This is a genomic window from Halomonas sp. MES3-P3E (assembly GCF_002836035.1).
Taxonomy (GTDB): Bacteria; Pseudomonadota; Gammaproteobacteria; order Pseudomonadales; family Halomonadaceae; genus Vreelandella; species Vreelandella arctica.
The window spans coordinates 57,672-113,212 of sequence record NZ_PJBT01000191.1; the positions used below are offsets into that span (position 1 = coordinate 57,672).

The following is a 55,541-nucleotide window of genomic DNA, read 5'->3' on the forward strand; positions in this document are numbered from 1 at the left end:
GGCAGCCAATGTGGCGACCGCGCGCTTCCTGGATAAGCATGACCTGCCGGCGCTTTACCGTATTCACGAACGGCCGACACCTGAGCGGCTTGATAAACTCCGCCTGTTCTTGAACGAGTTAGGCCTTGCAGTCGGCGGCGGCGATATGCCCACTCCGCAGGATTACCAGGCACTTCGTGAAACGATTGCCGACCGCCCTGACTTCGATATCATTCAGACGGTCATGCTGCGCTCAATGAATCAGGCGGTCTATTCGCCGCAAAACGAAGGTCACTTCGGCTTGGCCTACCAGGCCTACGCCCACTTTACCTCGCCGATCCGCCGCTATCCTGATCTGCTGGTTCACCGCGCTATTCGTTCGGTGATTCGCGGTCCGCGCCAGACCAATACGGTGCTGCGCGTTGAGGGATCTCCGGTTGAGCCGCCGAGCAAGTGGTGCCCATATACCTTCGAGCAGATGCTCGAGCTGGGTGAACACTGCTCGATGACGGAGCGTCGCGCCGACGAAGCCACCCGTGATGTCGAGAGCTGGCTGAAGTGCGAGTTCATGTCCGACAAGCTGGGCGAAATGTTCGAAGGTACTATCGCTTCGGTCACTCAGTTCGGCCTCTTTGTTCGTCTGGATGAGTTCTACGTAGAAGGCTTGGTGCATGTGACGTCGCTGCCTTCGGATTACTATCACTACGAAGCTGAGAAGCACCGCCTGAAAGGTGAGCGTACCGGCACCACTTACCGCTTGGGCGATGGCCTTACCGTTCAAGTGGCGCGGGTCGATATGGACGATCGTAAGATTGACTTCGGCCTGGGGGATGAAAAACCCCGCCCACGCCGCCAGCCGCGTAAGAGCCGCGGTGGGGAAGGGGGCGCTGGTGCGAAAACAGGTGGTGCGAAAACAGGTAGTGCCAAAGCCTCTGGTGATAAACCATCCGGTAGCGAGAAACCCACTACGCGTCGCGGTCCACGCCGCACACGGAACGGCCCACGCAAACCATCACCGAATAAGGGCTGAGCATGAAGTCAGCGTCTTCACGGCGGGGTCCCAAGACCCCTGATGGGCTAGATCAGGTTTATGGCGTTCATGCACTGCAAAGCCTGCTAGATAGAGGTGAGGCACCCCGTGAGTTGTGGGTGCAGCAGGGGGCGGGGAGCCGCTTGAAAGAGTTGGTCGCCCACGCTCAGTCGCATGGCGCTCGTGTGAAAGAGCAACCCCGCGATTTGCTTGATCAGCTAACCCAGGGGGCTGCCCACCAAGGGGTAGTCGCGTTTTGTCCGCCGCTAACTCCCGAGGGCGAAGAGTCGCTCTGGCTTAAGCTGCGTGCTTGGCCCTCGAATACACCGCCACTGTTGCTGATTTTGGATGGCGTGACGGATGTGCATAACTTCGGTGCCTGCCTGCGCAGCGCGGATGCCGCCGGTGCGCACGGGGTGATCGTGGCGAAGGATAAGGCCGCACCGCTCAATGCCACCGTGCGCAAAGTTGCCTGTGGTGCCGCCGAGGTGGTGCCGGTTTATCAAGTGACGAATTTGGCGCGTACGCTTGCCAAGCTAAAAGATGCCGGTGTCTGGATAACCGGCACGGCAGGTGAGGCTGAGGCCAGCGTATTTGATATTGACATGACGGGGCCTACTGCCCTGGTGATGGGAGCAGAAGGCAAGGGTATGCGGCGGTTAACGCGCGAAGCGTGCGATAACCTTGCCAAGTTACCGATGGCAGGGGAGGTTTCTAGCCTCAATGTGTCAGTAGCTACCGGTATCTGCTTGTTTGAAGCTGTCCGACAGCGCCAGCTTGCAAGTTAACCGCCGTACTACTAAGATACACGCGCCCGTTTGTCTGCAAGCGGGCGTTAGCTGTGAGAATTAGTAATTGAAACTGTCGTTAAAAAACAGTTGTTGAAATAAAAGTTCTGTTTGATGCCCCGGTAGCCGTTTAATGCGGTGGCGGAGCACTTCAGTTAACTCCTTGCTTCCTTGTCGTCGTTTACTGCCTTTAGCAGTAGCACACAACGGAAGCTGTCAAACCGCAAGGAGATCCTATGCGTCATTACGAAATCGTGTTTATGGTCCACCCGGATCAAAGCGAGCAGGTGCCGGCGATGGTTGAGCGCTACACCAGCATCGTTACTGAAAACAGCGGCACTGTGCACCGTCTAGAAGATTGGGGTCGTCGTCACTTGGCTTACCCGATCAACAAGATCCACAAAGCCCACTACGTGCTGATGAATGTCGAATGTAACGGCGAAACTCTCGATGAAATCGAGAATATCTTCCGTTACAACGACGCCATTATCCGCAGCCTGGTTGTTCGCTGCAAAGAAGCGGTTACTGAAGCTTCCCCGATGATGAAGCCGGCAGAAGAAAAACGTCCGCGTCGCGAAGAAAAACCGCGCGCTGAAGAAGAAGAAACTGCCTGATTTTATTCACTGCACGTTTTAAGGAGCTAGTCCATGGCACGTTTTTTCCGTCGCCGTAAGTTTTGCCGCTTCACCGCTGAAGGCATCAAGCAGATCGATTACAAAGATCTGGACACGCTGAAGGCTTACATCACCGAAACCGGCAAGATCGTTCCAAGCCGTATTACCGGCACCAAAGCACGCTATCAGCGTCAGTTGGCGACTGCTATCAAGCGCTCGCGTTATCTGGCACTGCTGCCCTACTCCGATAGCCACCAGTAAGCGTTTAACGTGATGCTGGCACTAGCCCGATGGCTAATGCGGGGCACGCCTTACGCAGCAGGCGGGGCGGCCCTGGCAACGCTAGTGCCTTGGCTGTTCTGGTTAGGGGCAGCCATCGCCGCGTTGATGACGCTACGCAAAGGTTTTGCACCTGCGCTGCCAGTCATTATCGCTGCAGCACTGCCGGCTGGCTGGTGGTGGGCACAGGGAGACGTCATTCCGCTTGCTAGCATACTGCTGGTAACGCTGATGGCCGTTATCCTGCGCGAGAGGATGCGTTGGGGTGAAACGTTGATTGTGGGGACGTTGGTCGCCGCTGTCATGGTTCAGCTTGGCATCTTCAGCCCACCAGGCGGCACAGAGTTAATGCTTGAGCAGTTGCGGGAAGGTTCAGAAGAAGTGGACCGCATGCTCACGGAATTCGCCAATCAGGGCTACGATACCCAAACCATCGCCGCGTTAGTGGTGGGTGGGGTGACTGGGCTCGTCGTACTGTTGGCAGCAATAGTGTGTTTAGCGCTTGCGCGTAGTTGGCAAGCTGGGTTGTATAACCCAGGTGGCTTTCGCGAAGAGTTTCATGCACTACGCTTAACACCCAAAGAGCTGGCCGTATTGGTCGTCATTGGAGTGATAGGCATGCTGCTGGGCGCACACGCGCTGGCGATGCTTGGTTGGATTCCGCTGTTGGTAGCTGGCGTTGCGTTAGTGCATGGGTTTATTGGAATAAAGGGGATGAACGGGCTGTGGCTGGTAGCATTTTATGTGCTGCTAATCACGACCTGGCCCACGATTCTCATTGTGCTGCTGTTGGGGCTGATTGATACATTCGCGAACGTTCGCGCACGCCTTGCCCGCAGCAACTGACAAGAGGTTTACGAGATGGAAGTCATTCTGCTCGACAACATTGGTAAGCTGGGCGGCCTGGGTGACAAAGTCACCGTGAAGCCTGGTTATGGTCGTAACTACTTGGTGCCTTACGGCTTAGCCGTACCGGCCACCAAAGACAACATCGAAGCGTTTGAAGCACAGCGTGCTGAGCTCGAAGCGCAAGCCGCTGAGCGCAAGGCAGAAGCCGAAGTGCGCGCTGAGCAGCTAAACGACATCGAGCTGTCTTTGGTTTCCAAAGCAGGCGACGAAGGCAAGCTGTTCGGTTCTATTGGTCCGCGTGACCTGGCTGACGCCATTTCCTCTGCTGGCATCGATATTGCCAAGAGCGAAGTGCGTATGCCGACAGGGCCGATTCGCCAAACTGGCGAATACGACATTGCTATTCACTTGCACGCTGAAGTGAATACGACTGTACGTGTAGTAGTAGTTGCAGAGTAATTAAGTAAGTGCTACTTAAGTACGAGATAAGTGCCAAGTAAGTATTTAGTGCTTGGTCACTCACTGTACTGGCACGAACGCCTCAAAAGGCGCGGGGAAACCCGCGCCTTTTGTTATTTCTGACGCCTGTGCTGCAAGACGGTAGTGCTGGATAGTGTCATAAATCCGCCTGGTCTATTACGGTTTGGCGTTTTTCAGACAATGTCTAGATTGGCTGTGATGTCGGTGGTCGAACGTCCTCGCTCCGGCTAAGATACCCCTCTTCATTATTGGCTACGCTGTAGTATTTAAAGGAGCTCGCTATGCAGGACCAGCCTTCTGCTGATAAAGAAACGGCAGCGCTAAAACTGCCGCCGCACTCTCTGGAGGCGGAGCAGTCGGTATTAGGCGGGCTAATGCTGGATAACCAAGCCTGGGATAACGTCTCAGAGCGCTTGGTGGCGGATGATTTCTACCGTTATGAGCACCGTTTAGTGTTCAACGTGATGATTCATCTGGCTGAATCCGGTCAGCCATTGGACGTGGTAACGCTTTCCGAAGCGCTGGAAGCGCGGGATCACTTGGATACGGTCGGTGGGTTAGCGTTTTTAGCCGAGCTTGCGCGTAACACGCCCTCTGCCAGTAATATTCGCGCCTACGCCGATATCGTGCGTGAGCGGGCAACGCTGCGTAAATTGATCCGGGCTGCTAACCAAATCGCCGATAGCGCTTTTTCCCCTCAAGGGCGTCCGGCGGATGAATTGCTCAATGAAGCGGAACGGTTAGTGTTCCAGATTGCCGAGGAGCGTCCTAAAACCGGCGGTCCTATCGGTATGAGCGATTTGCTGACCAAAGCCGTTGATCGCATTGATGAGCTGTTTAACCTGAAAGGTGAAATGACCGGGCTTTCCACCGGTTTCCGTGACTTGGATGAGATGACCACTGGTCTCCAGCCGTCGGATATGGTGGTGATTGCAGGTCGTCCCTCCATGGGTAAAACCACCTTCGCGATGAACCTGGTTGAGCATGCGGTTATTTCCAGCGACAAGCCGGTCATGGTCTTCTCTATGGAGATGCCCGCCGAATCCCTGATGCTGAGGATGCTCTCATCGCTGGGTAGGATTGACCAAACCCGCGTACGTACCGGGCAGTTGGAAGATGAGGATTGGCCGCGCTTAACCTCCGCCGTCAATCTGCTCAAAGACAAACAGCTGTTTATCGATGATACCGCGGCCTTATCGCCAAATGAGATGCGCTCACGGTTGCGTCGGGTGGTGCGTGAGCATGGCAATATTGCACTGGTGATGATCGATTACCTTCAGTTAATGCAGATCCCCGGCTTCAATGAAAACCGTACCGGTGAAATTTCTGAAATCTCGCGCTCGTTGAAGGGCTTGGCGAAAGAGTTTAATTGTCCAGTCGTGGCACTTTCCCAGTTGAACCGCTCGTTGGAGCAGCGTCCGAATAAACGGCCAGTCATGTCGGATTTGCGTGAGTCGGGCGCCATTGAGCAGGACGCGGACGTCATTGCCTTCGTTTATCGCGATGAAGTCTATAATCCAGATAACCCCGATAACCAAGGTATCGCGGAGTTAATTATTGGTAAGCAGCGTAACGGCCCGATCGGCACCGTTCACATGGCGTTTATCGGTAAATATACCCGCTTCGAGGATTTGGCCCCGGATAGCTACGGTCAAGCATTCGGCGACTAGGTTTTTACAGGCTGGTTTGGGAAGACCGGCTTCAAAGCCAGCTTTGTGATGAGTCACTTGAGGATGGGGAGCGAGCTCGTATAATGCCCCACCCATGATATGCAAATAAACGGGAGTAGCAAATGGCAGGTGGATTTCGGCGCGGTAATCGGCAGCGTCTTCCTAAGCTAGAAGGTCGCGGTGAGCTTGAAGCACTTGAGCGTGAAGGGCCTTTCAAAGAGTGGTTAGGTATGCCAGATCTTTATCGCTACCATTTGGTCGTGGAGGGAGAAAAGTACAGCTATCAAACCGAAGATGGAGAGCTGCCCGTTAAGGTGGGGGATAAGGTCGTGTTTCGCTACAAAGAGACCAAAGGCGGCAACTGGATTGACCGTAATTCACTTGGCAAAGCCATCGACCCTTCTGAATACCAGTAAAATAACGACTTCTTGACGCTTCGGTCAGGAACTCTCTTGCGCTATTGCCCTCGAATGCAGTTGAAAATTAGTGGTTAAGAAATCAGTTGTTGAATAACCCACTATTGTGAGTCTATCTTTTAATGGATGTCACAACACTGCAACAACAGGGCAACAGGAACGTCATAGGGTGCAGTCATGCTGTGCCCTGATGCCATACTTGATGACATAGACAAATAACAGGAGGGAACCATGGAACTGAAGGATCTTAAGCAGTTTGTCGCCAGCCACGACAACTTTGAAATTCGCGTGATTACCCATTCGGGTAGCCGTTTTTATCAGGTTGAGCTGGAAGATGTTGAAGGCGAGCGCCATATGCTGATGCAGCGTTCTAAGCCAATGCTATTTCGCTCGCTGGATGATGCCTATATGGAACTCAAACGGGCTGGCATTCACCGCGCTTACTTAGTACAGCACGTGCCGCACGATGAAGTAATTGGTCGTGACGCTCATTACAGCGAGCCGCTTACATCGCGTATGCCGTTAGTATTTTAAGTTTACGCGCTAACCCAAACGCTTCACGTATAAATCGTTAACTCTTAGCTTTACGCTTTTCCCACCACCGCCCGATTCGTATTCGACGACGGGCAAAATAACGGTAACCGGCATTCATCACGCCGCGTACACCCGGTAAGCATGAAATCTTCACCAGTCGCCGGTAGCCCAACACTGCATAGAGGGCACGGCTGGCATCCATCCCGATATACCACTCTCCTTGGCTATCTTGTAGATGTAGTTGGCCCATCATCGCATTAAATTCCTGCCCGTACGCCTGAGCGTTAAAGTCACTGGCCTGGATATCTACCAGTGCGATGCGTTCCTGGTGACGATGCTTTTTAAGCCATGCCACTTCTTGCTGACAAAAAGGGCAGTGGCCGTCATGAAACAGCGTAACAGGGAGCGATGCCTTCAGTGGTGAGTAGCGGCTCATTGTTATTCCTTATTGGCGTTCGGTTGTGGATATTGCATAGCCTGCCGTGTGGCAGGATTGCCCGTAGCCTGGTGATGTCTCCAGTTGTGATAAAAAGTTTTCAGCCTGCTGGCGAATAGCTTCACGCTTCTCATCGGTCATGCGCCTCAGGGAGCCGTAGATTAGCTTCATGCGTGGGTTTTTATTTAATCGCTCCGCATTGGCTTCAAGGAAATGCCAGTAAAGGCTATTGAAAGGGCAGGCGTTGGGGCCGATGACCTGTTTTGGCGAGTAGCGGCAGTGCTGGCAGTGATCTGACATTTTGTCGATATATTTACCCGAGGCACAGTAGGGCTTGGAGCCCATTAAGCCACCATCGGCATGGAGTACCATGCCCAAGGTATTAGGCAGTTCCACCCACTCGCTGGCATCGGCATAAACCGCTAAGTACCAATCGCACAGAGCTTCCGGTTTGACGCCACAGAGGAGGGCAAAGTTGCCAGTGACCATTAGCCGTTGAATATGATGGGCGTAACTATTGTCGATGGTCATTTGAACGGCGCGATTTAGGCACCGCATATCGGTGTCTGCGTCCCAATAAAAGGCTGGTAGTTCGCGCTTAAAGCCTAGTGGGTTGGCGCTTTTGTAGCTGGGCATCTGTGTCCAGTAGAGCCCGCGCACGTATTCGCGCCAGCCAAGAATTTGACGGATAAATCCTTCAACCGCATTAATCGGGGCTTCACCGGTGTAATAACACTGCTCTGCGGCTTCGCAAACCTCATGAGGAGACAGTAGGCCGATGTTCATCGCGGCAGAGAGTCGCGAGTGATACAAATAGGGTGCGGAATCGCTGATGGCATCCTGATAGCGGCCAAACTGAGCCAATCCATGCTGCATAAAGTGCTTAAGATCCACTAATGCCTGCTTACGGGTCACCGGAAGGTTAAAGTTCGTCAGTGTGCCCATATGATCACTAAAGTGGCGTTCCGCATCGGCCAGAGCGTCTTGGGTAAGCTTGTCTTGGCGGTGTTGTGGCAGCTCAGGAAACTCAAGCGCTGACTTGATGGGCTGGCGATTATCGTGATCAAAATTCCACTTGCCGCCAGCAGGCTCATCGCCCTCCATCAGGAATCCGGTCCGCTTGCGCTGTTCACGGTAAAAATACTCAAGTCTTAACTGTTTGCGGCCACTTGCCCACTGGCTAAAATCGCTGGGCGTCGTAAAAAAACGCTCATCTTCAAGAAGCCGCCAGGGAATCGTGGCGTCTTCACGCTGGTGCATCGTCTTCCACAGCCGCCACTCTCCAGGCCGCGCAACGCGTATCTCGTCGCAGCCATACTGTGCGGCTATACGCTCGGCTTCCTCAATGAGGGAGTGGCAATTATCGGCATCATCCAGGGCGCTGTAATGGACTTGGAAACCCTTATCACGCAGTGCCTGGGCAAAGTGACGCATGGCGGCCAAAAAAAGGGCGATTTTGTGAATATGATGAGGCACATAGCGTGCTTCTTCAGCGACTTCGCACAGAGCAACGACCGCATTGGTGGGGGCTTCTTGCAGCGTTGTGAGTGAAAAAGAGAGCTGGTCGCCGAGTACTAGAAGCAGAGGCTTAGACATGAGTTGGCCTGTAGTTATACAAATGATGTCAATAGTATAACTTTATGCCGCCGCTTTGCCGAAAAGTGATAGGATTTAGCCCTCTGGTATTCATAAATTGTATTAGTGATCAGTGACACCGTTATTTTCCAGGAGCAAGTGTAATGACCGAAAATGTCGTCAAGGATCAACCGGCCGAGGGTCGGTTGGCCCATGCACCTAGTGATCACCCGTCGGTGCCGCGTGCCAAGGTCGGTGTTGTGCTCGCGAACTTGGGAACACCGGATGCCACCGACTACTGGTCAATGCGTCGCTACTTGAATGAGTTCCTGTCCGATAAGCGCGTGGTCGACTATGCCGGTTGGAAATGGCAGCCACTGCTGCAGTTGATTATTTTGACTAAGCGTCCTTTTTCGTCGGGTAAGGCGTATCGTAGTATTTGGAATAACGAAAAAAATGAGAGTCCGTTGTTAACCACGACCCGGGCTCAAACCGAAAAAATGACGGCGCGGCTGAAAGCACTCTATGGTGACGATGTCGAAGTCGATTTTTGCATGCGCTATGGCAACCCTTCTACTAAAAGCGTGTTGACCCGAATGAAAGAGAAGGGCTGTGAAAAAATCGTCTTTTTCCCCCTCTACCCTCAGTACGGTTCTCCTACAACGGCAACGGCTAACGACGAAGCATTTCGTACGTTGATGAAAATGAAGTGGCAGCCATACATTCGCACAGTGCCCGCGTATTTCGACCATCCTGCCTATGTTCAGGCGTTGGCTAACTCGGTACAAGAAGCCTATGACGGTTTTGCGACCCGGCCCACCAAGCTTGTCGCGAGCTACCATGGGGTGCCCGAGCGTTACTTGATGGAGGGAGACCCTTACCACTGCCAGTGCCAGAAAACCACTCGTTTGCTGCGTGAGAAGCTTGGTTTCAGCAAAGAGGAGGTCGATACCGCCTTCCAGTCACAGTTTGGCCCTGAAAAGTGGGTTGGCCCGCAAACCGTCAAGCATGTAGCGGAGCTTGCCAAGCAGGGGCATAAACATATTGCGATTATGTCGCCGGCTTTCTCGTCAGATTGTGTCGAAACCCTGGAAGAGATCGAAGAGGAGATTCGCGATAGCTTTATGGAAGCGGGCGGAGAGACGTTTAGCTACATTCCTTGCCTGAATGATCGCGACGACCATATCGAAGCGCTACTAAGAGTTATCAATAATGAATTAGCGGGTTGGTTGTCTATTGCCTAACGTGTAACACCTTATTTGCTATAGTCATTTCTTGACAACAGCCGCAGACGAGTTTTTGTTCGCCAGCGGCTGTTTGCGTTTAAGCGTTTGACTGGTCAGTCAAAACCATCTGTTATAAGGTGTACAACTTTAGAATCACACTACTTCAACGCTGGCATGCCAGTGACAGGGCATGATGCCTGGGTATTCGCCTCAACCTCCAAGGTGAGCCTTTCATTTTTCAGGAGATTTCGCCAGATGCAACTTGCCGTTTTAATGGGGTTTTTGCTGGCCGCGTCGTCACCGCTACTGCATCGTTGGTTTGGGCATCGCACCAGTCTTGTACTGGCGCTTTTCCCAGCAGGGTTAGCGGCCTGGCTGTTACTACAAGCCCCTGAAATCATTGAGAACGGCAGCTTGCTGTTGGAGTGGCAGTGGGTGCCTTCCCTGGGTATCAGCCTTACTTTCCTGCTGGATGGTTTGTCACTTCTATTTGGGCTATTGATCACCGTCATGGGCGCCTGCGTGCTGGTGTATGCCGGTGGTTACTTAAAAGATCATCCCGATATCGCACGTTTTCATATTGCACTCGTCGCCTTTATGGTCTCAATGCTAGGGCTGGTGTTAGCGGACGGGCTATTTACACTGTTTATTTTCTGGGAACTGACCAGTATTACCTCCTATTTACTGATCGGTTTTAATCACGCCGATATTGAAGCACGTAAGTCTGCCCGTCAGGGCCTGTTCGTCACGGTGGCCGGTGGCTTAGCATTAATGGCGGGCCTGGTATTGTTGGGGATTGCGAGCGATAGCTGGTCGCTGGCGGAGATCCTTAGCCAGGAAGCCGACCTGCGTGAGCATGCACTCTACACACCCATGCTGATCTGTTTGCTGCTTGGGGCGTTTACCAAATCGGCTCAGTTTCCGTTCCACTTCTGGCTGCCCAACGCCATGGCCGCACCTACGCCGGTCTCTGCCTACCTTCACTCCGCCACGATGGTGAAAGCGGGCATTTATCTACTGGCTCGCTTACACCCAGAGCTTGGTGGAACGGCGATGTGGGTCGGTATTTTGTCCGTTGTTGGGGCGACGACAATGCTGACCGGCGCGTTCCTAGCGATTCACCATACGAATATCAAAAAGCTGCTCGCTTACTCGACCATCATGGCGTTGGGTACGCTGACAATGTTGTTGGGTATTGGCACTGAATATGCGATGACCGCTTTTGTCACTTTTCTGCTAGCGCACTCCCTGTACAAGGGCGCGCTGTTTATGGTCGCCGGTATTCTTGATCATGAAACCGGTACCAAAGACGTGACGCAGATGGGCGGGCTGCGCTCGTTAATGCCAGTAACGGCGATGATCGCATTGGTAGCGGCGCTTTCACTTGCAGGGGTTCCGCCGCTGTTTGGCTTTATCGGTAAGGAGCTAATGCTTGAGTCTGTGCTAGGCGCCGGTAGCTTCCGTATGCTGTTGGTATTATTCGCTTTTGTCGCTTCCATTTTGACCATCGCGGTGGCCTTTATCATTGCGTTACGGCCCTTTTATGGTAAGCGTCACCATACCCCCCTTGAGCCTCATGAAGCGCCGCTAAGCATGTTAGTGGGCCCTGCGTTACTGGCAGTAGGGTCGCTACTGTTGGGCTTAATGCCAGCCTTGCTAGGCGCTAATGCCTTATTAACGTCAGCTGCCACTTCTGTTTCTGGAGAAACGATGGAGGTGACACTGTCACTTTGGTACGGCATCAATGTGGCGTTGATAATGTCGATCATCAGCCTGGGCGTTGGCTTTTTGCTGTTTAAGCGTTGGGATAGTGTGCGAGCCAAGCTTTCATTACTGGCTCCGATCATGCGCCATGGTCCCGAAGCGGGCTATGAAAGCATGATGAACGGCATTGTGCAGTTCTCTGAGTGGCAAACACGGCTGCTGCAAAACGGCTATATGCGTAACTACATTCTGGTGATGTTGATCACGCTTATTGCGCTGATTGGGAATTCAATCTTGTTACGCCATTCGCCAATATTCGCTTTTGATCTTGATGTCCGTTTCCACGAGGTGGTGGTGGCGGGCACGATGGCAATGGGCGCTCTATTTGCCACAACGACTCGCTCGCGCCTTGGGGCCGTCGTGTCGGTTGGGGTAATGGGTTTCTCTATTGCGTTAATTTTTATTCTTTTCAGCGCGCCGGACTTAGCGATTACTCAGTTACTGGTGGAAACTTTAACGGTGATTTTATTGGTGCTGGTGCTGTTTCGGCTGCCGAGGTTTTCAAATCTTTCCACCAGTCTAGAGCGCATAAGAGATGGTGTGGTAGCCGCGATGATGGGCATTTTGATCTGCTTATTGATTATGACTGCGTGGAGTATTCAGCAGTTTGAACCGATTTCGACGTACATGATTGAGAACAGTGCTCCGCTGGCTTACGGCCGCAATATCGTCAACGTTATTTTGGTTGATTATCGCGCTCTGGACACCCTGGGTGAGATGTTCGTGCTGGCACTCGCAGCGATTGGTGTAATTGCCATGCTTAAGCTGCGTCATGGAGAGAACAGCAATGGCAAGAGCGGGGAGAGCAGTAAAGTGACCACCAAGGAGCCTTACGATGGTTAAGTCAGGCACGATTATTCTCAATACGGCGGCACGGCTGTTGATGCCGCTGCAATTGCTGTTTTCTGTTTTTCTGCTGCTCAGGGGGCACGATGAGCCGGGCGGTGGTTTTATTGCCGGTTTGGTAGCCGCTGGGGCCTTTACGCTTTACCTATTTGCCTTTGGGGTGAGCGCGACCAAAGAAGTGCTGCGGATGGTTGATCCCCGTGACCTGATAGGCATCGGCCTGCTGCTGGGGATGATCTCGGTGGTGCCCGCTTGGTTTATGGGTCAGCCTTTTTTGACTGCCCAGTGGTGGACTATTCCGGTGATTGATTTTAAAGCCTCCACGCCGCTGATTTTTGATATCGGCGTTTACTTTGCCGTGCTGGGCTCCGTGACGGGCATGGTCATGACGCTGATGGAGGTGGATAAGGATGAACCCTGAATTCACAGGAGGCACCGCATGGAACCATTGATGGCAGTGGCAATTGGTCTGCTGTATGCGACGGCCATTTTTATGATGCTGCGTCGCTCTATCGTCAAACTGGTGATTGGTTTGATGCTGCTTTCCAACGCTGCCAATTTGCTGATTTTCACCACGGCGGGCATGACCCGTGGTGCCCCGCCGCTGATTGCGGAAGGTATGATGCAGCCGCCTAGCGGCGTAGCTGACCCTTTGCCCCAAGCGGTTGTGCTAACAGCGATCGTGATTGCCTTCGGGGTACTGGCGTTTGCAGTGGTATTGATTCGACGTGCCTATGAAGTCGTTAAGGCCGATGATCTCGATAAGATGAAGGATACTGATACGTGAGGCCTGAAGTTGCTCTTCCCGTCCTCCTGCCCTTGTTGTCAGGGGCTATCTCGTTGCTGTTTTGGCGCTCGCGACCCATGCAGCGATTCATGGCGGTGGCTGGCAATGTCGCGCTGCTGATAGTCAGCCTGTGGCTGTTTGTATCGACGTTGTCAGATGGCTACGTAACGATGCAGATGGGCAGCTGGCCAGCCCCGTTTGGGATCACCTTAATCGCCGACCTGCTCAGTGCCGTCATGGTCTTGATGACCGCGATTATCGGCTTGGCAATGGGGATTTACTCATTGGCAACCACTGGCCGTGGCCATGAAAAATTTGGCTATTACCCCTTGATGCACCTGTTGCTTGCCGGGGTAACCGGTGCATTTTTGACCGGCGATATCTTCAATCTTTATGTGTGGTTTGAAGTAATGCTGGTGGCCTCGTTTGCGCTGCTGATTCTGGGCGGCGAGCGCGCCCAGATGGAGGGGGCGATTAAGTATGTCACGCTGAACCTGTTAGCGTCGGTGATCTTCCTAACGGCGGTGGGGCTGCTTTATGGGATGGTGGGAACGCTCAACATGGCTGACATTGCGCTGCGCATGGATGAGGCGGAGCACACTGGCATGGTCGAAGTGTTAGCGGTCATGTTTATGGTGGCGTTCGGGATCAAGGCGGCGGCCTTCCCGCTGTTCTTTTGGTTACCTGCGTCTTATCACACGCCACCAGTCGCTGTTTCAGCGCTATTTGCCGGGCTACTCACTAAGGTCGGCGTTTATGCGATGTTCCGTGTTTTCACGCTGATATTCGATCAAACCATGGGCTATCTTCAGGACATTATGCTCTGGGGCGCAGTATTTACCATGGTAACGGGCGTGCTGGGGGCGGCGGCCCAGTATGAGTTCAGGCGCATTCTGTCGTTTCATATTGTCAGCCAAATTGGCTATATGATCTTAGGTTTGGCGCTTTATACACCATTGGCGATTGCCGGGGGTGTGTTTGCCATCGTGCATAATATGGTGGTGAAGACCAATCTGTTCTTGATTAGCGGTATTACCCATCGTTTGCAGGGCACGTACCAGCTTAAAAAAATGGGGGGGCTTTATCGTGAGCGTCCTTGGTTAGCCATTGCTTTCTTTATCTCTGCCTTCTCGTTGGCCGGTGTGCCGCCGCTATCAGGTTTTTTTGCCAAGTTTGTGATTGTTCGCGCGGGTCTGGAAGTTGAGGCCTATGTGGCCACTGGTATTGCGCTGGCGGTGGGGCTAATGACGCTCTACTCCATGGTCAAAATTTGGAATGAAATATTCTGGAAATCGCTACCGGAAGATAATCTGGTACCCGAAACGGCCACGCCGACCGGTGACGATGGGCGGCTGTTAAAGCCAAGTCTGTGGATGATGTATTTGCCAGTAATGGTGCTGGCTCTGTCATCGTTACTGATTGGTGTGTTTGCCGAACCGATTATGTGGGTAATGACCGGCATTGGTGATCAGTTGCTTGAGCCTCGCGGGTATATTGAAGCAGTGCTGGGCGCTTCAGCCAGTGCCGAAGATGTGCTGCTGGATTCAGCTGCCGCCAACGATGAAGAACCTAAGGCTGACGCCGGGGAGGAGTTGCCATGACCGGTGCTATTTGGAACCTGCTGTTAGGATTAGCCTGGGTACTGTTGAGCGGTGATTTCAGTGGGCTGAATCTCCTTGTCGGCTTAATCTTCGGCTATATCACTCTGGTGCTAATTGAGCCTCAGCTGGATGCCCTGAAAGGTTATCCTGCTCGCGTGCCGCGCTTGATCGGTTTTATCGGCTTTTTTCTAAAAGAACTCATTCAGGCCAACTTACGTGTCGCTTTCGATATCGTGACGCCACCTTGGCATATGAAGCCGGGGGTTATCGCTATGCCGCTTTCCGCCCACACCGAAATGGAAATTACCATGGTGGCCAATCTGATTTCATTAACGCCGGGAACGCTTAGCCTGGATGTGTCTGATGACCGTAAGGTGTTGTATATCCATGCGATGTTTTTAGACAATGAAGAGGAGTTGCGGCGTAATTTAAAAGAGATGGAGCACCGGGCCCTGGAGCTGTTTCGCTAATGGATACGGTTATTCTGATCAGCCAAGTCATCATGAGCCTGGCGCTTATCCTGACCTTTGTTCGTGTCGTTCGTGGCCCGAGTCTGCCCGACCGCGTGGTCGCATTGGAGCTTTTTTCAACCACTGTTGTTGGGTTGGTTGGGGTGTATGCGATCAAGTCGGATGTTGCCAGCTTCCTGGATGCCGCCATTGTGATTGCCTTGATGGGGTTCTTGGCGGCGATAGCGTTTGCACGCTTTTTGGAAAGGGGAGGCCCTCGGGATGATTGATTTCATAAAAGGCACGCTCATCATCGCGGGCGCGCTATTTATACTGCTTGCCTCGGTAGGCCTGCTGCGGTTGCCTGATTTGCTAACACGGATGCACGCGACCACCAAAGCGGCGGCGTTAGGCGTGATTTTGGTTATGCTGGCTGCCGCTATGCACTTTGCAGAAGTAGGCATTGTGGCCCGTTCGTTTGCCATTATTGTGTTTATTTTGATGACCGCACCCGTAGCGGCCCATGTTATTGGGCGAGCTGGTTACTTTGTCGGTTCCAAGCTTTGGAGTGGAACGGTCAAAGATGAATTGCGCCCTAACTACGACCCATTGACCCACGAATTAAAAAGTGGCCTGGAAACGCAGGAAAATGCCAAGCGCCAGCCAAGGGAAACAGACCCCGATTAAAGCTGACGGCACCAATCCTGTCACCGCCAGTGAATAACCGCCATTGAGCCACCCGCGGTGGCTTTTTCATATCCTCTGTTTAATAAACCCCGTTATTTTTATACACACTGGTAAAAACTTAGCATGTACAATAATTATACCGTATAGGATAATGTGTCTATGTTTTGAGGCGTCCTACATGCTGCGCGTGAGTAATGTTCAATGCACCGCAAACAACATTTGTCGCAAAAAACCTGCGTTCAATGCGAGCGTCCTTTCTTTTGGCGGAAAAAATGGGCGCGCTGCTGGGACGAGGTGTGCTACTGCAGCGAACGCTGCCGTCGTAGTGCTAAGCAGTCAAAGCGCTTGGCATCAAAGCACCCCAAGGAGGCACAAGCATGAACAGCACGATCGATATTGTCTGGCTGCAAGACGACCTGCGTATTGCGGATAATCCTCTTTTTCACTTTACCGCTCGTCCTAGCTACCTGCTTTGTCTCTTTGTCGTGGATGAGCAGTGGTTGGCGCCTCTTATAGAGGGCGAATCGACGCCGCGAATCGGGCCAGCCCGATTACGCTTTTTATGGCAAAGTTTGATGGAATTGCGCGGTGAGCTTTTACAACGCGGCAGTGACTTGTTGGTACGCATTGGTAAGCCGAGTAACGTTGTCATCGAGTTGTCTGCCTCGCTTAATGCCCGACAAATACGCGTTGCCGAGCATCCTGGGGTTGAAGAAAATGCTCATATCCAAGCGGTTGTAGAAGCGCTGCCTAGTGAAACAACCGTTACGTGTATGGAAAGTGGACGTCTTTTTGAACGCCACGCACTGCCTTTCGAGCAGGCGGCATTACCCGAAAGCTTTTCTGCTTTCAGGCGCAGCGTAGAGCAAGAATGTACGGTGCCTGAGAATCGCTGCGCACCGGTAACGCTGCCCCCCTGGCCTGAAGCCCCCAGAGGGTTTCCACCCCTAAAAGCCGTTTGTGAACAGAGCGCCACTTGGCAGCCCGATAGCCGTCAGGGTTATGCGTATCGGGGCGGTGAATCGGCGGCACATATGCGCCTTAACGATTACATTTGGCGTCAACAGGGCGCAGAGACGTATAAGAAAACCCGCAATGGCTTACTGGGCGCGAATTTTTCAACTCGCGTTTCCCCCTGGCTCGCCCGCGGCTGTCTATCGGCGCGCCAAGTGTATGCAACGGTGAAGGCGTGGGAAGCGGAGCACGGCAGCACTGAGTCGAGTTATTGGATTACCTTTGAGCTACTGTGGAGGGAGTATTTTATCCGTGTCGCTGAGCTGGAAGGGGCGAAGATGTTTGGCTCTCGTCAACCAGCCACGCCCTGTGCCGCTTTTGATGCCTGGCGAAATGCTACCACCGGGCTGCCGTTTGTCGATGCCGCGATGTTAGAGCTGCGCCACACTGGCTGGTTATCCAATCGCGCCCGGCAAAACGTGGCCAGCTTTTTGGTGAAAGACTTAAAAGTGGATTGGCGATTAGGCGCTTTATGGTTTGAGCACTGCTTGGTTGATTACGATGTTGCCAGTAACTGGGGTAATTGGCGTTATATTGCCGGGGTAGGGCGGGATCCACGACAGGATCGCTATTTTAATGTGCTTAAGCAGGCAGGCCATTACGACCCACAAGGGCTGTATGTTGCACACTGGTTGAAACCGCTCGAAAATTTCCCCCCTGGTTTAGCACGCCACCAACCATGGCGTGTCAATGCTCTCGCGTTTAAGGCGCCTTATGTTGAACCCGAACAGTGGGCGCAATGGTTAATTCCTTACCAAGAAGCGGTTACAACAGCCAAGCCGCCTATATTGACTATCGTTACAAAGTAACCTTCATTGATGACCAGCCGTGAAGGCTGGCATCTACGACTTTTCTAGGCCATCATCCCAGGCATGCCAAGGACTGCCTAAGGATATAAATGATGTCTCGTAATTTCTCTGCTGGGCGACCATTCCGCCCTTTAGTATGTGCCTCGTTCATTGCCGCGTTAAGCACTCCTTTTGCAGGCAGTGTTGCGCTCGCCGACTCTCAATTGATGACAGAAGTAGATACTCAGGCCGCTACTGAGGTTAGTTATGCAAGCTTTCAGCAGTGGCTTCAGGAGTTTCGTCAGTATGCCGCCAATCAGGGAATCAGCGAAGCAACCCTGAGCAGTGCACTGGATGGCGTACGCTTTCGCGAGCGGGTTATCGAGCTCGACGGTTATCAGCCCGAATTTGTCCGCGCTATCTGGGAGTACCTTGATACTGCGGTGTCTTCTACACGGGTTAATACCGGGAGGGAGAAGTTCGCGGCCCACCGGGATACCGCGCTGCAGATGCAGCAGCGCTTTGGCATCCCTGCCGAAATTATCGTCGCTATCTGGGGAATCGAGAGCAACTACGGCAGTAATTTCGGCGATTTCTCGACCTTGGAATCCCTTGCCACACTGGCTTATGACGGCCGACGTCGTGACTTCGCTCGCGGGGAACTACTCGCTGCCTTGCGTATTATCGATGAAGGGGATATCGCCGCCGAGCAGATGAAAGGCTCTTGGGCAGGGGCGATGGGCCATACCCAGTTTATCCCCAGCAGTTTTGAAGCCTATGCCGTGGACGGCGATGGCGATGGCCGTCGCGATATCTGGGGCAGTATCCCCGACGTTATGGCATCAACGGCTAACTATCTTGACCGGGCTGGCTGGCAGGCCGGTCAGCCGTGGGGAGTCGAGGTGCGTTTGCCAGAAGGCTTTGATTATGCCCAGACCGAGCGACGCAGCAGCGCCGAATGGCGTTCTCAAGGCGTAGAGGCGCGGCAGGGCGAGTTGCCAGACTTTGATAGTGCGGCCATGGTTATTCCCGCTGGCGCTGATGGTCCTGCCTTCCTAGCAGGCGCAAATTTCCGCGCCATTTTACGCTATAACAATGCGACCAGTTATGCGTTGGCTGTTGCAACTTTGGGTGATGCGATCGCCGGGCGTGATGGGATACAGCATGCCTGGCCGCGGGATCAGCAACCGCTTACCCGTGACGATGTTCAAGAGCTTCAGCGGGGCCTAAACCGCGTTGGTTACTCCGTGGGCGGCGCGGATGGCGTAATGGGGCCCAATACACGCCAGGGGTTGCGGAACTTCCAGCGAGATCAAGGGTTAATACCGGATGGCTTTGCGACGCAAGCACTGCTTGAGCAGTTACGCAGTCATTTAGAGTGATCAGGTTAAATCGAATTTACCAAGGATGATGTTATGCAATTAATGGGCAAAAAGTTACTAGAAAAGTTACTAGGCAGTGTGTTGATGGGAGGCTTGCTCTCTGCCTCCGTGGCAATGGCCGATGACGATCAAGTATTTGGCTGGGTTGAAAAAGCAACCCTGCAGCCCTGGGATATTGAGGTGAAGGCCAAGCTCGATAGCGGCGCCTTAACCTCCTCGCTGGATGCGCGGGATATTGAGCTGTTTGAGCAAGATGATGAAGAGTGGGTACGCTTTCGTTTAAAGCTTGAAGATCAGGCGAGTGGTGAGGTCTTCAGTGATCAAATTGAGCGTCCGCTCTATCGAGAATTAGCAGTGCGCGGAGCCGGCGGCCGCGACGAGCGCCCTGTGGTGCTGCTGGAAGTCTGTATGGGCGACACTATTTATGAAGAGCAATTCAGTCTGCGCGACCGCGAAGAGATGAACTACCCGCTACTGCTGGGCCGCCGTACGATTAGCCACCTTGGCATGCTAGATGTGCGTGAAACCTTCTTGCAAGATCCTGACTGTGGGGAAAACGCGACCGTTGTGCCCCACGACCCAGAAGATGATCAATCTTAACCACTTACACTGGCATTTGCTAAGTTAAAACAGCCGTGACAGCAGTGCGGTCACGGCTGTTTCGACGCGTAGAATGCGCGGACCAAGGTGCATGCCCTCACAACCCGCCGCCAGCAACTGCTCGACTTCCCACGCTATAAACCCTCCCTCTGGCCCTACTAATAACAAGGTAGGTTCGCTGATATTTCTTGGGCAGGGATCAGGCATGCCAGGGTGGGCTACCAATCCGCGTCGGTTGCCCAGTAAGTCAGGTAGTTGCTGCTCCAGAAATGGACGAAAGCCTTTGCTCAGCGTGACAGTAGGTAGCTGTGTATCGCGTGCTTGTTCCAGGCCTAATAGTAGGTGTTGATGAATTTTCTCAGCGCGTAACTCGGGTGACTGCCAGTAGCTTTTTTCTACCCGCTTGGTATGCAGTAAGGTGATCTCTTTCACACCCAGCGCCGTTACATGCTCCAACGTGCGCGCTAGCATCCGTGGGCGGGGGAGTGCTAGCACCAAGTGAACGGGAAGTGGCGGCGGCGGTGGCTCATCAAGGGCTTCCAGTTGGAAATAGGCGCGTTCCGGCGTCAGTTCCTTCAGCAGCGCTTTACCCATGTTACCACCCTGTACACCAACGGTTAGCAGGTCGCCGGGGGTCGAGCGATGGACATCGCGCAAATGGGTCAGGCGACGTGGGTCGGTGATGTAGACGTGGCCGTCGGCGGTAAGATCGCTAGGATCAAGCAAAATCAAATTCATAATGAGGGTCTATTGGTCACAGAACAGGCGCAGTGCGTCTTGCTAAACTATTAAGGTGGCTTGCATGGACGCGTGGTGCAGGCACAATACCAGTAACGGGAACAAAAGCCCCTATCGCGTTTAAGGAGATGCGCCGTGCGCGTGATTCGCAAGTATGCTAACCGTAGGTTGTACGATACGCAGCAAAGTCGTTATGTAACGCTGGAAGACCTGCGCCGTTTAATTATCGAAGAAGAGCCATTTCGGGTAGAAGATGCCAAAAGCAGGGAAGATCTGACGCGTACTATTTTGCTCTCTATTATTATCGAGCAGGAGCAAGCGGACAGCGAAGCAGAAGTGTTTTCTAACGACCTGCTGGCGCAATTAATCCGCGTTTACGACATGACATCACCGTTGCCGCTGTCGCGCTACCTAGAACAGGGCACTCAACTGATGTTAGAGCAGCAAAAACGTTTGCAAAGTCAGTGGAAGCAGGCGATGCGTAACACGCCGTTGGAATTTATGCGCGAGTTAGCTGAAGAAAATATGCGCTTTTGGCAAAACACGCTGAACCAGCCCGGTCAAGCCGATGAGTCAGAAGATACAACGCAGACTGAGAGCGATAACCGCGACACCGACGATGATAACAAACCTACCTCCTGACCCCACTCGCCGCTGCGCTGTGGCATAATGCCGCCGATAAAGCTCTCCCGTTTGAGAAGGATGCACATGAAGGTTTTGATGATAGGCGGCGGTGGTCGTGAGCACGCCCTGGCTTGGAAATTAGCGCAATCTAAACAGGTTGAACAAGTATTTGTCGCGCCTGGAAACGCAGGCACCGCCACGGAGCCTAAGTTAACCAATGTGGCGATTGCGGCAACCGATTTAGAAGGTCTGATCGCCTTTGCCCGTGATGAGCAGATTGGCCTTACCGTGGTAGGCCCTGAGGCGCCTTTAGTAGACGGTGTGGTCGATCGTTTTCAAGCAGCAGGGTTAACAATTTTTGGCCCTACGCAGGCGGCTGCCCAGTTGGAAGGTTCCAAATCCTTTACCAAGGATTTCCTGGCTCGTCATGAAATCCCTTCAGCGGACTATCAAACCTTTACTGAGGTACCCCCCGCGCTGGCCTATCTGCAAAAAATGGGTGCGCCGATAGTGATCAAGGCGGATGGACTGGCTGCGGGTAAAGGCGTCATCGTAGCCCTTAGCGAGGCCGAAGCAGAGGCCGCTATACGCGATATGCTGGAAGCCAATGCGTTTGGCGATGCAGGCGCTCGGGTGGTGATTGAAGAGTTCCTAGAGGGTGAAGAGGCGAGCTTTATTGTCATGGTGGACGGTGAGAATGTCGTGCCTATGGCGACTAGCCAAGACCATAAACGTGCCTACGATGGTGATACCGGCCCGAATACGGGTGGTATGGGGGCTTATTCGCCAGCACCGGTGGTTACCCCTGAGGTTGATGCGCGCATTATGGAGCAGGTTATTCTGCCCACCGTGCGTGGCATGGCTGCCGAGGGCAATGCCTATACGGGGTTCCTGTATGCAGGCTTAATGATTGATGGCGCCGGTAACCCTCGCGTTATTGAGTACAACTGCCGCTTCGGTGACCCTGAAACCCAGCCGATTATGCTGCGCTTGCTTTCTGACCTGGCGGAGCTTTGCTTGGCGGGTGCCGAAGGCCGATTGGCCGGGCAGCGTTGCGAATGGGATTCGCGTGCGGCGGTAGGCGTGGTATTGGCTGCTGGGGGCTACCCTGGCAGCTATCGCAAAGGCGATGTTATCCACGGCTTAGCAGACGCTGAACAGACGGGTTGCAAAGTGTTTCACGCGGGCACAGCGCAAAATGCCAAGGGTGAAATCACCACGGCAGGCGGTCGTGTGCTGTGCGTAACAGCGTTAGGTGATAGCGTTTCAGAAGCGCAGCAGCAAGCGTACCAAGGCGTTCACGCGATTCACTGGGAAGGCGTTGAGTGTCGACGTGATATCGCGTTCAGAGCGATTGCTCGCGAGAGGTAAGTAAGCCTGATGCTGAGCTAGCTCTGAATGCATACGCCGTTTAAACCGAGGTTCCCTACTTCACTGACGAGGAAAAGGCATGGAGCGTGTCAAGCTGGACTTTCCCGCTGAAGCGGTCATTCATCGTCACTCTCTGACAGTGCGGGTAACCGATATGAACTACGGCCGCCACTTGGGGCACGATGCGGTGGTATCGCTGCTCCACGAGGCGCGTATTCAGGCCTTTGCGGCGCTGGATCTGCCTGAATGGGACATGCACGGGCATCCATCGGTCGTCGCCGACCTTGCGATAACGTATCAAAGTGAAGCACGCTGGCCCGACGCTTTGATCATTGCGACTGCCGTGCCTGAGCCTCAAGGTACAGCGTTGACAGTTTATCAGCGCATTTATCAGGCAGATTCCCAGCAGGTTGTCGCGACAGCACGGGTTAATCAACTGCTGATTGATCTTGCTACGGGTCGTCCTGTTGAGGTGCCTGAGCAGGTTAAACAAGCGCTTGCACATGCGAGGAGCGGCTGATGTCACGGGAGTATCCGATCATTGCGGTCACCGGCTCTTCTGGGGCGGGCACGACCACCGTTCGGCGCAGTTTTGAGCGGATGTTTCTGCGTGAAGATGTGCATGCAGCCGTGGTTGATGGCGATGCCTTTCACCGCTACACCCGCGATGATTTGCACCGTATCTTCCGGGAGGAGCCCGAGCGCAAAGATGAGCTTTCTCATTTTGCAGTAGAGGCTAACTTACTGGACCGCCTGGAAGGCTTGTTTAGCGAGTATGGCGAACACGGTTCAGGTACCTTTCGGCACTATATCCACGCCGAAGATAAGCAGAAAATTGAAGCGGGCTACCGGGTGGGGACGTTCACCGAGTGGCAATCGCTGCCCTGTGGAACCGACCTGCTGTTCTATGAAGGGCTGCACGGCGGGCTGGTGACTGAAGAGTATGATATTGCCCGCCATGTGGATCTTTTGGTAGGCGTGGCACCCACAATGAATCTGGAGTGGATTCAAAAAATCGACCGTGACACCAAACTGCGTGGTTATTCACAAGAAGCGGTTATTGACACTATCCTGGGCCGGATGGATGACTATGTCCGTTATATCCAACCGCAGTTCTCGCGCACCCACATCAATTTTCAGCGGGTGCCTACTGTTGATACCTCCAACCCCTTTGAAGTGCAGGATATTCCCACCGACGCTGAGTCGTTTGTGGTCATCCGCTTTCGAGATCCCTCCACGGTTGATTTCCCTTGGCTGCTGGCGATGATCAAAGATTCGTTTATGACCCGCCCGCATACCTTGGTGGTACCCGGCGCGCGGATGTCGCTGGCCATGGAGCTCATACTTGCCCCTCTGGTCAGGCATCTACTGGCGCAGCGGCGCTTCCGTTAATCGTGACCGTCAGCATTGGCTGAAAGCCGTAAGGAGAGTTATATGGATTGTCTGTTTTGTAAAATCATCAAGCGCGAAATCCCTGCCGATATCGTTTATGAAGATGAGCATGTGTTGGCGTTTAACGATATTGGCCCTCAGGCGCCGACGCATCAGTTGATCATTCCCAAAAAGCATATCGCTACACTCAATGATATCGATGAAACCGATCTTGTGACGGTAGGGCGGCTACAGTTTACTGCCGCCAAGCTTGCTCGTGAGCAGGGCTTTGCTGAAGATGGCTATCGTGTGGTTATGAACTGCAACGAAATGGGCGGGCAAACGGTCTACCATATCCACATGCATTTAATGGGTGGACGCGCTTTCACGTGGCCTGCTGGTTAGTCTAAGTAGACCGCTATCGTCACCCGTCATCAAACAACGGAGTGTTGCCATGGATCGTCAACAGAGTCGTTCAGATCGCGTCATCCACCAGTTTGATACTGTTTTACGTACGCTAATGCCTCACGCGGCCGCATCGCAGCGCACCAGCCCTGCAGTGGGTGTTGTCGATGGCGTGCTCGATGATCAAGAGCGCCGCCACGCGGCGGGTTTGATGCGGATTAATCATACCGGTGAAGTGTGTGCCCAAGCGCTTTACCAGGGGCAGAGCGTGACCGCTAAACTTCCTCATGTGCGTCAACAGGTTGAGCAGTCTGCACTGGAAGAGATCGATCATCTGGCCTGGTGTGATGAGCGTTTAGTGCAGTTACAAAGCCGACCCAGCTATTTAAACCCGCACTTTTATGTAGCCTCGTTTGGCATCGGTGCAGCGACTGGGGCAGTCAGTGATCGTATCAGTTTGGGGGTTGTTGCCGCGACGGAAGAACAGGCAAGCAAACATCTTGATGCTCACCAAAAATCGCTACCCCCCGGCGATTATCGCTCACGAGCTATCCTACGCCAAATGGCTGTTGATGAGGCGCATCACGCCCATCTTGCTTTAGAGGCAGGGGGCATTCGTTTTCCTGCCCCGGTGAAGTGGGGCATGCGACTGGCATCGAAAGTCATCTCTAAAAGTGCCTATCACCTTTAAATTCTAATAGACGCCGCATAATGGAGTGTGCAGCAAACCCCTAAGGGAAGCGATAACCAAGGAAAGGAGCAAAGGATGCTAGGCAATGCAGTGCTGTTTTTCATCATTGCGATTATCGCGGGAGTGGTTGGCTTTTCTGGCATTGCCGGGGCTGCTTCGACCATTGCGCAAATACTGTTCGTGCTATTTTTAATTCTGTGTATCGTTTCATTTCTTACTGATCGCAGACGTTAGGCGTTTACTGACATCAGCGCAATTAAAAAGGCCCCGCAGTGCGGGGCCTTGGCTATCAATATCACGCGTCAGTGTGAGGCAAGCTATCAGGCATCAATGCGCTTGTACTTCATACGCTTAGGCGTATCGTTGCCGACTCGCTTTTTATGATCTTCTTCGTACTCTGCGTAGTTGCCTTCAAACAAGACCACTTCAGAGTCACCTTCAAAGGCCATAATGTGCGTGGCGATACGGTCTAAGAACCAACGATCGTGCGAAATCACCATGGCACAGCCGGGGAAGGCGAGTAGTGCGTCTTCCAGTGCCCGCAGGGTTTCGATATCCAAATCGTTTGACGGCTCATCAAGCAACAGCACGTTAGCGCCTTGCTTGAGCGTTTGCGCAAGCTGTAAGCGACCACGTTCACCCCCGGAGAGCTCCGATAAACGCTTCTGCTGGTCGTTACCCTTAAAGTTGAATCGACCCACATAGGCGCGGGAGGAGACTTCGTAGCCGTTAATATTCAGGATGTCCTGACCATCCGATACGGCTTCCCAGACAGTTTGCTTGTTGTCCAGCGCATCGCGTAACTGCTCGACATAGGCGATGTCGACGGTTTCGCCAATCACAACCTCGCCTGCATCGGGCTGCTCTTTACCGGTAATCAGCTGGAATAGGGTCGACTTACCTGCGCCGTTACCGCCGACGATCCCCACAATCGCACCCGGGGGAATCGTGAAAGAGAGGTCTTGATAAAGCAGCTTGTCATCGAAGCGTTTGGTCACGTTATGAAACTCAATGACCTTGTCGCCTAGGCGTGGACCAGGCGGAATATAGATTTCATTGGTTTCATTGCGCTTCTGGAAGTCGCCTGACTGCATTTCTTCAAAGCGGTTAAGACGCGCTTTGCTTTTTGCCTGGCGGCCTTTGGCGTTGCTGCGCACCCACTCAAGCTCTTGCCTGATGGCTTTTTGGCGCGAGGCTTCCTGCTTGGCTTCTTGGTTTAAGCGCTGATCTTTCTGCTCAAGCCAATGAGAGTAGTTACCCTCAAACGGGATACCCTGACCACGGTCAAGCTCAAGAATCCAGCCCGCCACGTTATCCAGGAAGTAACGGTCGTGGGTAATCGCCACTACGGTACCGTTGTAGTCGTGCAAGAAGCGCTCAAGCCAAGCCACTGATTCTGCATCAAGGTGGTTGGTAGGCTCATCCAGCAGCAGCATGTCAGGACTTGAGAGCAACAGGCGACATAGTGCCACCCGGCGGCGTTCACCCCCTGATAGGTTGCCGACTTTGGCATCCCAAGGAGGAAGGCGCAACGCTTCAGCGGCAACGTCCAACTTGCGTTCTAAGTTATGCGCATCGGCCGCCTCGATAATATTTTCCAGCCGCCCCTGCTCGCTTGCCAGGGCATCAAAGTCGGCGTCTGGCTCGGCGTAAGCTGCGTACACCGCGTCTAACTTCTCTTGTGCTTCTTTAATTGCCCCTAGCGCTTCTTCGACGGTGTCGCGGACGTTTTTCTCGTCGTCTAGTTCCGGCTCCTGGGGAAGGTAGCCAATATTGATGCCGGGCATCGGACGAGCTTCACCTTCAAACTCTTTATCGACACCGGCCATGATGCGCAGCAGTGTGGATTTCCCCGAACCGTTAAGCCCCAATACGCCGATTTTGGCACCAGGGAAAAACGATAATGAGATATCCTTGAGAATTTGCTTTTTGGGCGGCACTACTTTGCCAACCCGATTCATGGTGAAAACGTATTGCGCCATGGAGATCCGTTAGGTTGTTGATAGAAAAAAGCGACAGCAGCAGGCTACTGGCTAAGGAGTGATGATAGTGGTCTGCGCCAGGAAAGGCTAGGCTGCTTAAGGTGCGCGGCTAGCCAGGCCCACTCATTGGCTGAGAAGGCCAAGCTATTCAACGCTTACTCTTCTTCGTCCCAGTCGTCTTCTATGGCTCGCTGAAGTCGACGCTCTTCTAGCCATGCTTCTACTTGGCGTCGTGCGCGTAAGCTGTCTGCTTTGCTAGGCTTGCTTTTACCGTAATGGTCATCATTAACGGCGTCTAAACTTTCGAACTCGTCTGAGTCGATTGCTTCACTGGTAAACGTTTCACGATTTAGGGGATCACGGCTCATGTGATGTCCTCCAACCCAGCCGGCGTGCCGGCGTAACAACGGCTCCACTTATTAGCACATACGGATCAAAAAGCATGTGTGGATTGCAAAGTGAAGCGCCTAGCGCAAATTAAGCGCCTTGCGGCTATATAACGCCAGTAGGGATGAAGTTCAAGCATTGATCGGTTTTTTTAGTGAGAAAGTTAATAATTAGCGGTTATCTCGCTGTTTTTGTAACTCCACAAGCGCAAGCTGAGCCTCTACACGTTCCGTTACGTCTTTTTGTACGCCAATGTAATACATCAGCTCGTCTGCTTCGTCGTAGACCGGTGTAATGGATAATTCATTCCAAAACATGGTGCCGTCTTTACGGTAATTACGCAGTACTTCGCGAGAAGGGCTGCCATTTTTAAGCGCGTCTCGGATAGAGACCAGGGCATCCTGGTCGCGGTCTTCGTTCTGTAAAAAACGACAGTCGCGATACAGAATTTCATCCGCGCTATAGCCCGTTAAGCGCTCAAAGCCTTTATTGACGTAGATGAGGATATTTTCATCGCCTTCCTGTTCAGCAACAACAATACCGTCTTCCGAGGCGTCAATTATGCGTTCGAGCAGCTCTGGACTGATCAATGGAGATCGTTTCATCAAGGGGTTCCTGTTGCAGCTCCAATCCTTCCCGCCGTTCAAAGTGGCTTTTTTTTGCCTGTGAACGGGCAGGATTTCAAATCATTTATTATCAGCAGCATAGCAAGGGCTCCAATCTACCGCTGCTATCTGGCTCTATCATGGCGAGCGTTGTCACGCATTGCAATCGTGTACGCGCACCGTCTCATTCGACCTCGGGTAATTGGTGGGCGCTCAATACAGCCCCCACAGCGGTTGCAGCAAGTATTAGCAGTAGTATGGCGCTACCAAACCATTGTGCAAGAGCGCCAATAATGCCGCCTACCAAAAGCATTAATACGCCTGTTAGCGTATTAGAGAGCGCAACGTAAAGCGCCCGATTATCTTGACTCGCCATATCAATGAGGTAGGTTTTTCGCCCCAAGCGTACGCCATGGTGAATAATCACTAAGAGCGCGTAAACCACCGCATAGGGCCAAATACTTTGTGCCCACCCGCCTGGCAGCCAGACCACGCTGGCGGCTAATAAACAGCAAATAGCCGTACCTACCGCTGCATCGCGCATAACGCTGCGGCTCGATTGGTCGGCGCGCTTGCCCCAGGCCGGGCTTGCCACCATCGCTGCAAGCCCGGATACCACAATCAAAATACCCAGGCCGCCGAGGTCGGTGCCACTTTGGTTCTGCCCCAACAGAGCGATGTAAGGCAAGGCGAGTGCACTTGATAGCAGTAATGCCCTGGCAAGGTTGAAGTGTAGAAAAGTGCGATCATTTTTTAGCAGCGACAGACCTAGCTTAATACTGTCCCAGCCGTTTTCTCCTCCTTCAACGGCGCCAGGAGCTTCTACAATACGGGCCGCGGCTAAGGCATTCATTAGCCAGCCACTAGCGGCGACTACGAGTAAGAGCGCCACGATGACATTGCCGGGGCGACTATCAAGCAGCATGAGTACAGCGCCCGCCGCCAGCGTAGCGCCACCGGCAACGCTGCCGCTCCAGCCCATCAACGTGCCGCGGCGGCGTTTGGAAATAGTCTTACCCAGTACGTCTTTGGTCGCGATGGAGGATAAGCCCCGTGCCAGCGAAAGCAGCACGAGCGCGGCTAACACTAATGCGCCGCCCAAAGAGCCGGTGGCGAACAACGCAAGTAGGGCCAGCACTAATGCGGCTAGCGCCTGAATCAGCGCACCTGTTACCCATACCCATTTCCGTTTGGGTTTTAAGCGGATAAAACCCGCCACAAAAATTTGTGGCAGTAGCGCACCCGCCTCACGTATGGGCACTAGCAAGCCTACCATCCACACCGGTGCCCCAATAATGCCCATCAGCCACGGTAAAACTAAGCGCGCGCTAGATAACTCGTCAGCCAACTTATTTCCTAAAGAAGCCCATAGGTGTAGGAAAAAATTGCGCGGCTGTTCGTTGCAAGCACTGTCAGGTATGTCATCGCACATGCGGCTATCTTCATCGCCTGTTAGCCACTCATAAAGGCGAGACTGTGAAACATCCGGTTGAGCCATGACGGTTCCTTGGCGATTGCTAATTTAAGATGACAAAATGTTTTTTGAGAACGACATAGTATCCTGCAAAGGAATTTACCGATAAGGAACTCTCAATGTCACGCATTCAAATCCGCTACTGCACTCAATGCCAGTGGCTATTGCGTAGCGCTTGGTATGCCCAAGAACTTCTATCGACCTTTGGTGAGCAACTGACGGAGGTCGCGCTATCACCCTCTCATGGCGGCACTTTCGAGATATGGTGTGATGAACTACTGCTCTGGGAGCGTAAGCGTGATGGCGGCTTTCCCGATATAAAACTTCTCAAGCAACGCGTGCGAGATCAATTGGATCCAGAGCGAGATTTAGGGCATATCGACCGATGAGTCAGGATAAGCAAGCCGTCCTCTATGGCCTGGGGGCGGTAGCGCTTTGGTCGACAGTGGCAACGGCTTTCAAAGTAGCACTCGCATGGATGAGCCCTTTGGAATTGATGTGGCTAGCGGCATTCGTTTCCTGGGCATTAATGGGAGCGCTAGTCATCAAGCAGGGAAATATGCCCACGGCGCTATGCAGTGGTTGGAAAACAGCTGCGTGGGCGGGATTGATGAATCCCGTGGCTTATTATTTAGTGCTGTTCGCCGCCTATGACCGACTCCCAGGACAAGAAGCCATGGCGCTGAATTATACCTGGGCGTTAGCGATGGCGTTTTTAGCGGTGCCTTTGCTTGGTCAACGCTTGACTCGAATAGATATCGTTGCTGGGTTCGTCGCTTACGCAGGCGTTTGGGTGATCGCTACACGTGGCTCGGTTTTCAATGTCTCTTTCGCCGATCCATTAGGGGTTGTACTGGCGCTCGCTTCGACGCTGCTGTGGGCACTTTATTGGCTGCTCAATGCACGCGATAAGCGACAGCCTCTGGTAGGCCAATGGCAAAACTTCAGTGTGGGTCTGCCTGTGCTGACGGTTTTGTTACTGCTTGGCCCAGGTATGCAGTGGCATGGTTGGCCAGCGTTTGGGGCGGGCGTTTATGTAGGCCTGTTTGAAATGGGTGTGGCGTTTATTTTGTGGCAGCTGGCGGTACACCAAGTGTCGCGCACCGCCAAAGTCTCCAACCTGATTTTTCTTTCACCGCCTGTGTCGCTGTTTTTGCTTTATCTCGTGGTAGGAGAGCCAATTTTGCCTTCAACCCTGGTCGGATTGGTGCTCATTTTGCTGGGATTAGGGCTTCAGCAAGCACAAAAGAGTAGCTAGCCAGTGATTACTCGGTAAGTGAAGACTCTCGCGATAAACCAGCAGTGCGCGACCGAAATAGCGCAACCGATAGTGATTTATTTATTGCCAACCGATTGGGTTGATGTGGTAAATGGTGAGCGCGCTGAATACCCGATTTCACGTGGAGTGGATGCAACTAGAGCTTATGTTAGTGGTGAAACGCTACCTAGCCCAGCACCTCAAAAACAAGACGACTATTTTTCAGCAACACTGCTGATGTTTGCCCATATGGCAGAAGCTATGCGCTAACGTTTATTTCAAAATGGCTGTTTATCCACCCGTCGATAAAGTAGATAAACAGTTTTTTGTTAACCCTAATTAACCGCTGCCTGATGCGTTGTCTCTAATAATGGCTCAATCAGCGGCTCAAGCTCGGGCCATACATTGTCGAGGATAATCGGCTGCGCATCGGCGGTAGGGTGAATGCCGTCACTTTGCATTAGCGCGTCGTTTAGGGCGATATCCTTCAGTAAGAAAGGCACTAGAGAAATGTCGTACTCTTCAGACAACGAGTGGAAAACCCCGGTAAAAGCATCCCGATACGCTTGGCCATAGTTGGGCGGTATATCGATTCCCAGGAGAAGAACTTTTGCGCCTGCTTCTTGGCTCTGCTCGATCATACTGGCTAAGTTCGCCTGCATTTGATTGGGAGCTAAACCCCGCAAACCATCATTGCCGCCTAATTCCAGTAGAACAATATCCGGCTGTTGCTGTCCGAGAAGTTCAGTGAACCTTTGTAGACCTCCGGATGTGGTTTCACCGCTAATGCTGGCATTAATAACGTTCACCTCGCCTTCTAAACGTTCGGCCAGCAGGCTCACCCAACCTTCTTCACGCTCAATACCGTAGGCGGCGCTTAAGCTATCGCCCATCACTAATAGGCTGGGTGACTGGTCGGTGTTGGCAGGCGCTGCGTTGATAGACGCTGAGGTAAAGGTGACTATCAGCAATACCAGCCATCCGGTTACCATGCGGTTCAGTCCATGCCATGCCACAGGGATGCCACGCTTCATGTCTTACTCCTTAAATCAAAACCCTTCAGATCAAAGCCCTTCAAACTCAGGCTCTTCAAATCAAAGCCCCTCAGATAAAACTGCAGATACTGCTACGGAACTATCAATGTCGAGCGAGTCACCCCGCAGTGAACGCCAGCCTGATAACGACAACCAAGTGTTAAGCGATGTTCCACAAGGCGCCGTTAGGCATCCTGTTCTGCATGCCGACAAGCTGTCAAAAAAAGTGACGAGCGGTGAACGCTCACTAACTATCTTACACGACCTATCGCTAAGCGTGGCGGCAGGTGAAAGTGTGGCGATTCTAGGCAAGAGCGGCGCGGGAAAATCAACCCTACTAGGGCTACTGGCTGGCCTGGATACCCCAAGCGATGGCGAGCTAACGCTTTTCGGTCATGCACTGAGCCGCTTGGATGAAGATGGACGAGCTGCGCTACGCGCTGGGCGAGTGGGCTTTGTGTTCCAGAACTTCCAACTGCTGCCCACCTTGAGCGCGCTTGAGAACGTCATGCTACCCCTCGAACTCTCACCGCGTGCAGGGGAGACCCAAACCGCTGCTCAGTGGTTGGAGCGTGTTGGGCTTGGCGAGCGAGTCAATCACTTACCCAAACAGCTTTCGGGGGGGGAGCAGCAGCGCGTCGCCGTTGCCCGCGCCTTCGTGACCGACCCCGAGCTAGTATTTGCCGATGAGCCCACCGGTAATTTGGACCCTGACACCGGTGCGCAAATCATTGATCTGCTTTTCACCCTAAACCGTGAGGCAGGCACCACGCTGATTTTAGTGACTCACGACCATGCCCTGGCACGGCGCTGTGACCGCTGCCTGCGATTAGACCATGGAAAATTAGAAGCGTTTGACCCCACCGCGGCTGCGGTTGACGAGGGCATGCAATGAATGATGTGAACTGGCGTTTGGCCATGCGCAGCCTCAAGCGAGACCTGCGTGCGGCTGATGTACGTGCGCTATTTATCGCCCTGGTATTGGCGGTCGCGGCTTCCACCATGATTGCGTTTTTCCTTGATCGCTTAGAGCGCGGCCTAGAGCGTCAGGCGGGGCAGATGCTGGGGGGCGACTTGGTGTTAGAGCAGCGTGATCCGTTTTCAGAAGAGCTGCGAGAACGCCTTGAAAATGCCGGTTTTGTATTGAGTGATCAAGTCGACCTGGTATCGATGATCAGCCGCGACGGGCGTTTTCAACCGGCTAGCTTAAAAGCCGTGGATGAGGTCTACCCCCACTACGGCGCCTCTTCCGTCGATTTTGGCAATGGCACTGAACAAATAGCGTCTGGCCCAGCCCCTGGTGAAGCATGGGCGGATCCACGCTTGATAGAACTGGTCGAGATAGAGTTGGGTGACCGGGTCCAAGTGGGCCAGACCGAACTTGAGATAACAGGAATCATTGAGCGCGAAGCGGACCAATCCGGTGGCTTCAGCAATTTTAATCCACGCTTGATGATCAATACCGCCGATGTCGAAGCCACCGGCCTTGTTCAAGAAGGCTCGCGGATTGAGTTTGAAATCTTGGCAGCAGGCCCGCCGGAAGCGCTTGATCAAGTGCAAGGCCTGCTTGCTGAGCTACGCCGCGATGGGGTAGAGGTACGGGATGTCCGCGTTGATCGCCCCCAGCTTGGCAATGCCTTGCAGCGTGCAGAGAGTTATCTGGGGCTGGCCGGTTTAGCAGCGGTACTGTTGGCGGGCGTGGCAGTGGCGATGTCGACTCGCCGTTATGTGGAGCGCCACCTGGATACCGCCGCACTGTTGCGCTGCTTTGGCGCCAGCCAGCGGCAACTAGTGACGATTTTTTCGCTTCAGCTAATAGGTTTGGCGCTGGTAGCCGCAGTGATTGGGGCGCTGCTTGGGCTGATTGGCCAAGCGGTTCTTATCTGGCTGTTGGTGAGTTTCTTACCCATGACGCTACCGCCGCCTGGTCTTATGCCGTTGGGATTAGGCGTATTTACGGCTCTTGCCGTGCTGGTGGGGTTTGCTGGGCCAACCCTGCTGCGTATCAAACGAGTGAGCGCATTAAAAGTTCTGCGTCGCGAATTAGATCCGCTGCCGCCTTCGGCCTGGCTGGTGGTGGGTGTGGCAAGCCTAGTGTTTGGCGGGCTGCTGTGGCTCTACTCGGGTAGCCTGCCGCTGGCTATTGCGCTGTTGATAGGTGGGGCGGCTCTGCTAGGTGTGCTGTGGATGATTAGTGCGCTGCTGCTTAGCGGTTTGTTGCGCGTTGTGCAGCGATTTTCCGGGCGTAGTGAGTGGTCTCAGGCGCTCCGCTTAGGCGGCCGCCAGCTAGCACGGCGTCGCCAAGCGGGCCTAGGCCAGTTACTGGCCTTTTCGGTGACTTTCTTTGCCATGGCGATGATTGTACTGGTGCGGGGAGATCTGCTTAGCACTTGGCAGGATCAATTGCCTGACAATACCCCTAACTACTTTGCCATTAATATTCAGCCTTCCGAACGTGATCCTTTCGATGCGGCAGTTTCGCCACGGGTAGAAACCCAAAGCACCCTCTACCCAATGGTGCGTGGGCGAGTGATTGCGATTAATGGTCAGCCGCCTGGAGATGCCGTGCCGCCTGATGCCCGCGGTGATAACTCGCTGCGCCGAGAGCTCAACCTGACGTGGCAATCTGAAGTGCCCGAAGGCAATGCTGTGGTGGCCGGTGAGTGGTTCTCGCCAGCCCAGTTGGGAGGCGACGCTAACAGTGAGGAGGGTAATGAAGAGGGCAGTGAAGGCCAAGGCTGGATGAGCGCCGTTGAGGCAACGCAGCAAGCGGCGCCAGTGCCCATCTCCATGGAGGATGGGCTCGCTGAAAGGCTTGGCTTAAGCATCGGTGATGAGGTGACCTTCTCGGTGGGTAGCGATGAAATCACCACCCAAATTACCAGCCTGCGAAGCCTGAATTGGGATAGTTTTCAGCCTAACTTCTTCGTCATTTTTCCGCCAGGAGTGCTGGAACAGTTTGGCCATAGCTACATTACCGCCTTTCATCTGCCTGAAGCGGAGCAGGGGTTGATCCGGGAACTGATTACCGAATTCCCGGGGGTTTCCTTACTGAATGTTGATGCCATTTTGGGCCAGGTGCGGGATGTACTCGGCCAGGTTACGCGGGCGGTGGAGTTAGTGCTTGCATTGGTCCTGTTGGCAGGGGTAAGCGTACTGTATGCCGCACTGACCGCAAGCTTACCGGTGCGTGCCCATGAAAGCGGCCTATTACGCGTATTTGGTGCAGGCAGTAAAATGATTTCAAGGGTGCAGGGCGCTGAATACGCGTTATTGGGCTTGGCCAGTGGGTTGATGGGCGCGGTGCTGGCCGAACTAACCACGGCTGCGCTGTACATCTTTTTGTTGGATCTAACCCCGCGCTTTCATCTGGGACTATGGATTTTCCTCCCCATTGGCGGTGCTGTGCTGATTGGCGTGATAGGTCATGCACTCTCGCGGGGATTACGTCGCCAAGCGCCAGCGGCCAGCCTGGGGCTACTCGGTGAGGCTTGAGCCTATTTTGCGAGCCAGAAACCGACCACCAGGGCGCTGATGACAGCAACAAAAAAGACCAGATTACGAGCGCGGGTATCGCGGTGTGGTTTCATAATGGCACCAAATGAGGGTGGAGGTAAAAGAGGCGGAAGCATTACGCCGGGCATGGTAACGTTTGTCGCTTACGTCGTCATCTTGCTTGCCTTATGACGTTGCCGTTTGTTCAGGATGGTTGATTATGCCCCACACCGAATCTACGGCTGCACGCAGCGTTGCGTCGCAGCCGCTTTCTTTTGCCCAGGGTCGCCTGGCCGCTCTTAGTTGGGGGCGCGCTGATGCCCCGGTTTGGCTGGCTCTGCACGGCTGGCTGGATAATGCGGCCAGCTTTTCACGCTTAGCTCCCCTGCTGGTGGAAAAGCTCGGTATTCGCATAGTAGCGCTGGATTTTCGTGGTCATGGCCAGTCGGCGCACTTACCACAAGGCAGTGACTATGCGCTATGGGGCTACTGCCACGATGTGTTGGATGCCATGGAAGACCTCGGCCTTAACCAAGTTAGCGTGTTGGCCCACTCCATGGGCGCCGCAGTGGCCTGCCTGCTTGCTGCTGCGATGCCGGAGCGCGTTGAGCGGCTAACGTTGATTGACGGGCTGGGGGCGCTCAATACGCCCATTGAAGAGACCGCCAGCCAACTGCGCAAAGGACTGATAGCCCACCGTCGGTCACTTTCCCGCGCGCCGCGCTACCTGGATATCGAGAGTGCCATCGCTGCACGTGTTGCCGGAGGTGTCACGCCGGTGGATACCATTACGGCCACACCGCTAGTGGAGCGCAACACCCAGCCCACCGCCGATGGCCATGTGCAAATGCGCACCGACAGTCGCTTGCTGAAGCCTTCATTGGTGCGCTTCACACCCGAACAGGTGTTGTCATTGCTGGCGGAAATTAGCGCTCCAGTGCTATTGGTTGAAGGGGAGCAGGGGATTCTGTGTGAACGTGACTGGGCGGTTCAGGCGCGGCAAGCAGTCAAGGAATTGACCCGTCACGTGCTTAATGGTGGCCATCATTTGCATCTGGAGCCCCGCGCCGTAGCGCAAGTCTCTGCAATAATCAGCGCTCATTGGGTTATGAGCGACAGGGTTACGAGCGACAGGGTTAAGAGCGATAAGGCCTAGCGATGGATGGCAGTATGAACGAATTGGTGCATGTCAGTAGTGGGAACAAGGTCGCTCTGGTGTTGGGCAGCGGCGGTGCGCGCGGCTATGCGCATATTGGGGTAATTGAAGCACTTGAGGCGCGGGGCTTTGACATCATCGCCGTATCAGGATGCTCGATGGGCGCGCTGATCGGTGGTATTTACGCGGCAGGCAAGCTGCCTGAATACCGCGATTGGGTGTGCAACCTTGACTACCTGGACGTACTTAAATTGGTCGACGTGACCTGGAGCCCCATGGGTGCGATGCGTGCCAGCAAGATCATGAGCAAGCTGGAAGCGCTGGTGGGCGATATATTAATTGAAAACCTCGCGATTCCAGTGACAACGGTGGCAACGGATCTGGTTCGCCAGCGGGAAGTGTGGTTTCAAAATGGCCCCTTATTACAGGCGATTCGCGCCTCAATTGCCGTGCCGGGAGTAATAACGCCAGTGCATTTGGGTGATCAGGTGTTGGTGGATGGCGGGTTGCTTAACCCGCTGCCGATCATGCCTGTGGTGGCGGCTCATCAAGCGGACTTTGTGGTAGCCGTCAACGTGACCGCGCATAGCCCACTGCCAGTCACCTTAGAGGAATTGCTGCCTAAGGAAGAGGAAGCCGTCGATAGCCGTAGTAAAAAAGAGATTGATCGCGATCAAAACATGGGTAACTGGATGGGGGATGTGCGCGCCGCTACGCGAAAACTGTGGGCGGGGATGGGAGCGAATGGGGAGGGGGCAAGCGGAGAGGGCGAAGAGCTGGAGGAGACCACTGAAGCCCGTGGTAAGCGGGAGTGGAGCAAGCTCGATATGATTCTTGAGTCGTTTGATATTACTCAGGCGGCGCTGGCCAAGTACAAGGTGGCGGGCTACCCGCCCGACGTGCTGATCGAAATACCCAAAACAGTCTGCAGTACCTACGAATTCCACCGCGGCAAGGATTTGATTCGCCTGGGCAGGCATCTGGCCGATGAAGCGCTGGAGCGGCGCATGCCGAGTATCGCGTCCGACGCTACCGAGTAATGGCTACTGGCCCCGCTTGCGCAGCAATATATACACCGCACCGGTGCCACCATCGATATCGATAGCGGAGCAGAAAGCCAGTACGCCGGGCCACTCACGCAACCAGGCATTGGTATGGCTTTTAAGCACAGGGAAGTCGGAGGTGGTGCCCCACGCTTTGCCATGCACCACCAGTACGCAGCGTAAGCCTTGGCTGGCGGCGTCGCGCAAAAAACTCTCCAGTTCCGCACGCGCCTCTTCCAGCGTATAGCCGTGCATATCAAGTCCCGCTTGCCACGCCGTTTGCCCACGTTTTAGTTGGCTAAAAGTACGCCATGGTAAATCCGGCACACAAAACTCTAAATACTCAGAAGGGCGCACGGCCTCCACCCGGCCATCAGAGGTGCGCCCGCTGGACTGAGGCGTATTGCTTTCAACAGCCGCATGGCGTCTAGCTTCATGGGCCTTGCCGTCAATTTTAGGTTTGCCAGGGTCGGCCTGGTTAGTCGCGATACGGCGCACGCCTGCCGCCTTTAACGCATCGCGAAAGGCATTGATATCGTCATCGTCGGGCAGGTGGCGGCGTCGCGTCATGGTAGGCTCGGGTGGCAAAAAAGTGGCAAATAAAGGTGAAACAGATAAAGAGGCACAGTATAGCGGGCTGAGCGTTGCTGTGAACCGGGCGGCGTGAAAGGTACAATCTTTTTATTCGTTGCATGAATAAGGCTTTATCAGCTGTATTCATCATTATCGTCAATCAGGAGCCGCTGTGACCACGCATCTAAACGTTGAGCATTCTCACTCAACCCTTTCCCTGTCGGAGTCGTTGCTGGTGAGCCAGCTCTTTACCCTACGCGACTATCTGCGCTGGGTCTCCAGCGAGTTTTATCTGGCGGGCCTGCACTACGGCCATGGCACCGATTCTGCCTGGGATGAGGCGGTAGCGCTCTGCTTAGGCGCGCTGCACTTGCCGTGGAACATCGATCCCGGTGTGCTCGAGGCGCGGCTACTGCCCGTAGAACGGCAGCGGATTATTACTCTGGCGCGGGAACGTGTTACCACCCGCCGTCCGCTCCCCTATTTATTGGGCGAGAGCTTTTTTGCCGGCCATCCGTTCAGTGTCGATGAACGGGTACTGATACCGCGTTCGCCGATTGCCGAGCTGATTGAAGACGGCTTTGCCGCCTGGTTTCCTGAAGAGCCGCCTGCCAGTGTGCTGGATTTATGCACCGGTTCTGGCTGTATCGGCATTGCGACGGCACTTTATTTACCGACCTGCGAAGTGGCGCTTGCCGATATTAGTCAGGAGGCCTTGGCCGTCGCGCGTCAGAATATTACCCGCCATGATGTGGGCGACCGGGTACGGGCGGTAGAGTCGGATGTCTTCAGTGGCTTAGAAGGTCGACGCTTTGATTTGATTGTCTCTAATCCGCCTTATGTCGATGCCCGTGACCTTGCCACCATGCCCGCCGAGTTTCGCCACGAGCCTTCGCTCGCCCTGGGAGCCGGTAGCGATGGGCTGGATATTGTGCGGCGTATTTTGCGCGAGGCGCGGGAACACTTAACCGATGAGGGCTGGCTGATTGTAGAAGTCGGCAACTCTGACCGCCATGTGGAAGCGGCATTTCCGGATGTCGCTTTTCTATGGCTTGAATTCGAGCGTGGCGGCCAGGGTGTTTTTGCTCTGAGCGCCGCTGAACTCGACGCCCATGCGGCGTCTTTCGTGTGAGGAATTAACGGCCATGTCTGGCAATACGTTTGGCAAACTATTCAGTGTGACTACCTTTGGTGAGAGCCACGGACCAGCGCTCGGCGCTATTGTGGATGGTTGTCCGCCTGGGCTGCCGTTAAGCGAAGCCGATTTACAGCTCGACCTGGATCGCCGCAGGCCGGGCAGTTCGCGGCATACCACTCAGCGCAAAGAACCCGATCAGGTGCGCATCCTTTCCGGGGTGTTTGAAGGCAAAACCACCGGTACCTCGATCGGCCTGCTGATTGAGAACACCGATCAGCGCTCTAACGACTACTCGAAAATCAAAGAGCAGTTTCGGCCCGCCCACGCGGATTACACCTACCACCATAAATATGGCCACCGGGACTATCGTGGGGGCGGGCGCTCCAGTGCCCGTGAAACTGCTATGCGCGTGGCAGCGGGGGCGATTGCCAAGAAGTATCTAGCCGCCCAGGGCGTCCAGATTCGTGGCTATATGAGCCAGTTAGGCCCTATCAAGATTGAGTTCAAACAGTGGGAATCGGTGGGTCAAAATGCGTTTTTCTGCCCCGACCCGGAGCGCGTCGCTGAACTGGAAGCCTATATGGACCAATTACGACGCGACCAGGATTCGGTCGGTGCCGAAATTACCGTGATTGCCGAAGGCGTACCGGTAGGGCTGGGCGAACCGGTGTTTGACCGCCTGGATGCTGATCTGGCGCATGCTTTGATGAGTATCAATGCGGTAAAAGGGATTGAGATCGGCGCAGGGTTTGGCTGTATCGCCCAGCGCGGCAGCGAGCATCGTGATGAGATGACGCCAGAGGGTTTTCTTTCCAACCATGCAGGCGGCGTGCTTGGTGGCATCTCTAGCGGGCAGCCGATTGTAGCGCGCTTAGCGCTGAAGCCCACTTCCAGTATCACTACGCCGGGCCGCTCTATCGATATTCATGGTCAGGCAGTTGAGGTGGTGACTAAAGGGCGCCACGACCCTTGCGTAGGGATCCGCGCAACGCCTATCGCTGAGGCGATGATGGCGATTACGCTGTTGGATCACTGGCTGCGTCAGCGTGGTCAGAATGGCGATGTCAGCGTTGATACACCGCGTTTAACTCAGCGTTAACGCATAACGGTGAGGTTTGCAGTTCGCTGCTACACTCAAACAAAACAAATGCATGAGCAGTCGTCATGAAAAACAGTGCAGGAGCCGCCTATGAAGATTAACGTTGAGTTTGATCTTACCCCCGATGAGTTTCGCCAATCACTGGGACTGCCTGATGTCGAAGCTTTCCAGAAAAATCTGCTAGAGAATATTCAACGGCAGATGGAGTCTGGGGTGGAAGGTTACGATCCTATGAGCCTAATGCGGCCTTTCCTGCAGCAACCGATGATGCAGCAGGGGCTTTCTCAAGGGCTAGCTAATTTCGGAACCTACCAGCAAATGATGCTCGATATGTTGCGGCAAGCGGGCAGCGCCAGCGCTTCTTCGGCCCACAGCAATGATGATGAGAAGTCGGGGGGGGCTAGCTCTAAAAGCAATTCAGAAAGCGCTACTTCCAGCAAAGCAAAGTCAACGGCATCGTCACGTTCCCGTTCTGAATCCAAACGCAGCGGCACATAGATTGAAGCAAGCAGTTAACGCGCATTAACTTAACAGGTGGTTCTCCACCTGTTGAGGTAGGGCAGGGTAATATGGCAAAGCGGTTCAGGCTTGCACGGTGATACTGAAATGACACCACTGTTGCAATGCAGCATGCCAAAGATTACTCTTTTTGCAGTGCAGCAAAGCTACATCACGGTGAGTCACTCCAAGGCTCATGCCAAGGAACGATACAGGAGCAGACACTATGCAAGACAATATGATGGACGCCTTTAACGCCCAAACTAAGCAGATGTTTGAGCCCATGCGAAAAATTAATTCGCTGATGCTCAACAATATGGAAAAAATGACCCAGTATCAGCTGGAAGCCATGAAGCGCTACAGCCAGATGGGTACCGAGCGCATTCGTAGCGCCACTGAAATTCAAGACGCAGAAAGCCTGCGTGATTTCGGCACCAAGCAAGCCGAGATGATGAACGAACTTTCCCAGCAGATGCAGGAAGACGCGCGGGTGATGAGCGAAATGAGCCTGCAGTTTAAATCTGAGATGGAAAAGATGTTCAGTGAAGCCGGGCAGCAAATGTCCGACCAAGCCAAGGCTACTGCGAAAGGTGAGCAGCCTGCGAAAGCCTCCAGTCAGTCAACGCGCAAAAGCTGATTGACGACATCATCGCGGCGCCTTAGGGCGCCGCGATGCATTTAAAACGCTGCAACTATAAATAAAACATTGCAACGATAAAACCTTGTCATATAGAAGCCTTATCGTATAAAAACTTTATCGTATTAAAAACTCAGCTATATAACAGCTTGGTCTTGGTCAAAGTGGTTGGTGCGCCTGGAGAGGGCGTAGGGAGAGTTAGTATGCAGTCAGCGTGGCACAATCCGTTCCAGGCATTATCATCAGGGCTTTCTCAAGGGCTAGCCGATGAAATAGCCAAGGGCTTACCTGAAGGGTTATCTCAGGCAGAGCTTGAAGAGTGGAATAATCAGCTCAAAGAGATCGGTGAGCAGTACCAAGGATTGATGCAGGATCTGCTTTCCCGTATCGCACCAAGTGAAGCCGCCGACTCCATTTATAGCGATATGCGCGAAAGCTTTGAAGCGGGTGCGCAGTCGCTGATGCAGAATCCTACCCTGCTGTGGGAAACCCAGGCCCGGTTGGTGCAGGATCAATGGTTGTTGTGGCAGCAAGCCATGCGCGGGATGGCTGGCGAGCAGGTCACTCCGTTGATCACGCCAGCCAAAAATGACCGCCGTTTTAAAGACGAGGCGTGGACACAAGACCCGCACTATATGGCTATCATGCAGCAGTACCTACTGTTTTCGCAGATGGTGGAAGAGCTGGTTGAAAGCCTAAGCGGTTTAGACGAAACCAAAAAGCGTAATCTGATGTTTTACGCGCGCCAGTTGGTCAACGCGATGGCGCCGACAAATTTTATGAGCACCAACCCTGAAGTCATGCGCCGCACGCTTGAAACCCGTGGCCAGAACTTGGTGGACGGGTTAGCCCGCCTACGCGAAGATTTGGGGAATTCTGCCGAGGGTATCAATGTCCGCATGACGGATCGTGGCGCTTTTGGCGTGGGTGAAAATATCGCCGTAACGCCCGGGGCAGTGGTCTACGAAAACGAATTGATCCAGTTGATTCAGTACATCCCCACCACGGAAAAAACTTTTAAAACGCCGTTGCTAATGGTGCCGCCGTGGATCAATAAGTACTACATTCTTGATCTACGTGAAGATAACTCAATGGTTAAGTGGCTGGTGGATCAAGGCCATACAGTCTTTCTGATCTCCTGGCGTAACCCTGGCCCTGAACAGCGAGATATCACCTGGGCCGACTATATGCAGATGGGACCCATCAGCGCGATGGAAGCCATCGAACAGGCCTGTGGTGAGAAGTCGGTCAATCTACTCAGCTATTGCGTGGGGGGCACACTAGCCGCCTCTACTGTGGCCTACCTCACCAGCACGCGGCGTGGGCGCAAAGTAAAGTCGGTTACTTATATGGCGACGCTGCAGGATTTTCGTGACCCTGGCGATATCGGCGTATTTCTTAATGAGCGAGTGGTAGAAGGCATTGAGCAGACGCTGCAGTTGAAAGGCTATCTTGATGGTCGTTCAATGGCTTATACCTTCAACTTGCTGCGTGAAAATGATCTGTTTTGGTCGTTTTACATCAATAATTATTTAAAGGGCGAAACGCCCGCCGCCTTTGACCTGCTTTACTGGAACACCGATGGCACCAACCTTCCTGCCGGGACGCACGCTTGGTACCTGCGCTATATGTACCTGGAAAACCGCCTCGTTGAGCCTGGCGGCATTGAGTTGGATGATGTGAAAATAGACCTGCGTAAAGTCTCCACGCCCAGCTATTTCGTATCCACCAAAGAGGATCACATCGCCAAATGGAACAGCACCTATTATGGGGCGTTGTTACCTAAAGGACCGGTCACCTTCGTATTGGGCGGATCAGGCCATATTGCGGGTATTGTCAATCCGCCCCATAAAAACAAGTACGGCTACTGGACGAACGATGCGCTGCCGGAAACGCATGAAGAATGGCTAGCAAACGCAACGCCTCATGAAGGCTCTTGGTGGCCCCACTGGCAGTCTTGGATGACTGATAATGGCTATGCCGATAGCGAAAAGATGGTGCCTGCGCGCCAACCTGGCGATGGTGAACTCAAAGTGATTGAGCCTGCGCCAGGGCGCTATGTGAAGATGACGATTCCAGAGGTGCTAGGGGAAATTCCAACTAAATCTTAATGGATACCTAAAAGATTGTACGTGGGTATCGTAACGGGTCGCGAGTTAAAGGTACTTCCCAACAGAAAAGCCCGCTGATATTTTGTCAGCGGGCTTTTCTTCGTCACGGTCAGTTACGAATCAAGTAGTCGAAAGCGCCGAGCGATGCTTTCGCACCTTCGCCCATGGCGATAATGATCTGCTTGTAGGGAACGGTGGTCACATCGCCTGCGGCAAACACGCCGGGTACGGATGTCATGCCATGGGCATCGACAATGATTTCACCACGCGGCGTCATTTCGATCGGTGAGCCTTTTAACCACTCGGTGTTAGGTACCAAACCAATCTGAACAAAAATACCTTCTAACGTGATGGATTTGCTCTCATCCGTCGTACGGTCTTTATAGTTCAAGCCATTGACACGGCTGCCGTCACCGGTGACTTCGGTCGATTGTGCGTTGAGAATGATATCAACGTTAGGCAGGCTCTTGAGCTTCTTCTGAAGCACCGCATCAGCACGCATCTCGCCCATAAACTCTACCAGTGTGACGTGGCCGACAATGCCTGCCAAGTCAATCGCCGCTTCAACACCTGAGTTACCGCCACCAATGACCGCTACCCGCTTGCCTTTGAACAACGGACCGTCACAGTGGGGACAGTAGGCAACCCCTTTGTTGCGATACTGCTGCTCGCCGGGTACGTTCATCTCACGCCAGCGGGCGCCGGTCGCCAGTACTAGCGTCTTGCTCTTCAGCTTAGCGCCGGACTCAAACGATACTTCGTGTAGGCCGCCTTCTGTCTCGGCGGCTTTAAAGGAAGTAGCCAGCTGCAGGTTCATGACGTCAACTTCGTAATCTTTGACATGCTCTTCAAGCGCGCTGACCATTTTTGGGCCTTCGGTGTGTGACACCGAAATGAAGTTTTCAATGCCCATGGTGTCCGCCACCTGACCACCGAAGCGCTCAGCGGCAACACCGGTATTGATGCCTTTGCGCGCCGAGTAGATAGCCGCCGCAGCGCCTGCTGGGCCACCACCAATCACCAGCGTATCGAAAGCGGCTTTTTCGCTCAGCTTTTTGGCATCGCGTTCGGCGGCACCGGTGTCAACCTTGGCCAGAATCTGTTCAAGCGTCATGCGGCCCTGGTCGAACGGTTTACCGTTCAAATAGACGCTCGGTACCGACATGATTTCGCGAGACTCGACTTCATCCTGAAACAGCGCGCCGTCAATAGCGACGTGGCGAACGTTCGGGTTGAAGGTGGCCATTAAATTCAGTGCCTGAACCACGTCCGGACAGTTCTGGCACGACAGCGAGTAATAGGTCTCGAAAAGCATCTCGCCATCTAATGCTCGAACCTGATCGAGCAATTCGTCAGACGTCTTAGGCGGATGACCGCCAACGTGCAGCAGGGCAAGCACTAACGAGGTGAACTCGTGGCCCATAGGAATACCGGCAAATACCACGCCAGTCTCTTCACCGGGGCGGTTGATCGCAAACGATGGCGTACGTGCATCCTCACCATCGCTGTGCAGGGTAATCTTGTCGCTCAGGCTGCTGATATCTTCCAACAGACCAAGCAGTTCTTGTGACTTGGCACCGTCATCGAGGGACGCAACGATCTCGAACGGCTGAGTCACTTTTTCCAGATACGCTTTTAACTGGGATTTTAAATTGGCGTCCAGCATGACAGTAGCTTCCTCGCAGGTAACAGACGTATTGAACACACGTGTGTGACGGTGCTAACAATTAATACTTTAAAAAACTGTTTTAACAACAGGTTTAATAACAGTTTTAAAACAGAACGCCCGGGCGAACCCGGGCGTTGAACATGCACGCACTTGCGCAGCAAAAAAGAGCAAGGGCGCGAAAACCGCGAGCGGTTTAGATTTTGCCTACCAAGTCCAGAGAAGGAGCGAGAGTCTCTTCGCCTTCTTTCCACTTGGCTGGGCACACTTCGTTCGGGTTGGCACGAACGTATTGAGCGGCTTTCACTTTGCGCAGCAGTTCTTCGGCATTACGACCGATGTTGCCTGCGTTAATTTCGACGATCTGGATTTTGCCGTCGGGGTCGACAACAAAGGTGCCGCGCTCGGCAAGACCAGCTTCTTCGATCAAGACTTCAAAGTTACGTGAAATGCGCAGCGTCGGATCCGCAATCATCGGGTACTGAAGTTTGCCGATGGTGTCAGAGCTGTCGTGCCATGCCTTGTGAGTAAAGTGGGTATCGGTTGAAACGCTGTAGATTTCAACGCCTAGTTTTTTGAATTCAGCATAGTTGTCGGCTAAGTCGCCAAGCTCAGTCGGGCAAACAAAGGTGAAGTCAGCGGGATAGAAGAAAAAGATGGACCACTGACCCTGCATGTCGGCTTCAGTAACATCAACAAATTCGCCATTCAAATAGGCAGTTGCTTTAAACGGCTTAACTTCAGTGTTGATCAATGACATTCAGATAATCTCCAGGATTGGTGAATGAATAATGTGAAATTGTTGATAATACTAATGGCTAACGACTAATGGCTAAAATTAAGAATAGCCATGCCATCAATAGATTTTCCCTATTGACCAAGCCATTGTCGTTGCACTAGCTGTTTAATGGGGTCGATGAAGCAAAATACAAGAATTTTTCACATTGGCTTGCGGTAGGCGTCACTGCACCGCAAAATTCGCACGGTCAGCGTTATGACCTACGCTATTGTTAGCCGTGGGCCCGCTGGCACAAACAGCCGTAGCCAAGCGTTATTAACAGTGAGAGCTAAAAACGAGTGGCTCAAAAACATCGCTAATAGAGCTTAGACAAATAGAGCTTTGACATTAGGAGCAGTGATAATGGGGAACATCCACAAACTTTCCGCGGCCGTTGCGGCCATTTCGTTTGCCGCAGCGGCTAGCGCTGCCCACGCCGACGAGGTGCGGGTGTTTAACTGGTCAGATTACATTGCCCCGGAAACGCTGGAAAAATTCACCGAGCGTACCGGCATTGAAGTGACCTACGACGTTTACGACAGCAATGAAATTTTGGATGCCGCGCTGCTCGCTGGGCGCTCCGGCTACGATGTGGTGGTACCCTCTACCCACTATTTTACTCGTCAATTAAGCGCCGGTGTTTACCAGCCGCTTAACCATGAGCTACTGCCCAATTTAGACAATCTCAACTCCGACCTGATGGCCAACTTGGAAGCTATTGATGCGGGTAGCGAATACTCGGTTCCTTATATGTGGGGCACTAACGGTGTTGGCTATAACGTTGAGCGTGTAAAGGAAATCCTCGGTGACGACGCCCCCTTGGACAGTTGGGCGCTGCTGTTTGATCCTGAAATAACCGCTGCGTTGAGCGAGGCAGGTTGCGGCTTGTCGATGCTGGATTCAGGTGATGAAATGCTCTCGCCCGCCATGGCGTATTTGGGCTTGGACCCGCTTAGTGAAAGTATTGATGACCTGGAAGCTGGCGGCGAGCTGATTGCCGACGTTCGCGACGATATGACCTATTTCCACTCGTCACGCTATGTGTCTGATCTGGCGAATGGCGATATTTGCGTCGCCGCAGGTTACTCCGGTGATATTTTCCAAGCTGCGGCGCGTGCTGAAGAGGCTGGTCGTGATTTCAGTATTGGTTACAGCATTCCCAAAGAAGGTGCTGCCCTTTGGTTCGATATGATGGCGGTACCCGCCGATGCGCCGAACACTGAAAACGCCCATGCGTTTATCAACTTTATTCTTGATCCGGAAATCGCCGCTGAAATTACCGAGTATGTGCGGTATGCCAACCCCAACGCGGCGGCCAATGAATATCTCTCTGATGAGATTATCAATGACCCGGCTATTTACCCGGAAACTGAGGTCATGCAAAACCTGTACGTAGCGATTGAAAAGCCTCAAGATGTGCAGCGCGCACGTACACGGATCTGGAATCGTGTGAAGTCTGGTCGTTAAAACCGACATTTATCCGACGGCGAGCCAGAGGCATTTCCTCACCGGCTCGCTGTTCGTCTTTATTAATGCCCGGGTTGCCGGGCCTTTTGATGGGAGTGGCGAATGGTCACTACGCCCCTGTCGAACGAGCCTTCATCTGCTGCGCCAAGCACTCCTTCCGCATTACGTCCTCAGGGTAAAACCCCACGGTTTGCCGAGGACGTCGTGCTGGAAGTCAAGCGCTTAAGCAAACGATTTGATGATGCGCTGGCGGTGGATGATGTCAATCTGCAGGTTAAGCGCGGCGAAATATTCGCGTTATTAGGTGGTTCCGGATCGGGAAAATCAACTTTGCTGCGGATGCTGGCAGGGTTTGAGACACCAACAGAAGGGCGCATTTTGCTAGACGGTGTCAATATCACCGCAATGCCACCTCACAAGCGGCCCATCAATATGATGTTCCAGTCTTATGCGTTATTTCCGCATATGACGGTTGCCCAGAATATTGCCTTTGGTTTAAAGCAGGACAAACTGCCCAAAGCGGATATCGACGCCCGTGTTGCGCAAATGCTCAAGCTGGTGCACATGGAGCGCTTCGCCAAGCGCAAGCCGCATCAACTTTCCGGCGGGCAACGTCAGCGGGTGGCACTGGCGCGCTCGTTGGCCAAGCGACCCAAACTGCTGCTACTGGACGAGCCCATGGGGGCGCTGGATAAAAAACTACGCACTGAAATGCAGCTGGAAGTGGTCGAGATCATCGAACAGGTAGGCGTTACCTGCATCATGGTGACGCACGACCAGGAAGAAGCCATGACCATGGCTGACCGCGTGGCGATCATGGCCGATGGCTGGATCGAGCAGGTAGGTTCGCCGGTAGATATTTATGAAAGCCCGGTAAGCCGCATGGTGGCAGAGTTCGTCGGTACGGTGAATCTGTTTGAAGGGGAAATTATCGAGGATGCTGCCGACCACTGCCGCATCGTCGCCCCTGCGCTGGAGCGTCCCATCTATATTGATCATGGGATAACCACCCAAGCGATGGATCGCCGAGTGTGGGTCGCACTACGCCCCGAGAAAATCTGGTTAACCCGTGAAAAGCCCACCACGGAATATAACTGGGCGGAAGGCAAGGTGGATGATATTGCCTACCTGGGGGGCTTCTCGCTCTACTACGTGCGCACGCCGTCGGGCCAGATGATCAAGGTCAGCATGGCCAATACGGAACGCCGCGGTGATCGTCCAACCTGGGAAGACAGCGTCTATGTTCACTGGGAAGATCACAGCACTATTGTTCTGAATCGCTAGGGTCTTGAACCGCTAGCGTGGTGCCTTTCCTACTGCGAGGAGCCTGCCTTCAATGAAGCCATCTCGTTCTTCAGCACTGCTCAAACGCTTGAAACTGGGGCGGCGGGCAGTAATTGCGTTTCCGCTCGTCTGGTTAACGCTGTTTTTCTTGCTGCCTTTTGCACTGGTACTCAAAATCAGCCTGTCCGAGGCGGCGATTGCGATTCCGCCTTACGGGCCACTGCTTGAGTATGCCGACCAGACGCTGCATGTCTTTTTAAACCTGGGCAACTATCTCTTTCTCCTTTCAGATTCGCTTTATATTGCCGCCTATTGGGGCTCAGTCAAAACTGCGTTCATAGCGACGGTGGCTTGTCTGCTGATCGGCTACCCAATGGCGTATGCCATGGCGCGGGCACCGGCTCGCTGGCAGCTGCTGTTACTGCTGCTGGTCATGCTGCCTTCGTGGACGTCGTTTCTGATTCGTGTCTACGCCTGGATGGGTATTTTAAGCAATAGCGGGTTGATCAATAACCTGCTGATAGGGATAGGTCTGATCGATTCTCCACTACGCATGATGAATACCCAGTTTGCGGTCACGATTGGTATCGTTTACGCCTACTTGCCGTTTATGGTGTTGCCGCTGTATGCCCACCTAACCCGGATGGATAATTCGTTATTGGAAGCCGCTGCTGACCTGGGTTCGCGCAAGATCAATACCTTTGTCAAAGTTACTTTGCCGCTCTCTATGGGGGGGATTGTCGCCGGTTCGATGCTAGTGTTTATCCCGGCGGTAGGCGAGTTCGTGATTCCCGAGTTGCTTGGCGGCCCGGACACATTAATGATCGGTAAGGTGTTGTGGGAGGAGTTTTTCCTAAACCGCGACTGGCCCGTGGCGTCGGCGCTGGCCATGGTGATGCTGCTGCTCTTACTAGTGCCGATTGTCTGGTTCCATCGCTATCAGTCCAAGGAGCTAGCGTCATGAGCAGCCTGCGACGGATCAACTTCTCAACGGTCATGCTGGTGCTTGGACTGCTGTTTCTTTACCTACCGATGTTTGTGCTGGTGGTGTATTCGTTTAACGCCTCAAAACTGGTCACCGTGTGGGCTGGGTTTTCTACCCAATGGTACGGTGAACTATTTCGTGACGAGCAGATTCTATCGGCGGTGTGGACGAGCCTGAGGATTGCATTTTTCGCTGCCAGCATGGCGGTTTGCTTAGGCACCGTAGCGGCCTTTGTGATGACGCGCTACGGCCATTTCCGGGGTAAAACGGCACTCTCCAGCATGGTGACGGCGCCATTGGTCATGCCCGAGGTGATTACCGGTCTGTCGCTGCTGTTGTTGTTTGTGCAAATGGCGCAGATTACCGGGTGGCCTGCTGACCGTGGCATGGCGACGATCTGGATTGCCCACACCACGTTTTGCAGTGCCTATGTCGCGGTCGTGGTGGCAGCGCGTCTGCGCGAAGTGGATCACTCCATTGAAGAGGCGGCCATGGACTTGGGCTCGCCGCCGGTGAAAACCTTCTTTTCCATTACGCTGCCGATTATCACTCCAGCGCTGGCAGCCGGTTGGCTGCTGGCGTTTACGCTCTCACTCGATGACTTAGTGATTGCCAGCTTTGTCTCGGGCCCAGGAGCGAATACGCTGCCGATGGTGGTGTTTTCATCGGTGCGTATGGGCGTATCACCAAAGATTAATGCGCTTGCCACGCTGATTATACTGATCGTATCCCTGGCAACATTTTTGGCTTGGTTTGTTATGCGCCGCAACGAAACCAAGCGAAAGGCTGCCCTGCAAGACGTTTAATGCAAACTATAGAACGTCGTCGTCGCGACCGGCCACTACGCTATCGAGTTCGCCGGTCATCGGCGAAACGACAACTTGTAACTGGATAGGCGCGCAGCACTGGTGGCAATCTTCCCACGTGTCATGGCTGCTTTGTGACGTATCAATGAGAAAGGTCAGCGGTGAATCGCAGTAAGGGCAGTGGAAGTCATAATTGACCAGGGCGTCGTCATGCATCGTTGGCTTCCTTTTAGATGGAGTGCGCTTAATCAAGCATTTCTAAGGAAGTGAGTGTAGCAGTGTGTCCCTCAGGTAGGGCATCGTAGGATTGAATCAGGTAGGATATTCGCTGGTTCCTAAAGCAACGCAGTGAGAGTAGCGATGATGTTACGTAACATGGCAGTAGCGGCCCTAGTGGCCTTTCCGATGGTCGCGTTGGCTGAAACCCCCAATGTGAAAGCTGGCGAGTGGGAATTTGTCAGCAAAACCAGCGTCAGCGGCGAAATGGAAATTCCAGATCAAACGGAAACCGAGCGCCAGTGTATTACTCAGGAAGAACTTGAGGGGGCTGAATTCGGCTTCATCGAGGAAGAAGAGGGCTGTGAACTGCTCGATCAAGAATTGAACGCAGACGGCCTTAGCTACAGCATGGTATGCCGTGCTGAAGGCGGCGAAGCGACCATCGATGGCGAAATGCGGTTTATGGGCGAACGTATTGAAGGCAGTGTCGATATCCTGACTCAGTCGCCTATGGGCGAGCTGAGCATGAACACGGTCATTGAAGGCGAGTACCTCGGCGAGTGTGAGTAACCGCCAGCAGCAACGCTAGTTCAAAGCAAGGGCTTCCCGGTTAACCGGGAAGCCCTTTTCATTGGTAGTTACTGCATAGGTACTTATTGCCTGTCTGCAGCGCCTTCATGGGAAGGGGCGTTGGCGATTTCCTCTTCGAGCTGTCGCTTCACTGCGCCTGGCGATCCCGTATGGCGTGCCAGCAGGTCGTAAGCCACGGGCACGACAAACAGTGTAAACAGCGTGGCTGAACCGACCCCCGCCATAATCACGGTACCGATGACCAAGCGCGACTCGGCCCCCGGTCCTGTCGAGATAATCAATGGAATGGCGCCGGCCATGGTGGTGACGGCGGTCATTAAGATAGGTCTCAAGCGTGTCACAGCGGCTTCAATCAATGCGGCTCGAAACGCTTTTCCCTCGTCACGCAATTGATTGGCAAACTCGACAATCAGAATGCCGTTTTTAGCGGCTAAGCCTATCAGTAGCACTAGGCCTACTTGACTGTAGATGTTCAGCGACTGCCCGCTGAGCAGCAGGGCAAGCAGGGCGCCGCTCATTGCCAGTGGCACCGTGAGCATGATGACAAAGGGATGGATTAGGCTCTCAAACTGGGCAGCGAGTACCAAGAACACCACCAGTGCGCCCATTATCAACAGGAAGGCGGTGGCGCCACTCGCCTGCTGGAAGTCGCGCGATGCGCCTGCCACATTGGTTTGTGCCTCTTCTGGCAGCAACTCAGTAGCACGCTCCTCTAGGTACGCCAACGCTTCGCCGAGTGGGTAACCATCTGCCAGATTGGCCTCAATGGTAATCGCGCGTATGCGGTCAAAGCGATTCAAGGTGCTGGCGCCAGCAAAGTCGGAAAGCGTGACAAGGCTGGCCAGAGGAATCAGCTCACCGGAGCGCGCCGAGCGAACCTGAATGTTATCCAGCGCCCTGGGGCTGTTCTGGCTGCCGCGGTCGCCTTCCAGGATGACATCGTACTCCTCACCCTCATCCACATAGCGGGTGACATTGCGACCGCCCAACAACACTTCCAGCGTTCTGCCGATCTCCGAGACAGTCACCCCTAACGAGGCAGCACGCTCGTAGTCGATCTCCACCCGCAGTTGCGGTTGGGTCTCGTTGTAGTTGCTTTCCAGGGCTGTTAAGCGCGGATTGTTTTCACGCACATGGTCGATCAACATATCCCGCCAGCGGGCAAGTTCCTCATACGTGCCGCCACCCAGTACAAACTGGACCGGTTTTTCGGTGCGTTGCCCAAAGCCCTGGCGCATGACGGGGAACGCTTGTACGCCGGGTAGGGTGCTCAGTGTCTGGCGTACGTCGGCCATGATTTCCCAGGCGCTACGGCGACTGCCCCAGTCGGCCATATTGACGATAATAAAGCCGCTGTTGAAATTCTCGATATTGCCGTAGCCACGTGGCGCACGAACCACCACACGCTCCAGCTCGCCGCTCTCGATCAGCGGTGTCATACGCGCTTCGATTTCATCCATATAATCCATCATGTAATCGAAGGTAGCGCCTTCAGGGCCATTCACTAATACGATAAAGTTGCCGCGGTCCTCCTGTGGGGTGTATTCATTCGGCAACGCTGTCGCCAACCAGGCCGTAGCCGCAATCAACAGCACAAACATGGCGACGACCAGCCAGCGCATCTTGAGCATCCACTCCAGTGAGGCCTGATAGCGGCGCTGGGTGGCATTAAGCAGCCACTGTACGGCTTTACCAATGCGGCTATCGTGCATGCCTGGCTTAAGAATTTTAGACGCCATCATCGGCGTAAGCGTCAACGCGAGTAGGGTAGAAATCACCACCGCGGCGGCCATGGTCAGCGCGAATTCGGAAAAGAGCCGGCCAATATCCCCCTGCAGCATACTCAGGGGCACAAAAACCGCCACCAATACCAGCGTGGTGGCGATGACTGCAAAGGCGATCTGCCGGGTACCGCGAAAGGCGGCGACCAGCGGTGTTTCACCGTAGTCGTGCATACGCCGGTTGATGTTCTCAAGCACTACGATGGCGTCATCCACAATCAGGCCAATGGCAAGCACCAGGGCCAGCAGGGTTAACAGGTTGATGGAAAAATTCATCGCGGCAAGGGCGGTAAACGCGCCAATAACGGCAATGGGAACCGTCACGGCGGGTACCAGCGTGGTGCGCAAATTGCCCAGGAACAGGAAAATCACCACCACCACCAAGCCCATGGCGATAAACAGCGTCATGACGACCTGATCAATCGCGCCGGAGACGAACAGTGAGGCGTCGTAGTTCAAGCTAAGCGTCATTCCCTCCGGCAGCGTGCCCTGCAGCCTTTCAAGCTCTACCTGTACCGCCTCGGAAAGCTCGATGACATTGGCTGTGGACTGCATGATCATGCCAAGCCCGACCATGGGCACACCGTTGGAGCGGAAGACAGAGCGATCTTCTACCGCACCGACTTCCACTCGGGCTACGTCGGCAAGGCGCACCAGGTAGCCGTTTTCGCTCTGGTTTTGAGGAGAGTTGATCGCAAGGCGCTGAAAGTCGTCAGCGCTGGCAAAGCTGCGGGGAAGGCGAACGATAAACTGGCGATCGACAGATTCAATCGAGCCTGCCGGGAGCTCTACGTTTTCGGCCCGCAGGGCATCCTCGATATTGCCGACGGTAAGCCCTCGGGCAGCCAGTGCATTGCGATCCAGCCAAACCCGCATCGCGTAGTCGCTGCCGCCGCCAACGCGTACCCGTGCCACGCCTGGTTGCACGGAAAGGCTGTCGACCAGAAAGCGGTTAGCGTAATCGGTGAGTTCGGTAATGGAGTAGTCTTCACCGGAAAGGCTGAGCCACACCACTATCTCCTCACTGCTGTCAGCCTTGGTGACCTCGGGGTTGTCAGCATCGTCGGGCAGGTTGCGCAGGGCGCCGGAAATTCGGTCACGAATATCATTGGCGGCGGCATTGATATCCATATCGATGCCGAATTCGATTTCAATCTGGGAACGGCCATCTTCGCTTTGCGAAGTAATCAGCTCGATGCCTTCCACCCCGGCTATGCGATCCTCAAGCACCTGGGTGATGCGCGTTTCGACCACGCTGGCCGAGGCGCCTGGGTAGCGGGTGTCGATAGTGACCACCGGCGGGTCAATGGTGGGGTACTCCTGCAATGGCAGGCGATTGAGCGCCAAAAGACCAAACGCGATAATCAGCGCCGCGATCACCATCGCGAGCACAGGGCGCTGAACGGAGATATCCGAAAGGCGCATCAGCGGTCAGCCTCTAGCAACGCTCGAATACCGGTCTCGTCATCGACAATCCCGATCAGCCTGGCTTCTTGTCCATCCCGGGCCAGTTGCAGGCCGTGAACGACAATTAACTCATCGGCAGACAACCCCTCTAGAATTTCTACCTCGCCATTGCGTCGTTCACCAATCGCCACTTCGCGGCGTGCCAAGCGAGTCGTGCCGTCACTTTGTTCGATAAGCATCACAAAATGACGGTCTCCACTGGGTTCGATAGCGGCTTCAGGGATCACAATAGTGTCGCGCACGTGTTGCTGAACGATGACTTCCATCAGCATGCCAGGGCGCAACCGGCCGTCAGAGTTGTCGAGTTCGGCGCGGACATCAATACTGCGCGTCACCGGGTCGACCCGAGTGCCGATGGTGGCAATTTCACCGCTGAAAATATCGTCTGGGAAGGCAGCGGTAGTGGCATTTAGTATTAATCCTGGTGCAAGGCGGCCTAGAAACACCTCGGGTACGCTGAAGTCCAGTTTCATAACTTCTAGTTTATCCAACGTCACCAGATCCATTCCTGGGGTGACCAGCGCACCGACGCTGATATTACGAAACCCAACGCGGCCACTGAAGGGAGCTTCTATTTGGTAGTTGGCTAGTTGGGCCTCAATGGCTTGAATGTCGGCTTCTGCCTGACGCAGGCGGGACTGGCTATCTTCTACGTCGGCTCTGGCCGCCAGATTACGGTCTTGCAACTGCGTGGCACGGTTCGAGGCATTGCGTCGCTCTTCGCGTAGCGCTTGCGAGGCCCTTAGTTGCGCCTGCTCTTCGGCATCTTCTAGTCGGATAAGCAGTTGTCCCTCGTCAACCTGTTCACCGTCCTGGAAATTGATCTCGGAGACAATTTCCGTGACGGTGGTGGAAAGCGTGACGCTTTCATCGGCACTCAGCGTCCCCAGCGCTTCAAGGGGGTCAGACCAGGTGGTCATTTCTGCCCGTGTCCCGATGACAGACGGTGCCGATTGGGCAAACGCCACCTGCGCTAACAGCAGGGCAAAAGGAACAAGCGTGAGTCTTAGAAG

Annotated in this window: 59 protein-coding genes (2 of these 59 cut by a window edge); 45 read left to right on the forward strand and 14 right to left on the reverse strand. The window is 53.9% G+C overall.

Annotated features, from left to right (window positions below; translation table 11 throughout):
- From rnr to CXF87_RS19190, 9 genes are all read left to right on the forward strand, one after another.
- Positions 1-1,009 carry the 3' end of a ribonuclease R gene (rnr, locus tag CXF87_RS19150; protein ID WP_101147804.1) on the forward strand. Its footprint begins 1,424 nt before the window's first position, so the window shows 1,009 of its 2,433 coding nt (coding positions 1,425-2,433); its start codon lies beyond the left edge, outside the window; it ends in the stop codon at positions 1,007-1,009.
- 2 nt (positions 1,010-1,011) lie between these two features.
- The gene (gene rlmB, locus CXF87_RS19155) at positions 1,012-1,797 is read left to right on the forward strand and encodes a 23S rRNA (guanosine(2251)-2'-O)-methyltransferase RlmB (RefSeq protein ID WP_101147805.1); all 786 of its coding nucleotides are present in this window, start codon (positions 1,012-1,014) and stop codon (positions 1,795-1,797) included.
- 236 nt (positions 1,798-2,033) lie between these two features.
- Positions 2,034-2,411 (forward strand): 30S ribosomal protein S6, encoded by a 378-nt coding sequence (gene rpsF, locus CXF87_RS19160; RefSeq protein ID WP_008958979.1) that lies wholly within the window; start codon positions 2,034-2,036, stop codon positions 2,409-2,411.
- Between the two features lie 33 nt (positions 2,412-2,444).
- The gene (gene rpsR, locus CXF87_RS19165) at positions 2,445-2,672 is read left to right on the forward strand and encodes a 30S ribosomal protein S18 (RefSeq protein ID WP_008958980.1); all 228 of its coding nucleotides are present in this window, start codon (positions 2,445-2,447) and stop codon (positions 2,670-2,672) included.
- Between the two features lie 12 nt (positions 2,673-2,684).
- Complete coding sequence (locus CXF87_RS19170; protein WP_008958981.1) at positions 2,685-3,536, forward strand: hypothetical protein; 852 nt, start codon at positions 2,685-2,687, stop codon at positions 3,534-3,536.
- 15 nt (positions 3,537-3,551) lie between these two features.
- Positions 3,552-3,998 carry a 50S ribosomal protein L9 gene (gene rplI, locus CXF87_RS19175; protein ID WP_008958982.1) on the forward strand — a complete coding sequence of 149 codons (447 nt, stop codon included), beginning with the start codon at positions 3,552-3,554 and terminating at the stop codon, positions 3,996-3,998.
- 302 nt (positions 3,999-4,300) lie between these two features.
- The gene (gene dnaB / locus CXF87_RS19180) at positions 4,301-5,689 is read left to right on the forward strand and encodes a replicative DNA helicase (RefSeq protein ID WP_008958983.1); all 1,389 of its coding nucleotides are present in this window, start codon (positions 4,301-4,303) and stop codon (positions 5,687-5,689) included.
- A gap of 122 nt (positions 5,690-5,811) precedes the next feature.
- Positions 5,812-6,105, forward strand: a complete 294-nt coding sequence (locus CXF87_RS19185; RefSeq protein ID WP_008958984.1) for a hypothetical protein — start codon at positions 5,812-5,814, stop codon at positions 6,103-6,105.
- A 231-nt stretch (positions 6,106-6,336) separates the two neighbouring features.
- Positions 6,337-6,639, forward strand: coding sequence for a DUF6482 family protein (locus CXF87_RS19190; RefSeq protein ID WP_008958985.1), 303 nt, complete (start codon positions 6,337-6,339; stop codon positions 6,637-6,639).
- Between the two features lie 37 nt (positions 6,640-6,676).
- On the opposite strand, the gene CXF87_RS19195 is transcribed toward CXF87_RS19190, so the two are convergent.
- Positions 6,677-7,075 carry a thiol-disulfide oxidoreductase DCC family protein gene (locus CXF87_RS19195; RefSeq protein WP_008958986.1) on the reverse strand — a complete coding sequence of 133 codons (399 nt, stop codon included), beginning with the start codon at positions 7,073-7,075 and terminating at the stop codon, positions 6,677-6,679.
- Between the two features lie 9 nt (positions 7,076-7,084).
- Positions 7,085-8,671, reverse strand: a complete 1,587-nt coding sequence (locus tag CXF87_RS19200) for a cryptochrome/photolyase family protein (RefSeq protein WP_008958987.1) — start codon at positions 8,669-8,671, stop codon at positions 7,085-7,087.
- 143 nt (positions 8,672-8,814) lie between these two features.
- Here CXF87_RS19200 and hemH point away from each other — a divergent pair, with 143 nt between their 5' ends.
- From hemH to rloA3, 12 genes are all read left to right on the forward strand, one after another.
- The gene (gene hemH / locus CXF87_RS19205) at positions 8,815-9,894 is read left to right on the forward strand and encodes a ferrochelatase (protein ID WP_101147806.1); all 1,080 of its coding nucleotides are present in this window, start codon (positions 8,815-8,817) and stop codon (positions 9,892-9,894) included.
- 237 nt (positions 9,895-10,131) lie between these two features.
- A complete protein-coding gene (locus tag CXF87_RS19210; RefSeq protein WP_101147807.1) occupies positions 10,132-12,483 on the forward strand; it encodes a putative monovalent cation/H+ antiporter subunit A in 2,352 nt (783 codons plus the stop codon).
- A complete protein-coding gene (locus CXF87_RS19215) occupies positions 12,476-12,907 on the forward strand; it encodes a Na+/H+ antiporter subunit B (protein WP_008958991.1) in 432 nt (143 codons plus the stop codon). The genes CXF87_RS19210 and CXF87_RS19215 overlap by 8 nt, the downstream gene beginning before the upstream one ends.
- A gap of 18 nt (positions 12,908-12,925) precedes the next feature.
- Complete coding sequence (locus tag CXF87_RS19220) at positions 12,926-13,273, forward strand: Na+/H+ antiporter subunit C (RefSeq protein WP_008958992.1); 348 nt, start codon at positions 12,926-12,928, stop codon at positions 13,271-13,273.
- A complete protein-coding gene (locus CXF87_RS19225; protein WP_101147808.1) occupies positions 13,270-14,874 on the forward strand; it encodes a Na+/H+ antiporter subunit D in 1,605 nt (534 codons plus the stop codon). Before CXF87_RS19220 ends, CXF87_RS19225 begins: the two co-directional genes overlap by 4 nt.
- Entirely contained in the window at positions 14,871-15,344 is a 474-nt protein-coding gene (locus CXF87_RS19230; RefSeq protein WP_101147809.1) for a Na+/H+ antiporter subunit E, read from the forward strand. Before CXF87_RS19225 ends, CXF87_RS19230 begins: the two co-directional genes overlap by 4 nt.
- Entirely contained in the window at positions 15,344-15,613 is a 270-nt protein-coding gene (locus tag CXF87_RS19235) for a monovalent cation/H+ antiporter complex subunit F (protein ID WP_008958995.1), read from the forward strand. The genes CXF87_RS19230 and CXF87_RS19235 overlap by 1 nt, the downstream gene beginning before the upstream one ends.
- Entirely contained in the window at positions 15,606-16,010 is a 405-nt protein-coding gene (gene mnhG / locus CXF87_RS19240) for a monovalent cation/H(+) antiporter subunit G (RefSeq protein WP_008958996.1), read from the forward strand. Before CXF87_RS19235 ends, mnhG begins: the two co-directional genes overlap by 8 nt.
- A 201-nt stretch (positions 16,011-16,211) precedes the next feature.
- Positions 16,212-16,391: a DUF2256 domain-containing protein gene (locus tag CXF87_RS19245; RefSeq protein ID WP_101147810.1), complete on the forward strand. Its 180-nt coding sequence runs from the start codon at positions 16,212-16,214 to the stop codon at positions 16,389-16,391.
- A complete protein-coding gene (locus CXF87_RS19250) occupies positions 16,388-17,833 on the forward strand; it encodes a DASH family cryptochrome (protein WP_101147812.1) in 1,446 nt (481 codons plus the stop codon). Before CXF87_RS19245 ends, CXF87_RS19250 begins: the two co-directional genes overlap by 4 nt.
- A 92-nt stretch (positions 17,834-17,925) precedes the next feature.
- Positions 17,926-19,194: a lytic murein transglycosylase gene (locus CXF87_RS19255; protein WP_101147813.1), complete on the forward strand. Its 1,269-nt coding sequence runs from the start codon at positions 17,926-17,928 to the stop codon at positions 19,192-19,194.
- A 33-nt stretch (positions 19,195-19,227) separates the two neighbouring features.
- Positions 19,228-19,794 carry a retropepsin-like aspartic peptidase RloA3 gene (rloA3, locus tag CXF87_RS19260; protein WP_101147814.1) on the forward strand — a complete coding sequence of 189 codons (567 nt, stop codon included), beginning with the start codon at positions 19,228-19,230 and terminating at the stop codon, positions 19,792-19,794.
- Between the two features lie 24 nt (positions 19,795-19,818).
- Here rloA3 and CXF87_RS19265 read toward each other — a convergent pair whose 3' ends face one another.
- Positions 19,819-20,532: a 16S rRNA (uracil(1498)-N(3))-methyltransferase gene (locus CXF87_RS19265; protein WP_101147816.1), complete on the reverse strand. Its 714-nt coding sequence runs from the start codon at positions 20,530-20,532 to the stop codon at positions 19,819-19,821.
- Positions 20,533-20,667: 135 nt separating this feature from the next.
- Here CXF87_RS19265 and phaR point away from each other — a divergent pair, with 135 nt between their 5' ends.
- The 7 genes from phaR (at position 20,668) to CXF87_RS19300 (ending at position 25,228) form a co-directional block, all read left to right on the forward strand.
- A complete protein-coding gene (phaR, locus tag CXF87_RS19270; protein ID WP_101147817.1) occupies positions 20,668-21,174 on the forward strand; it encodes a polyhydroxyalkanoate synthesis repressor PhaR in 507 nt (168 codons plus the stop codon).
- Positions 21,175-21,240: 66 nt separating this feature from the next.
- On the forward strand, positions 21,241-22,527 hold the full coding sequence (purD, locus tag CXF87_RS19275) for a phosphoribosylamine--glycine ligase (RefSeq protein WP_101147819.1): 1,287 nt from the start codon (positions 21,241-21,243) through the stop codon (positions 22,525-22,527).
- A gap of 79 nt (positions 22,528-22,606) precedes the next feature.
- On the forward strand, positions 22,607-23,047 hold the full coding sequence (locus CXF87_RS19280) for an acyl-CoA thioesterase (protein ID WP_101147821.1): 441 nt from the start codon (positions 22,607-22,609) through the stop codon (positions 23,045-23,047).
- Positions 23,047-23,919, forward strand: a complete 873-nt coding sequence (locus CXF87_RS19285; protein WP_008959627.1) for a phosphoribulokinase — start codon at positions 23,047-23,049, stop codon at positions 23,917-23,919. Before CXF87_RS19280 ends, CXF87_RS19285 begins: the two co-directional genes overlap by 1 nt.
- A 42-nt stretch (positions 23,920-23,961) precedes the next feature.
- Positions 23,962-24,303: a histidine triad nucleotide-binding protein gene (locus CXF87_RS19290; protein ID WP_008959626.1), complete on the forward strand. Its 342-nt coding sequence runs from the start codon at positions 23,962-23,964 to the stop codon at positions 24,301-24,303.
- Between the two features lie 49 nt (positions 24,304-24,352).
- On the forward strand, positions 24,353-24,994 hold the full coding sequence (coq7, locus tag CXF87_RS19295) for a 2-polyprenyl-3-methyl-6-methoxy-1,4-benzoquinone monooxygenase (RefSeq protein WP_101147822.1): 642 nt from the start codon (positions 24,353-24,355) through the stop codon (positions 24,992-24,994).
- Positions 24,995-25,069: 75 nt separating this feature from the next.
- The gene (locus tag CXF87_RS19300) at positions 25,070-25,228 is read left to right on the forward strand and encodes a DUF1328 domain-containing protein (RefSeq protein ID WP_101147824.1); all 159 of its coding nucleotides are present in this window, start codon (positions 25,070-25,072) and stop codon (positions 25,226-25,228) included.
- An 86-nt stretch (positions 25,229-25,314) separates the two neighbouring features.
- Here CXF87_RS19300 and ettA read toward each other — a convergent pair whose 3' ends face one another.
- The 4 genes from ettA to CXF87_RS19320 form a co-directional block, all read right to left on the reverse strand.
- Complete coding sequence (gene ettA / locus CXF87_RS19305) at positions 25,315-26,976, reverse strand: energy-dependent translational throttle protein EttA (RefSeq protein WP_101147825.1); 1,662 nt, start codon at positions 26,974-26,976, stop codon at positions 25,315-25,317.
- Positions 26,977-27,131: 155 nt separating this feature from the next.
- Positions 27,132-27,344: a PA3496 family putative envelope integrity protein gene (locus CXF87_RS19310; RefSeq protein WP_008959622.1), complete on the reverse strand. Its 213-nt coding sequence runs from the start codon at positions 27,342-27,344 to the stop codon at positions 27,132-27,134.
- Between the two features lie 189 nt (positions 27,345-27,533).
- Entirely contained in the window at positions 27,534-27,968 is a 435-nt protein-coding gene (locus CXF87_RS19315) for a PAS domain S-box protein (RefSeq protein WP_101147827.1), read from the reverse strand.
- A gap of 184 nt (positions 27,969-28,152) precedes the next feature.
- Entirely contained in the window at positions 28,153-29,466 is a 1,314-nt protein-coding gene (locus CXF87_RS19320) for an MFS transporter (protein WP_101147828.1), read from the reverse strand.
- A gap of 95 nt (positions 29,467-29,561) precedes the next feature.
- On the opposite strand from CXF87_RS19320, the gene CXF87_RS19325 reads away from it, so the two are divergent.
- Genes CXF87_RS19325 through CXF87_RS19335 form a run of 3 tightly spaced genes read left to right on the forward strand, consistent with a single transcriptional unit; the run spans position 29,562 to position 30,970 of the window.
- Positions 29,562-29,831 (forward strand): SelT/SelW/SelH family protein, encoded by a 270-nt coding sequence (locus CXF87_RS19325; protein WP_008959619.1) that lies wholly within the window; start codon positions 29,562-29,564, stop codon positions 29,829-29,831.
- Positions 29,828-30,700 (forward strand): DMT family transporter, encoded by an 873-nt coding sequence (locus CXF87_RS19330; protein ID WP_101147829.1) that lies wholly within the window; start codon positions 29,828-29,830, stop codon positions 30,698-30,700. Before CXF87_RS19325 ends, CXF87_RS19330 begins: the two co-directional genes overlap by 4 nt.
- An 18-nt stretch (positions 30,701-30,718) precedes the next feature.
- Positions 30,719-30,970 (forward strand): hypothetical protein, encoded by a 252-nt coding sequence (locus CXF87_RS19335; protein WP_101147830.1) that lies wholly within the window; start codon positions 30,719-30,721, stop codon positions 30,968-30,970.
- Positions 30,971-31,035: 65 nt separating this feature from the next.
- On the opposite strand, the gene CXF87_RS19340 is transcribed toward CXF87_RS19335, so the two are convergent.
- The gene (locus CXF87_RS19340) at positions 31,036-31,734 is read right to left on the reverse strand and encodes an arylesterase (protein WP_101147831.1); all 699 of its coding nucleotides are present in this window, start codon (positions 31,732-31,734) and stop codon (positions 31,036-31,038) included.
- A gap of 106 nt (positions 31,735-31,840) precedes the next feature.
- Here CXF87_RS19340 and CXF87_RS19345 point away from each other — a divergent pair, with 106 nt between their 5' ends.
- The 4 genes from CXF87_RS19345 (at position 31,841) to CXF87_RS19360 (ending at position 37,425) form a co-directional block, all read left to right on the forward strand.
- On the forward strand, positions 31,841-32,629 hold the full coding sequence (locus CXF87_RS19345; RefSeq protein ID WP_232774967.1) for an ABC transporter ATP-binding protein: 789 nt from the start codon (positions 31,841-31,843) through the stop codon (positions 32,627-32,629).
- Positions 32,626-35,229: an ABC transporter permease gene (locus CXF87_RS19350; RefSeq protein WP_101147833.1), complete on the forward strand. Its 2,604-nt coding sequence runs from the start codon at positions 32,626-32,628 to the stop codon at positions 35,227-35,229. Before CXF87_RS19345 ends, CXF87_RS19350 begins: the two co-directional genes overlap by 4 nt.
- 220 nt (positions 35,230-35,449) lie before the next feature.
- Positions 35,450-36,385, forward strand: coding sequence for an alpha/beta fold hydrolase (locus CXF87_RS19355; RefSeq protein WP_101147834.1), 936 nt, complete (start codon positions 35,450-35,452; stop codon positions 36,383-36,385).
- A 14-nt stretch (positions 36,386-36,399) separates the two neighbouring features.
- The gene (locus CXF87_RS19360) at positions 36,400-37,425 is read left to right on the forward strand and encodes a patatin-like phospholipase family protein (protein WP_101147911.1); all 1,026 of its coding nucleotides are present in this window, start codon (positions 36,400-36,402) and stop codon (positions 37,423-37,425) included.
- A 3-nt stretch (positions 37,426-37,428) separates the two neighbouring features.
- On the opposite strand, the gene CXF87_RS19365 is transcribed toward CXF87_RS19360, so the two are convergent.
- Positions 37,429-37,998 carry a Smr/MutS family protein gene (locus tag CXF87_RS19365; protein ID WP_101147835.1) on the reverse strand — a complete coding sequence of 190 codons (570 nt, stop codon included), beginning with the start codon at positions 37,996-37,998 and terminating at the stop codon, positions 37,429-37,431.
- A 175-nt stretch (positions 37,999-38,173) separates the two neighbouring features.
- Here CXF87_RS19365 and prmB point away from each other — a divergent pair, with 175 nt between their 5' ends.
- The 5 genes from prmB (at position 38,174) to phaC (ending at position 43,484) form a co-directional block, all read left to right on the forward strand.
- Positions 38,174-39,133: a 50S ribosomal protein L3 N(5)-glutamine methyltransferase gene (gene prmB, locus CXF87_RS19370; protein ID WP_101147836.1), complete on the forward strand. Its 960-nt coding sequence runs from the start codon at positions 38,174-38,176 to the stop codon at positions 39,131-39,133.
- 13 nt (positions 39,134-39,146) lie between these two features.
- Positions 39,147-40,238, forward strand: coding sequence for a chorismate synthase (gene aroC, locus CXF87_RS19375; RefSeq protein WP_008959602.1), 1,092 nt, complete (start codon positions 39,147-39,149; stop codon positions 40,236-40,238).
- A 90-nt stretch (positions 40,239-40,328) separates the two neighbouring features.
- Positions 40,329-40,736 carry a hypothetical protein gene (locus CXF87_RS19380; protein WP_101147837.1) on the forward strand — a complete coding sequence of 136 codons (408 nt, stop codon included), beginning with the start codon at positions 40,329-40,331 and terminating at the stop codon, positions 40,734-40,736.
- Between the two features lie 226 nt (positions 40,737-40,962).
- On the forward strand, positions 40,963-41,373 hold the full coding sequence (locus CXF87_RS19385; RefSeq protein WP_035563231.1) for a phasin family protein: 411 nt from the start codon (positions 40,963-40,965) through the stop codon (positions 41,371-41,373).
- Between the two features lie 203 nt (positions 41,374-41,576).
- Positions 41,577-43,484: a class I poly(R)-hydroxyalkanoic acid synthase gene (gene phaC / locus CXF87_RS19390; protein WP_101147838.1), complete on the forward strand. Its 1,908-nt coding sequence runs from the start codon at positions 41,577-41,579 to the stop codon at positions 43,482-43,484.
- 109 nt (positions 43,485-43,593) lie between these two features.
- Here phaC and ahpF read toward each other — a convergent pair whose 3' ends face one another.
- Both ahpF and ahpC read right to left on the reverse strand, forming a co-directional pair.
- Positions 43,594-45,150: an alkyl hydroperoxide reductase subunit F gene (gene ahpF / locus CXF87_RS19395; protein ID WP_101147839.1), complete on the reverse strand. Its 1,557-nt coding sequence runs from the start codon at positions 45,148-45,150 to the stop codon at positions 43,594-43,596.
- 196 nt (positions 45,151-45,346) lie between these two features.
- Entirely contained in the window at positions 45,347-45,904 is a 558-nt protein-coding gene (ahpC, locus tag CXF87_RS19400) for an alkyl hydroperoxide reductase subunit C (RefSeq protein WP_431313221.1), read from the reverse strand.
- 387 nt (positions 45,905-46,291) lie between these two features.
- On the opposite strand from ahpC, the gene CXF87_RS19405 reads away from it, so the two are divergent.
- The 4 genes from CXF87_RS19405 to CXF87_RS19420 all read left to right on the forward strand — a co-directional run bounded on the left by CXF87_RS19405 (position 46,292) and on the right by CXF87_RS19420 (position 50,470).
- Complete coding sequence (locus CXF87_RS19405) at positions 46,292-47,395, forward strand: polyamine ABC transporter substrate-binding protein (protein ID WP_101147840.1); 1,104 nt, start codon at positions 46,292-46,294, stop codon at positions 47,393-47,395.
- A 102-nt stretch (positions 47,396-47,497) separates the two neighbouring features.
- Positions 47,498-48,679, forward strand: coding sequence for an ABC transporter ATP-binding protein (locus CXF87_RS19410; protein WP_101147841.1), 1,182 nt, complete (start codon positions 47,498-47,500; stop codon positions 48,677-48,679).
- A gap of 52 nt (positions 48,680-48,731) precedes the next feature.
- The gene (locus tag CXF87_RS19415) at positions 48,732-49,643 is read left to right on the forward strand and encodes an ABC transporter permease subunit (RefSeq protein WP_101147842.1); all 912 of its coding nucleotides are present in this window, start codon (positions 48,732-48,734) and stop codon (positions 49,641-49,643) included.
- Positions 49,640-50,470: an ABC transporter permease subunit gene (locus CXF87_RS19420; protein WP_101147843.1), complete on the forward strand. Its 831-nt coding sequence runs from the start codon at positions 49,640-49,642 to the stop codon at positions 50,468-50,470. Before CXF87_RS19415 ends, CXF87_RS19420 begins: the two co-directional genes overlap by 4 nt.
- Positions 50,471-50,476: 6 nt before the next feature.
- Here CXF87_RS19420 and CXF87_RS19425 read toward each other — a convergent pair whose 3' ends face one another.
- Positions 50,477-50,686, reverse strand: coding sequence for a CPXCG motif-containing cysteine-rich protein (locus CXF87_RS19425; protein ID WP_101147844.1), 210 nt, complete (start codon positions 50,684-50,686; stop codon positions 50,477-50,479).
- Positions 50,687-50,830: 144 nt separating this feature from the next.
- Between CXF87_RS19425 and CXF87_RS19430 the strand changes: the two genes are divergently transcribed.
- Entirely contained in the window at positions 50,831-51,259 is a 429-nt protein-coding gene (locus tag CXF87_RS19430; RefSeq protein ID WP_101147845.1) for a DUF3617 domain-containing protein, read from the forward strand.
- Positions 51,260-51,342: 83 nt separating this feature from the next.
- Here CXF87_RS19430 and CXF87_RS19435 read toward each other — a convergent pair whose 3' ends face one another.
- Together CXF87_RS19435 and CXF87_RS19440 are read right to left on the reverse strand one after the other, a co-directional pair.
- Positions 51,343-54,486, reverse strand: coding sequence for an efflux RND transporter permease subunit (locus tag CXF87_RS19435; protein ID WP_101147846.1), 3,144 nt, complete (start codon positions 54,484-54,486; stop codon positions 51,343-51,345).
- Positions 54,486-55,541 carry the 3' portion of an efflux RND transporter periplasmic adaptor subunit gene (locus CXF87_RS19440; RefSeq protein ID WP_101147847.1) on the reverse strand. The gene runs 27 nt beyond the window's last position, so 1,056 of the gene's 1,083 nt are visible here — the last part of the coding sequence; its start codon lies off the right edge, out of view; it ends in the stop codon at positions 54,486-54,488. Before CXF87_RS19440 ends, CXF87_RS19435 begins: the two co-directional genes overlap by 1 nt.

Coding starts and splice junctions, on each gene's coding strand:
- rlmB (WP_101147805.1), top strand. CDS start 1,012: ATGAAGTCAGCGTCTTCACGGCGGGGTCCCAAGACCCCTGATGGGCTA.
- rpsF (WP_008958979.1), top strand. CDS start 2,034: ATGCGTCATTACGAAATCGTGTTTATGGTCCACCCGGATCAAAGCGAG.
- rpsR (WP_008958980.1), top strand. CDS start 2,445: ATGGCACGTTTTTTCCGTCGCCGTAAGTTTTGCCGCTTCACCGCTGAA.
- CXF87_RS19170 (WP_008958981.1), top strand. CDS start 2,685: ATGCTGGCACTAGCCCGATGGCTAATGCGGGGCACGCCTTACGCAGCA.
- rplI (WP_008958982.1), top strand. CDS start 3,552: ATGGAAGTCATTCTGCTCGACAACATTGGTAAGCTGGGCGGCCTGGGT.
- dnaB (WP_008958983.1), top strand. CDS start 4,301: ATGCAGGACCAGCCTTCTGCTGATAAAGAAACGGCAGCGCTAAAACTG.
- CXF87_RS19185 (WP_008958984.1), top strand. CDS start 5,812: ATGGCAGGTGGATTTCGGCGCGGTAATCGGCAGCGTCTTCCTAAGCTA.
- CXF87_RS19190 (WP_008958985.1), top strand. CDS start 6,337: ATGGAACTGAAGGATCTTAAGCAGTTTGTCGCCAGCCACGACAACTTT.
- CXF87_RS19195 (WP_008958986.1), bottom strand. CDS start 7,075: ATGAGCCGCTACTCACCACTGAAGGCATCGCTCCCTGTTACGCTGTTT.
- CXF87_RS19200 (WP_008958987.1), bottom strand. CDS start 8,671: ATGTCTAAGCCTCTGCTTCTAGTACTCGGCGACCAGCTCTCTTTTTCA.
- hemH (WP_101147806.1), top strand. CDS start 8,815: ATGACCGAAAATGTCGTCAAGGATCAACCGGCCGAGGGTCGGTTGGCC.
- CXF87_RS19210 (WP_101147807.1), top strand. CDS start 10,132: ATGCAACTTGCCGTTTTAATGGGGTTTTTGCTGGCCGCGTCGTCACCG.
- CXF87_RS19215 (WP_008958991.1), top strand. CDS start 12,476: ATGGTTAAGTCAGGCACGATTATTCTCAATACGGCGGCACGGCTGTTG.
- CXF87_RS19220 (WP_008958992.1), top strand. CDS start 12,926: ATGGAACCATTGATGGCAGTGGCAATTGGTCTGCTGTATGCGACGGCC.
- CXF87_RS19230 (WP_101147809.1), top strand. CDS start 14,871: ATGACCGGTGCTATTTGGAACCTGCTGTTAGGATTAGCCTGGGTACTG.
- CXF87_RS19235 (WP_008958995.1), top strand. CDS start 15,344: ATGGATACGGTTATTCTGATCAGCCAAGTCATCATGAGCCTGGCGCTT.
- mnhG (WP_008958996.1), top strand. CDS start 15,606: ATGATTGATTTCATAAAAGGCACGCTCATCATCGCGGGCGCGCTATTT.
- CXF87_RS19245 (WP_101147810.1), top strand. CDS start 16,212: ATGCACCGCAAACAACATTTGTCGCAAAAAACCTGCGTTCAATGCGAG.
- CXF87_RS19250 (WP_101147812.1), top strand. CDS start 16,388: ATGAACAGCACGATCGATATTGTCTGGCTGCAAGACGACCTGCGTATT.
- CXF87_RS19255 (WP_101147813.1), top strand. CDS start 17,926: ATGTCTCGTAATTTCTCTGCTGGGCGACCATTCCGCCCTTTAGTATGT.
- rloA3 (WP_101147814.1), top strand. CDS start 19,228: ATGCAATTAATGGGCAAAAAGTTACTAGAAAAGTTACTAGGCAGTGTG.
- CXF87_RS19265 (WP_101147816.1), bottom strand. CDS start 20,532: ATGAATTTGATTTTGCTTGATCCTAGCGATCTTACCGCCGACGGCCAC.
- purD (WP_101147819.1), top strand. CDS start 21,241: ATGAAGGTTTTGATGATAGGCGGCGGTGGTCGTGAGCACGCCCTGGCT.
- CXF87_RS19280 (WP_101147821.1), top strand. CDS start 22,607: ATGGAGCGTGTCAAGCTGGACTTTCCCGCTGAAGCGGTCATTCATCGT.
- CXF87_RS19285 (WP_008959627.1), top strand. CDS start 23,047: ATGTCACGGGAGTATCCGATCATTGCGGTCACCGGCTCTTCTGGGGCG.
- CXF87_RS19290 (WP_008959626.1), top strand. CDS start 23,962: ATGGATTGTCTGTTTTGTAAAATCATCAAGCGCGAAATCCCTGCCGAT.
- coq7 (WP_101147822.1), top strand. CDS start 24,353: ATGGATCGTCAACAGAGTCGTTCAGATCGCGTCATCCACCAGTTTGAT.
- CXF87_RS19300 (WP_101147824.1), top strand. CDS start 25,070: ATGCTAGGCAATGCAGTGCTGTTTTTCATCATTGCGATTATCGCGGGA.
- ettA (WP_101147825.1), bottom strand. CDS start 26,976: ATGGCGCAATACGTTTTCACCATGAATCGGGTTGGCAAAGTAGTGCCG.
- CXF87_RS19310 (WP_008959622.1), bottom strand. CDS start 27,344: ATGAGCCGTGATCCCCTAAATCGTGAAACGTTTACCAGTGAAGCAATC.
- CXF87_RS19315 (WP_101147827.1), bottom strand. CDS start 27,968: ATGAAACGATCTCCATTGATCAGTCCAGAGCTGCTCGAACGCATAATT.
- CXF87_RS19320 (WP_101147828.1), bottom strand. CDS start 29,466: ATGGCTCAACCGGATGTTTCACAGTCTCGCCTTTATGAGTGGCTAACA.
- CXF87_RS19325 (WP_008959619.1), top strand. CDS start 29,562: ATGTCACGCATTCAAATCCGCTACTGCACTCAATGCCAGTGGCTATTG.
- CXF87_RS19330 (WP_101147829.1), top strand. CDS start 29,828: ATGAGTCAGGATAAGCAAGCCGTCCTCTATGGCCTGGGGGCGGTAGCG.
- CXF87_RS19340 (WP_101147831.1), bottom strand. CDS start 31,734: ATGAAGCGTGGCATCCCTGTGGCATGGCATGGACTGAACCGCATGGTA.
- CXF87_RS19345 (WP_232774967.1), top strand. CDS start 31,841: ATGTCGAGCGAGTCACCCCGCAGTGAACGCCAGCCTGATAACGACAAC.
- CXF87_RS19350 (WP_101147833.1), top strand. CDS start 32,626: ATGAATGATGTGAACTGGCGTTTGGCCATGCGCAGCCTCAAGCGAGAC.
- CXF87_RS19355 (WP_101147834.1), top strand. CDS start 35,450: ATGCCCCACACCGAATCTACGGCTGCACGCAGCGTTGCGTCGCAGCCG.
- CXF87_RS19360 (WP_101147911.1), top strand. CDS start 36,400: ATGAACGAATTGGTGCATGTCAGTAGTGGGAACAAGGTCGCTCTGGTG.
- CXF87_RS19365 (WP_101147835.1), bottom strand. CDS start 37,998: ATGACGCGACGCCGCCACCTGCCCGACGATGACGATATCAATGCCTTT.
- aroC (WP_008959602.1), top strand. CDS start 39,147: ATGTCTGGCAATACGTTTGGCAAACTATTCAGTGTGACTACCTTTGGT.
- CXF87_RS19380 (WP_101147837.1), top strand. CDS start 40,329: ATGAAGATTAACGTTGAGTTTGATCTTACCCCCGATGAGTTTCGCCAA.
- CXF87_RS19385 (WP_035563231.1), top strand. CDS start 40,963: ATGCAAGACAATATGATGGACGCCTTTAACGCCCAAACTAAGCAGATG.
- phaC (WP_101147838.1), top strand. CDS start 41,577: ATGCAGTCAGCGTGGCACAATCCGTTCCAGGCATTATCATCAGGGCTT.
- ahpF (WP_101147839.1), bottom strand. CDS start 45,150: ATGCTGGACGCCAATTTAAAATCCCAGTTAAAAGCGTATCTGGAAAAA.
- CXF87_RS19405 (WP_101147840.1), top strand. CDS start 46,292: ATGGGGAACATCCACAAACTTTCCGCGGCCGTTGCGGCCATTTCGTTT.
- CXF87_RS19410 (WP_101147841.1), top strand. CDS start 47,498: ATGGTCACTACGCCCCTGTCGAACGAGCCTTCATCTGCTGCGCCAAGC.
- CXF87_RS19415 (WP_101147842.1), top strand. CDS start 48,732: ATGAAGCCATCTCGTTCTTCAGCACTGCTCAAACGCTTGAAACTGGGG.
- CXF87_RS19420 (WP_101147843.1), top strand. CDS start 49,640: ATGAGCAGCCTGCGACGGATCAACTTCTCAACGGTCATGCTGGTGCTT.
- CXF87_RS19425 (WP_101147844.1), bottom strand. CDS start 50,686: ATGCATGACGACGCCCTGGTCAATTATGACTTCCACTGCCCTTACTGC.
- CXF87_RS19430 (WP_101147845.1), top strand. CDS start 50,831: ATGATGTTACGTAACATGGCAGTAGCGGCCCTAGTGGCCTTTCCGATG.
- CXF87_RS19435 (WP_101147846.1), bottom strand. CDS start 54,486: ATGCGCCTTTCGGATATCTCCGTTCAGCGCCCTGTGCTCGCGATGGTG.